General features: G+C 38.1%; 40 protein-coding genes (1 of these 40 running past the window's edge). 33 read left to right on the top strand and 7 right to left on the bottom strand.

The window, feature by feature from the left end; genetic code table 11:
* The 25 genes from AC3WV0_RS16470 to AC3WV0_RS16350 all read left to right on the top strand — a co-directional run.
* Positions 1-1,007, top strand: the end of a protein-coding gene (locus AC3WV0_RS16470) for an ATP-dependent Clp protease ATP-binding subunit (protein ID WP_488847164.1). Its footprint begins 1,489 nt before the window's first position; the window shows 1,007 of its 2,496 coding nt (coding positions 1,490-2,496); its start codon lies beyond the left edge, outside the window; the stop codon is at positions 1,005-1,007.
* Positions 1,008-1,050: 43 nt separating this feature from the next.
* On the top strand, positions 1,051-1,920 hold the full coding sequence (locus AC3WV0_RS16465) for a lytic transglycosylase domain-containing protein (RefSeq protein WP_488847163.1): 870 nt from the start codon (positions 1,051-1,053) through the stop codon (positions 1,918-1,920).
* A gap of 45 nt (positions 1,921-1,965) precedes the next feature.
* Positions 1,966-3,903, top strand: a complete 1,938-nt coding sequence (locus AC3WV0_RS16460; protein WP_488847162.1) for a type VI secretion system Vgr family protein — start codon at positions 1,966-1,968, stop codon at positions 3,901-3,903.
* A 2-nt stretch (positions 3,904-3,905) separates the two neighbouring features.
* Complete coding sequence (locus AC3WV0_RS16455) at positions 3,906-5,534, top strand: T6SS phospholipase effector Tle1-like catalytic domain-containing protein (RefSeq protein WP_488847161.1); 1,629 nt, start codon at positions 3,906-3,908, stop codon at positions 5,532-5,534.
* On the top strand, positions 5,527-6,600 hold the full coding sequence (locus AC3WV0_RS16450; protein WP_488847160.1) for a DUF2931 family protein: 1,074 nt from the start codon (positions 5,527-5,529) through the stop codon (positions 6,598-6,600). The genes AC3WV0_RS16455 and AC3WV0_RS16450 overlap by 8 nt, the downstream gene beginning before the upstream one ends.
* A gap of 355 nt (positions 6,601-6,955) precedes the next feature.
* Positions 6,956-7,366 carry a type VI secretion system tube protein TssD gene (gene tssD, locus AC3WV0_RS16445; RefSeq protein ID WP_029296847.1) on the top strand — a complete coding sequence of 137 codons (411 nt, stop codon included), beginning with the start codon at positions 6,956-6,958 and terminating at the stop codon, positions 7,364-7,366.
* A 217-nt stretch (positions 7,367-7,583) separates the two neighbouring features.
* Positions 7,584-9,749: a type VI secretion system Vgr family protein gene (locus AC3WV0_RS16440; RefSeq protein ID WP_488847159.1), complete on the top strand. Its 2,166-nt coding sequence runs from the start codon at positions 7,584-7,586 to the stop codon at positions 9,747-9,749.
* A gap of 186 nt (positions 9,750-9,935) precedes the next feature.
* Positions 9,936-11,195 carry a tetratricopeptide repeat protein gene (locus AC3WV0_RS16435; RefSeq protein ID WP_488847158.1) on the top strand — a complete coding sequence of 420 codons (1,260 nt, stop codon included), beginning with the start codon at positions 9,936-9,938 and terminating at the stop codon, positions 11,193-11,195.
* A gap of 173 nt (positions 11,196-11,368) precedes the next feature.
* Positions 11,369-16,096 carry an RHS repeat-associated core domain-containing protein gene (locus AC3WV0_RS16430; protein WP_488847157.1) on the top strand — a complete coding sequence of 1,576 codons (4,728 nt, stop codon included), beginning with the start codon at positions 11,369-11,371 and terminating at the stop codon, positions 16,094-16,096.
* A 13-nt stretch (positions 16,097-16,109) separates the two neighbouring features.
* Positions 16,110-16,625: a hypothetical protein gene (locus tag AC3WV0_RS16425; RefSeq protein ID WP_488847156.1), complete on the top strand. Its 516-nt coding sequence runs from the start codon at positions 16,110-16,112 to the stop codon at positions 16,623-16,625.
* 145 nt (positions 16,626-16,770) lie between these two features.
* Complete coding sequence (locus tag AC3WV0_RS16420) at positions 16,771-17,121, top strand: immunity 51 family protein (RefSeq protein ID WP_089999671.1); 351 nt, start codon at positions 16,771-16,773, stop codon at positions 17,119-17,121.
* Positions 17,122-17,268: 147 nt separating this feature from the next.
* Positions 17,269-18,594: a sigma-54-dependent transcriptional regulator gene (locus AC3WV0_RS16415; RefSeq protein ID WP_488847155.1), complete on the top strand. Its 1,326-nt coding sequence runs from the start codon at positions 17,269-17,271 to the stop codon at positions 18,592-18,594.
* A gap of 793 nt (positions 18,595-19,387) precedes the next feature.
* The gene (kdpA, locus tag AC3WV0_RS16410) at positions 19,388-21,082 is read left to right on the top strand and encodes a potassium-transporting ATPase subunit KdpA (protein ID WP_488847154.1); all 1,695 of its coding nucleotides are present in this window, start codon (positions 19,388-19,390) and stop codon (positions 21,080-21,082) included.
* A gap of 349 nt (positions 21,083-21,431) precedes the next feature.
* Positions 21,432-23,471, top strand: coding sequence for a potassium-transporting ATPase subunit KdpB (kdpB, locus tag AC3WV0_RS16405; RefSeq protein ID WP_488847153.1), 2,040 nt, complete (start codon positions 21,432-21,434; stop codon positions 23,469-23,471).
* Between the two features lie 225 nt (positions 23,472-23,696).
* Positions 23,697-24,245, top strand: a complete 549-nt coding sequence (gene kdpC / locus AC3WV0_RS16400; protein WP_488847152.1) for a K(+)-transporting ATPase subunit C — start codon at positions 23,697-23,699, stop codon at positions 24,243-24,245.
* 14 nt (positions 24,246-24,259) lie between these two features.
* A complete protein-coding gene (locus AC3WV0_RS16395; protein ID WP_488847151.1) occupies positions 24,260-25,345 on the top strand; it encodes a porin in 1,086 nt (361 codons plus the stop codon).
* Between the two features lie 230 nt (positions 25,346-25,575).
* Positions 25,576-26,685: a sensor protein KdpD gene (locus AC3WV0_RS16390; RefSeq protein ID WP_488847150.1), complete on the top strand. Its 1,110-nt coding sequence runs from the start codon at positions 25,576-25,578 to the stop codon at positions 26,683-26,685.
* A gap of 5 nt (positions 26,686-26,690) precedes the next feature.
* Positions 26,691-28,406: an ATP-binding protein gene (locus AC3WV0_RS16385; RefSeq protein WP_488847149.1), complete on the top strand. Its 1,716-nt coding sequence runs from the start codon at positions 26,691-26,693 to the stop codon at positions 28,404-28,406.
* A gap of 37 nt (positions 28,407-28,443) precedes the next feature.
* A complete protein-coding gene (locus AC3WV0_RS16380) occupies positions 28,444-28,680 on the top strand; it encodes a hypothetical protein (RefSeq protein WP_488847148.1) in 237 nt (78 codons plus the stop codon).
* Positions 28,662-28,952, top strand: a complete 291-nt coding sequence (locus tag AC3WV0_RS16375) for a type II toxin-antitoxin system RelE/ParE family toxin (RefSeq protein ID WP_488847147.1) — start codon at positions 28,662-28,664, stop codon at positions 28,950-28,952. The genes AC3WV0_RS16380 and AC3WV0_RS16375 overlap by 19 nt, the downstream gene beginning before the upstream one ends.
* Before the next feature lie 102 nt (positions 28,953-29,054).
* On the top strand, positions 29,055-29,363 hold the full coding sequence (locus tag AC3WV0_RS16370; RefSeq protein ID WP_488847146.1) for a hypothetical protein: 309 nt from the start codon (positions 29,055-29,057) through the stop codon (positions 29,361-29,363).
* A gap of 40 nt (positions 29,364-29,403) precedes the next feature.
* Positions 29,404-29,967, top strand: coding sequence for a YdeI/OmpD-associated family protein (locus AC3WV0_RS16365; RefSeq protein WP_488847145.1), 564 nt, complete (start codon positions 29,404-29,406; stop codon positions 29,965-29,967).
* Between the two features lie 50 nt (positions 29,968-30,017).
* Positions 30,018-30,416, top strand: a complete 399-nt coding sequence (locus AC3WV0_RS16360; protein ID WP_488847144.1) for an immunity 22 family protein — start codon at positions 30,018-30,020, stop codon at positions 30,414-30,416.
* Between the two features lie 5 nt (positions 30,417-30,421).
* Complete coding sequence (locus AC3WV0_RS16355) at positions 30,422-30,976, top strand: hypothetical protein (protein WP_488847143.1); 555 nt, start codon at positions 30,422-30,424, stop codon at positions 30,974-30,976.
* Between the two features lie 349 nt (positions 30,977-31,325).
* Positions 31,326-31,652: an FEKKY domain-containing protein gene (locus AC3WV0_RS16350; RefSeq protein ID WP_488847142.1), complete on the top strand. Its 327-nt coding sequence runs from the start codon at positions 31,326-31,328 to the stop codon at positions 31,650-31,652.
* Between the two features lie 50 nt (positions 31,653-31,702).
* On the opposite strand, the gene polA is transcribed toward AC3WV0_RS16350, so the two are convergent.
* From polA to AC3WV0_RS16335, 3 genes are all read right to left on the bottom strand, one after another.
* Positions 31,703-34,549 (bottom strand): DNA polymerase I, encoded by a 2,847-nt coding sequence (polA, locus tag AC3WV0_RS16345; protein ID WP_488847141.1) that lies wholly within the window; start codon positions 34,547-34,549, stop codon positions 31,703-31,705.
* A gap of 87 nt (positions 34,550-34,636) precedes the next feature.
* Positions 34,637-34,801, bottom strand: coding sequence for a hypothetical protein (locus AC3WV0_RS16340; RefSeq protein WP_488847140.1), 165 nt, complete (start codon positions 34,799-34,801; stop codon positions 34,637-34,639).
* A 585-nt stretch (positions 34,802-35,386) separates the two neighbouring features.
* Positions 35,387-35,521: a hypothetical protein gene (locus AC3WV0_RS16335; protein ID WP_488847139.1), complete on the bottom strand. Its 135-nt coding sequence runs from the start codon at positions 35,519-35,521 to the stop codon at positions 35,387-35,389.
* 560 nt (positions 35,522-36,081) lie between these two features.
* On the opposite strand from AC3WV0_RS16335, the gene AC3WV0_RS16330 reads away from it, so the two are divergent.
* Entirely contained in the window at positions 36,082-38,946 is a 2,865-nt protein-coding gene (locus AC3WV0_RS16330; RefSeq protein ID WP_488847138.1) for a M16 family metallopeptidase, read from the top strand.
* 84 nt (positions 38,947-39,030) lie between these two features.
* Here AC3WV0_RS16330 and AC3WV0_RS16325 read toward each other — a convergent pair whose 3' ends face one another.
* The 4 genes from AC3WV0_RS16325 to ligA form a co-directional block, all read right to left on the bottom strand.
* Entirely contained in the window at positions 39,031-41,169 is a 2,139-nt protein-coding gene (locus tag AC3WV0_RS16325) for a S46 family peptidase (RefSeq protein ID WP_488847137.1), read from the bottom strand.
* A gap of 189 nt (positions 41,170-41,358) precedes the next feature.
* Positions 41,359-42,003: an MgtC/SapB family protein gene (locus AC3WV0_RS16320; RefSeq protein WP_488847136.1), complete on the bottom strand. Its 645-nt coding sequence runs from the start codon at positions 42,001-42,003 to the stop codon at positions 41,359-41,361.
* Positions 42,004-42,122: 119 nt separating this feature from the next.
* Entirely contained in the window at positions 42,123-44,825 is a 2,703-nt protein-coding gene (locus AC3WV0_RS16315) for a DUF7619 domain-containing protein (RefSeq protein WP_488847135.1), read from the bottom strand.
* Positions 44,826-44,908: 83 nt separating this feature from the next.
* Positions 44,909-46,921 (bottom strand): NAD-dependent DNA ligase LigA, encoded by a 2,013-nt coding sequence (gene ligA / locus AC3WV0_RS16310; protein WP_488847134.1) that lies wholly within the window; start codon positions 46,919-46,921, stop codon positions 44,909-44,911.
* Between the two features lie 197 nt (positions 46,922-47,118).
* On the opposite strand from ligA, the gene AC3WV0_RS16305 reads away from it, so the two are divergent.
* The 7 genes from AC3WV0_RS16305 to AC3WV0_RS16275 all read left to right on the top strand — a co-directional run bounded on the left by AC3WV0_RS16305 (position 47,119) and on the right by AC3WV0_RS16275 (position 57,530).
* Positions 47,119-47,859, top strand: coding sequence for a glycerophosphodiester phosphodiesterase family protein (locus AC3WV0_RS16305; protein ID WP_488847133.1), 741 nt, complete (start codon positions 47,119-47,121; stop codon positions 47,857-47,859).
* 321 nt (positions 47,860-48,180) lie between these two features.
* On the top strand, positions 48,181-51,162 hold the full coding sequence (locus AC3WV0_RS16300) for a SusC/RagA family TonB-linked outer membrane protein (protein ID WP_488847132.1): 2,982 nt from the start codon (positions 48,181-48,183) through the stop codon (positions 51,160-51,162).
* 10 nt (positions 51,163-51,172) lie between these two features.
* Positions 51,173-52,624: a SusD/RagB family nutrient-binding outer membrane lipoprotein gene (locus AC3WV0_RS16295; protein WP_488847131.1), complete on the top strand. Its 1,452-nt coding sequence runs from the start codon at positions 51,173-51,175 to the stop codon at positions 52,622-52,624.
* Between the two features lie 83 nt (positions 52,625-52,707).
* Positions 52,708-54,291, top strand: a complete 1,584-nt coding sequence (locus AC3WV0_RS16290) for a calcineurin-like phosphoesterase C-terminal domain-containing protein (protein ID WP_488847130.1) — start codon at positions 52,708-52,710, stop codon at positions 54,289-54,291.
* A 168-nt stretch (positions 54,292-54,459) separates the two neighbouring features.
* Positions 54,460-55,173 carry a 3-ketoacyl-ACP reductase gene (locus AC3WV0_RS16285; RefSeq protein WP_488847129.1) on the top strand — a complete coding sequence of 238 codons (714 nt, stop codon included), beginning with the start codon at positions 54,460-54,462 and terminating at the stop codon, positions 55,171-55,173.
* 666 nt (positions 55,174-55,839) lie between these two features.
* A complete protein-coding gene (gene prmA / locus AC3WV0_RS16280) occupies positions 55,840-56,667 on the top strand; it encodes a 50S ribosomal protein L11 methyltransferase (RefSeq protein ID WP_488847128.1) in 828 nt (275 codons plus the stop codon).
* A 17-nt stretch (positions 56,668-56,684) separates the two neighbouring features.
* Positions 56,685-57,530, top strand: a complete 846-nt coding sequence (locus tag AC3WV0_RS16275) for an SH3 domain-containing protein (protein ID WP_488847127.1) — start codon at positions 56,685-56,687, stop codon at positions 57,528-57,530.
* The last annotated feature ends 141 nt before the right edge of the window (positions 57,531-57,671 follow it).

Here is a 57,671-nt window from a genome sequence, read left to right as displayed (position 1 = left end):
AAAGAGAAAAAGTTGACCGTCTCGAGCTGGCTGCAGTAATGGCCGCAAAAACAAATATCCCGATCGGAAAAATTCAGGCACAGGAAAAAGAAAAGCTTCTCAATATGGAATCGCTTCTCATGAACAGGGTGGTCGGACAGGATCATGCATTGAAGATCCTTTCTGATGCGATCGTAGAAAACCGCAGCGGATTGAACAAACCGGGACAGCCGATCGGTTCATTCTTTCTTCTGGGACCAACCGGAACCGGAAAAACAGAATTGGCAAAATCCATGGCAGAACTTCTTTTCAATGATGAAAAGGCAATGGTTCGTTTCGATATGTCGGAGTTTAAAGAAGAACATTCAGCGGCACTGCTTTATGGTGCGCCTCCGGGATATGTCGGTTATGAAGAGGGAGGAATGTTGGTTAATAAAATAAGACAGCAGCCTTACACGGTAGTTTTATTTGATGAAATTGAAAAAGCACACCATTCGGTTTTTGACGTGTTTTTACAGATCATGGATGAAGGGAAAGTACATGACAAGCTTGGAAAAGAAGGAGATTTCAGTAATGCTTTGATCTTATTTACGTCAAACATCGGAAGTGAAGAAATTGTAAAACAGTTTGAAGAAGGCAAAGTTCCTGAATCATCTTCTTTAATGCAGATTATGTCAAATTCGGGACGTTTCAGGCCTGAATTTCTGGCGAGAATCACTGAGATTATTCCTTTTGCCCCGATCACAGAATCCATAGCTGAAAGGATTTTTAATATTCAGTTAAAATCACTTCACACATCATTAACAAGATTGGGAATTGCGCTGAAAATTTCAGATGAAGCTGTGAAAAACCTTGCATTAGGCGGCTTTAGTAGCAGATATGGAGCAAGGCAGATTTCGGGAGTTATTAGGTCACAACTCGCAAGGCCGATCTCTAAGATGATTGTTCGTGAAGAAGTAAAATCCGGACAGACCATTCATGTAGACTGGAATCAGGAAGAGGAAAAATTAAGCTGGAAAGTGGAATAAATAAAATAATATACGTTAAATTTCTTATTTACGTTAATAAGATATGAAACCAAATCTCAAAAATATCATCCTGGCAGGAATATTACTGGTGTGTTCACAGATTATGAATGCACAGTTTCTTGCTGCTTCTGATACTTCGGAGAACAGTGTGAGACGATATAAAAGTATCATCAGTGGTAACAAGGAAATTGTAGAGTTCATCGAATATTCTCTCGTACAAAAAGGCTTGCCGAAGCATCTCAGGAATCTGGCATTGATTGAGTCTCATTTTAACAGAAATATTACTTCAGGTGCGGGCGCAGTAGGTGTATGGCAATTTATGACATCTCATGCGAACCAATACGGGCTTACCCAACAGAACAGGAATGATCTGTATAAAAGTACAAAGACAGCAGTTATCTCGCTGACGAATTTATATAAAAAATATAACAATTGGGTTACCGTAGTTGCCGCTTACAATTGTGGTGAGGGAAATATTGCGAAAGCTATGGCAGCAGCTAATTCATCTCAGTATCATATATTTTATAAATTTTTACCGGAAGAAACAATTAATCATGTCAAAAAATATCTGAATGCCTGCTATGCCACCGGCGAACTGCAAAGTGTTTTGAGTAATTATAATTCTTCCCGAATGAATACTGTATTTTTCGTGAATGGAGGAAGTGGAAAAAATAACGAACAGATGGCAGAAACAGATATTAATGCAGGGTTTAATTTAAATGTCATTGCCGATGAGCTTGACCTCGACGTTAGCAGACTTCTCTCCTGGAATCCCGAAATTTCACAGGAGCTTCAGGATAAAGGAGAAGGAACCCTGTATTTACCGAAAGATATCATGCCCGACTTTTTATTAAGGAAAAATAAAATTCTCTCCAGATCAATCAAAGAGACACACGCCATAAACACCAAATAATAGAACACCAAGCGATAATGTTTAACCTATCAAATTACAGGTAATATGAAAACAGAATCACAAAATATACTTACAAATCCTTCATTTCGTCCATCTCAGAATGCCGACGGAATTTCGGAGAATCATCATGCAGGTATCAACCGGCTGGTAAAGCTTTCTATTGTCATCGAAGGGAAAGTCATTAAATATTATAAACATTTTAAACTGACGCAAAGTACCGGAAAACATCACGAATTCAGCCTTACACTGGCTCATGATGCATTAGGCGACAGGCAGACCCATACTCTTGAGGAGGCCAATAAATTTTTGGGAAAACGACTCACGGTTGTTATTTCATACAAAGACATAGACAACAGTCCTGAAAGGACGTTTGTAGGCGTTATTACAGGCGTCGGATTCAGCCAGGAAAGGATGAGTCTCGGGAATATTGTTTTGAAAGGGTACAGCCCGACCATTTTGTTGGATGGAGCGCCTCACGTTCAAAGTTTTGGAGGTGGATCTGCCGTGAATATGGGAATTATCGCCAATGAAGTAATCAAACAGGGGATTGACACGAGCCGTTTTGATGTAAGAGTAGATACTAATGATTATTCACAGATCATTTACAGCAGCCAGTATGATGAGACACATTATAACTATCTCGCAAGAATGGCAGAAGCGTATGGCGAACAGTTTTATTATGATGGAGAAGTGCTTCATTTCGGGAAACTTCCTCCACAGAATAAGCCCATTAAATTAACGTACGGAAGCAGCGCGAACGATATCAGAGTTGAATTGAAAGCTGTTCACATAAAACCACAATTTTATGGCTACAACAGCAGCAAGAATGAGAAATTAACCTCCGGCGATACACCGATTCAGCATGTGGGAGATTTAGCAAAAACTGCTTACGCTCACAATGAAAAAATTTATAAAACTCCGGCTCTTCAGGTTGCGCCAATTAAAGCAACAACTCATCTTGATGTAGAATATTCACAGAAAAGCACGTCGGGAAGCCAGGCAGTGAATGTATTTTCTTTATCCGGAAATACCACGGTTCCTTTTTTACATCCCGGCTGCGTGGTTGATGTACAGATGCGGAAAATCGATACCAATGAATCTTCTTATTTCACCAGGATTATGGTAACGGAAGTTTCTCATGAAGTGGATACAAGAGGGCATTACACCGGCAGCTTCGAAGGGATTGCTTCTGATACAGGATTTTTACCCAAACCTGAATTTAAAGTTCCGAAAGCAGAACCGCAAATTGCAACCGTTATTTCTAATGCAGATCCTGAAGGTCAGGGAAGAGTACAGGTAAGATTTGACTGGCAGAATAACGATACTACCCACTTTATCCGGATGATGAGCCCTGACGCGGGAGGAACTGATAAGATTACTCAAAACAGGGGATATGTAGCGATTCCTGAAGTTGGCGATCAGGTCATGGTAAATTTTGTGCATAGCCATCCCGACAGACCATTCGTCATGGGAGGAATGTTTCATGGCGGAGTAGGACTTGGCGGCGGAGCAGATAACAGGGTGAAATCAATACAGACCAGAAGCGGCCACAGAATCATTTTTACAGAAGATGAAAGTATTGTTATTACCGATAAATCAGGAAACGAAATTCATTTAGATACCACCGGAAGCAATATTACCATCACCGCTCCCGAAACAATGACATTGAATTGTAAGAATATGAATATCAATGTTGGCATGAATATGACCACCAATGTCGGAATGAATAAATCTGACACCATTATGGTTAATCATACTGAAAGCGTAGGTTCTATGAAATATCTCTCTACCGGTGCCGATTTCATGACCAATGTGGTTGGAAAAATGAGCCACTATGTAAAAGGAGATATGGAAGTGTATGGCGAAAAAGAACATAAGCTGACTTCTATGAAAGGTGTTCAGGTCAGCAGCGAAGGCAAAGTAGAACATCATTCGGAAAAGGAAGTGCAGAACAACAGCGGAGAGAAATCTAAAAATTACTAGTCATGAGCATCGAGTATTTTGTAGAAGGCAAAGTTGTCACCCAGACAGGTGGTAATTACAAAGCCTACGCTAAAGAAGGCATCAGCCACAACAGCGCAGTGTCGGTGGAGCAGAAAGGAAAAGAGACGGGGGTAAGCTACAATCCGGCTCAGAAAATCAACCCCAATGACAAGCCTGTTAATACTATTGATGTAACGCTGAACTTGTTCTTCGATGGAACGCTTAATAATAAAACAAACACACAGGCAGGCGCACGGCAGGCGAATCCGGAAGGCAGCTATGCCAATGATTTCAGTAATGTAGCCAGGGGCTATGATTGTATTGATTCGAATGCTCAGAATCAGGTATCTTACTATGTGGAAGGAATCGGAACGGTAGATAATAAATCAGACAATGATACATTGGGACTTCCTATACGCGGAGCGGGAATGGGAGTAAGTGCCAGAGGAGTGAAAGCTAAGGCAACAAAAGGCTGTGTGAAAGGTGCAGAAACTATTCAAAGAAAATTCCAGGGTAAGAAAATTGATGTTCTTACCGTCAACGTATATGGATTCAGCAGGGGAGCGGCTGCGGCGCGCCATTTTTTGCATATTGCAGGGACAACTGCCAACTCGCAGATGATTTCAGACAAGCAGATCCTTGTTTATCCGCCTGAAGCCTACGAAAAATCAGATACAGAACCCGAATCATCACAATACATTATTGTTAATGAACAGGATTTCCCATTACTCAAATATGGATATTTTGGCGCCTGCCTCATTCAGCAGAAAATTCAGGTTAAAACGGTACGTTTTAATTTTGTTGGTCTCTATGATACGGTTGCTTCATTCGGTATCAATCATAAGGGAACTTCATTATTCGGCTTCAGCATTATTGATGATGACTCTAAACAGCTTGGGCTAAATGCAGTGAGAAATGCGGCTTTTGTATTGCAGTTGGCTTCATCCGATGAATATCGTGATAACTTCAGCCTTACCAATATAGACAGCGCTGGAATCAGGGGATTGCAGCTTACTTTGCCGGGAGTACACTCAGATATCGGCGGCGGTTATGTAAATAATCAGGAAGAAAAAGTATTGCTACATCAGGAAATTAACTCCAGCCGGGAATGTGAAAGATTCAGGACTATGTTAATTGATGAAGGGTGGTTTAATCCGGAACAAATATGGATCGAATCCAGCATTATTCCGTCACGTACAGCAACAGTAAAATATAAACTTTGGGGTAAGCGAAATGTATCGAATGAATACGATAAAGTATCATTAAAAAATATGTTTTATTACTCCAAACAATTTGATGTGAAATATGATGAAGGCTTAGTGGCAGATCATGAGATTAAAGATAGCTTTATCGGGGATATCAGCAACAAACTTACTGCAAAATATATTGCTACCTGTAATAATTTAAGGAATGAGTATGTAAAAGAATATAATGATGGAAAACATCCTTCAGCGGGAGAATATATCAGCAGAGCAGGCAGTTATTCTTACCTGGATTCTGAAATTGATGTTAAAAAACTGAGAAACCTTTATCTGCATTGGTCCGCAAATCTTGATTCATTCGGTATGGGGCCTAGATTTTCCGGGCCAAGACCGGCAGCAGAACGCAAAAGATATATATTAAATGGATAAATGGAAAGCTTTTATTATTGCATTGGGAATGCTCCCGTTTATGAACTGCCAGGATATGAAGAAAAAAGATATGCCTATGCCAACTTATGACGTGCAGATTTCACATCCGTGGAACAACTATATGATCACCCCTATAGAAGACAAGATCATCACATTGGAAGGAGTGCCGGCAGGTTTGCCTTACGGAAGTTCATCCGGAACATGGGGCGATTCGGGAAAAGGATTTACGGAACAGGGAGGCACACCAATAGGAGCTGATATCGTATATTTCTCCAGGTACGAAGATATTTTTTATCACCTTAAAGCAGATTTTCCCAAAGATAAAGTTTTGGATTTGGTTCAGCGAGCCTATTCCAACAACGAATCCGATTCTTCTGATGAGCCGTTAAAAGAATTTATAAATATCAAAGATGAGCCTGATTATTACGAAAAGTATAATAAAGCAGGAATGTCTTATTATAAATTCGGAACCCTCGTATTTGGATTTGCTCCGAAAGGAATGGTTGTTGTGTGGCTTAAATTCGGATATGTTTCCGTGCAGCTCGGTGAATTTCAGGCTGAGGTCGTAAAAGACGATAAAAAATACGCCGATAAGCTGTTTTCAAAGATTTCGCAGACACGGGAAGAAATTAAAGAACGTATGTTCATGCCGGACGCATCACCCAAAGAATGGAAGAATTATCAGAAAAGATACTTATGGGCTCCTTCTATCATCTCAGAAAATAATGGTTTCCGCTTATTTAAAATACAATCTGAATATTATAATGGCGAAAGGGAAATCATGCTTCGCCCTTGGGGAATAAAACCTGCCGTCAAAGAAAGAGCCGTTCCTAAAGAAATTTCTTTCTTCTGGGAAACCGGAAAAGGACAGGCTTTTGAAGGCCGTGCTTTTTTCAGCTGGGAAAAAGTGAATGAACAGTTTGAAAAAGCGGGCAAAAATTTTAAACTCGATTTTAAAATAGCTCCTGATAACAACAGCATGGAGATTTTAATTAATAACCGCCCGGTTCCAGCTGACAGTACGAGAATATATCAAAGTGATGTTAAATTTAAAGAGTCTTATTAAAACATAACTTTATAGTCATTAAAACTCAATTCCGGCAGAGTAAATTCACTGCCGGATTTTTCTTAATTAGGTTTAAAAAAAGGTTAATATAATCTTAATATTTCCCTTTTTTGTGTAATTAATTATTAGAATTATTTATACATTTAAGGGTTTAATATATTGATATATAATTTTTTATGGTTGTAAATATATCTTTTATCGTAGAATTACGACATCAAATCGTAGAATTACGACAAAAATAAAAATTAATATTCCAAAACTTTTAGAATACAAATTTGTGATCTATCTTTGACTCAACAAATCAGACAAACCAACCAAATCACAAAATATTATTAACGATTAAAATTTACGAATCATGGCAACAAATTCAAGAGGAATTTTAAAATTCAACGGAGGCGAAGGTCAAAAATTATTAAAGCTGAACTACAGTGTTTCAAGATCTACTGACGTATCTGGTAGAGTAGCTTCAGACCCTTCAAACGCATTGATTAAAGTTACAGTGGAAGCTACTGAAAAATCAGACATTCTTGAAAGCTTACTCAACGGAAAGTACAAGCCTACAACAGGTGAAATCACTTTCAATAAATCTCACGAAGAAGGAACTCTTATTACGCTTAATTGGGAAAACGGATACGTGATCCAGCACGAAGTAGACTTCGATGCCGTAGACGAAAACAGCATGCTGATCAGCTTTGTGGTAAGCGCTGAAACTATTGATTACGGTAACTCCAAGTACGAAGGGCTTTGGCCAAGCAGCGGTAACTAAACCTACAATCATCTTAGTAAAAAATAAAATTGGTTACAGAATAGCTCAGCTCGTCGGAGTAGCTATTCTGTTTTTTTTATTTTGAATTAATTATTTCTGCCTGTCAACGGCAAATCAGCATTTAATTATCAATAGGATAATGGGTTTATTTGATTTATTATCAGGTAAATTTTAGCATGTTAAAATAAAAAATACCATCAACCAAAATTTTAAGGCTATGTTTCAGGATGATAATACACCGAAAATATCTTCTGCAGGAGCGTCTTCCAATATAAAACCTATGGGAGAAATCAAAAAAATGGCAGAAAACCAGGCAGTAAATAAAGCTACAGAAAAGATTCAGGAAAAAACAAAAGGCACCGCAGATCAGGTAACGCAAAAAATGGCTCAGGCACAGGCTTATACCGGAGTTGTACAAAGCACATCCGGAATGCTTCTCAACCAAAAATTACAGCCCAATTCCCCCACACTGGTAGAAAATAAAGTCTGGTCTCAGCAGCCGACATCAAAAATACATAATGCCAATGCAATCCCTGAAAGCCAGATTCAGGGAATTAACCGCGTAGTAAAGCTTGATATCTTAGTAGAAGGTAAGCCTGTAAAACATTTCAAACACTTCCGCCTGGATCAAAGTGCTGTCAGACATCACGAATTCAGTCTGATGCTGGCCCATGACACACTGGGAAATGCAGAAAATCACAATCTTGAAGAAGCCCAAAGTTTTTTAGGAAAAAGAATTACAGTTGTTTTTAAATATAAAGACGTTGAAGACGGTCCTGAAAGAAGCTTTATAGGCATTATTACGGAAGTCGGATTCAGTCAGGAAAAAGGCAGTCTGGGAAATATTGTGCTCACCGGATACAGTCCGACCGTTCTTCTGGATGCTGCACCGCATATACAAAGCTTTGGCGGTGGCCAGGAAATCAGTCTTAACAGTATTGCAGATCAGGTCATTAAAGAAGGCCTCGGAAACGGAAAGTTTGATTTCCGGGTAGATGCTCAGCACGGAAACGTCTCTTATAGCTCACAATATGAAGAGACCCACTATAACTATTTAGCAAGAATAGCAGAAGCCTACGGAGAACAGTTTTATTATGATGGCGAAGTCCTCCACTTCGGAAAACTGCCCCCGCAGGAACAGCCTGTAAAGCTTACGTACGGAAGCAGCGTCAACGATGTTAAAATAAGAATGAAAGCTCAGCATGTGAATCCTAGTTTTTATGGCTATAACAGCAGTAAAAATGAAAAATTAACAACAGGCAGCTCCAAAATTACCCATACTTCAGATATCCCAAAACGGGCTTATGAAATTTCAGAAAAAACATTTACAACACCTTCATTAAGAGTTGCTCCTATCAAAGCTGCATCTTTTATGGATGTGGAAACTTCTCAGAAAGGAACAGCCGGCAGCAAGGCTTCAGATGTGTTTGTAACCTCAGGAACAACCACGGTTCCTTTTCTTTATCCCGGCTGTGTCGCTGATATTGAAATGCGGAAAAATGAAAGTAATGAAACCTCGTATTTTACCAAATTAATGATTACCGAGGTTCATCATGAGGTAGATGCTAGGGGGTACTATATGGGGACGTTCGATGCTATTGCTTCAGATACAGGCTTTATTCCCCGTCCTGAATTTCAGTTTCCAAAAGCAGATGCACAGTTTGCCAAAGTAATTTCTAATACTGATCCACTGAATCAGGGAAGGGTACAGGTACAGTTTGACTGGCAGAACGGATCAACCACCACAGAATATATCCGCGTTATGACTCCCGATGGAGGAGGCAGTGAAAAGGTAAGCAAAAACCGTGGATTTGTAGCCATTCCCGAAGTTGGCGATCAGGTAGTGGTCAATTTTGCACACCAGCATCCGGACAGGCCTTTCGTGATGGGCGGAATGTTCCACGGTGGAGTCGGCGGCGGCGGCGGTACCGGAAATAATATTAAAAGCTTAAGCAGTAAAAGCGGGCATACCATCAGCCTCGACGATGGTGGCGGCATGACGGTAAGAGATAAGGATCAGAATACGGTTTTCCTTGATGGTGCGGGAAATATAAGTATTGATAGTAAAATTTCTATTGCCCTGACGTGCGGAAGCAGTTCTATTGTCATGGATAAAGATGGAAATATTATGATCAAAGGGAAGGAAATTATTGTTCAGGGAGACAATATCGGTGTTGGAGGAACAGCAAGCATAGGAATTGGAGTTGGTCCCGAAGGGGGAAGCCCAACATCGGGAATCGGTATTGAATCAACAACATTAGATGTCGGAACAACCACTCTTTCCATGGGAGCGAAGACTGAAGCCAATCTGAGCAGTGCCAAGGTCAACATTGGAGGAGGAAGCGAAACCAATATCGTAAGCGGAACGGTAAAACTGAATTAAATCTTTGTTAAATTTTATTTGAAATTTTAAACTTTCCTTAATTAAAATAAACTTTTTTTTTTCTCTTTTAACATGAAGTATTTCAGGTTTTAAGAATAAGAATAGACTTAATTTCTTAATGTTTAAAAATAATTCAAACTTAAATTAAGGAAACGTCTCTGCGTTCAAAACTAAAAATTAAAATTAATGAATCCCGTAGATCTGGAGCTGGTAAAATTAAAAAGAAAATGGCAGAATGTCGTTAAAAATAACGCAGGAAAGCCCATGTTCATTGCCTTAGGGGAAAAACATGAAACTGATCTTTTTGACGGATTTATAAAATCAAGACTTTCCGAAGATTATGATGATGAAGATATTTTCCTTATTCATTATCAGGAGTTTAATGGAATGGATTCTTACGGTCAGGCTTTATTTGAAGAATGGAAAGAATATTATGAGATGCTTGAAAAAAGCCAGGAAAATATTCCGGAATGGGGGCTTACGATTTCTGAAAATAAGTTTAAAACCGATGCCTGTAAAGCATTTTTTCCGCTGTTGGATGTAAAGAAAAATTTTCCAACGATCAAGAATTCGAAGATCTTTCTGTATATCGCTCCGGTAAGGATCAGCAATATCGAAGAATTGTCAGTTTGGGTAAAAGAATGGTGTGAAATCTGTGAAAAATCAGGAAACCAGGATATCAAATTGGTATGGGCAGAACATCATACATACAAAACATTACCAGAGAATCCATCTGCACACAGCTTCAGGGTTGAGGTTGATATTCACCAGCTGATGCAGAATACCGCAGCACATACCAACAGAAAGAAAAACAGTGCAGACACCGATTTTCAGCAGCAGATTCTCATAGCGAGCAATCATTTGAGTAAAGGAAGATATAAAGAGGCTGAATTTTCTTTAAAAAACGCCGTAAAATTAGCCAGAGAGCAAAATAACAAACAAGGTGAAATTTCCGCTTATTTTATGCTGACACAGGCTTACGTAGTGGACAAAAAAAAGGAAAAAGCCGAAGATACGTATCAAAAAATATTTGAAGAGGTAGAACCTGATTCTCCGCTGGAAATTCAGATGTATATGAATTACGGTAGCTATTGTCTGGGTAATTCAAAAAAAGCAAAGGCAGAAAAGGCATTCGAAAAAGCCGCTGATATTGCATTAAAAATCGGTGAATATGCGATGGCGATTGAGTGTTACAGAATTGTAGGAACATTAAATGATACGGTTCTCACCAGAGATAAGATGATTCGTTATTTCGAAAAATGTCTGGAAACCGCAAGATTAATGGAGCCTTCCACAAGAGAATCCAGCAGTCTGAAATTTGTTGCTTCCATGCTGATGATTAAATATGAAAATGATACAGAAAAGAAAGATGCTTTAGATAAAGAAATGAAAAATTATTTTGGGGAAGACTGGAAAGTAAGTGTTGAGAAGCCAAAATATGATTAAATAAATGAAATTTCACCATTAAAATTTAACTAAGAAGTTTACAATATTAAATTTCAATGCTTTAAATAAAATCTATTTGATTTTTCTTAATTAAACTTAATTACTTAAATATTTAATGGTTTAAAATTAAAGTTCTGCGGTAAATTATTAAAACCAAATCACAAATAAATATCATGGCAGATCAAAATAAAATTAAAAAGATAAAGGTTGCAAAGCCAGATATGAATCCGGACCGGTCTTGGAAAGTCAATGCGGATGTAACATCATTCAGCAAAGAAAAAGCCACGCAGGGCTGGAAAAATGGAATGAAAAACAATTTCGATTCCCTGAATCCTGTTTCTATGGCGAAGTCTTTAGGCGGTAATGATGACGTACAATCAACAGCAGCAAGCGGTAGTGGCGGAGTAACATCTGTAACGTCAGAAAATGCCGCACCGCAAAGCAAGGTGAAACTTATTAAAGTTAATACCCCTGCCATTACCCCAACTGCGATTCAGCATACCAGTAAACATTTTGATATTGTTCTGGCCATTGATATTCATTGGACATTGATTCCGCCACCGCCGTCATTCATGCTGATTCCTTTGCCGCTGCCACATCCTTTCATAGGAATCGTTTTTGATGTGATGGATTATATTCAGTTTACTATCCCGATTCCACAATTTATCAGAAATTTAAAACCCGACCTTCCGGAAGGAATTCCCATGGGAGGGTCAATATATGTCCACGGAAGACACAAAGCCACCACAACGACCAGTGTTATGGGAGTTGTCATACCTTTCAGGCACATTACTTCTCTTATTCCGGTGTACATGATTCCTTTTCTTCAGGAGGCGCCGCATGAAGGCGAAGTGTACTATGGAGCACAAACCGTTTTAGGACAGGGAAGTAAAATGAGCGGAAACCAGCCACAGCAGGTTCTTACGTGTATGGGATTGCCTTTCGGAATGACCATGCTTCCTGCAATGCCGGATAAGCCTAAGAAGAATCCACTTGCTTATTTTGCATTTTATAATAATTTTTCAAGCTTATACATGCAGATAAATACGGGAGGTCCTGTTCTCGTGGGTGGTGCTTTTGTTCCGCATGTTTATACTCCGGGCGAAATGCTGATGCGTTTTGCAGGAATGGCTTTAATGAGAGGTTTGACGAAAAGCCTGGGTAAAGGAGTTACGAAATTTAATCACTTTTTACAGGGGAAATTCGGGAAAAATAATCCTCTTTCGAAAGCGTTGTGTAAAGTTGGCTTAGAACCGGTTAATTTCGCTTCAGGAGCCATGTTGTTTGAATGGGATGATTTTGAGATTGAAGCCGGAACACCACTAAAATGGGAAAATGTCTGGTACAGCGACAGACCGTATCAGCACGGGATGCTTGGAAACGGTATTTTCAATTCTCATGACCTTTATATCGTTCCTGATGGAGAAGATGAGGTTGCTGCGTGGGTTCATCCGGAAGAGCTTCAACCAATGCCGATTCCTCTTCCGTCAGTTGGGGAAGAATTAACCTATTACAGAAGCCGGAAAATCTGGCAGTACCGCCCGAATGAAAGTATCTGGATCATCAGAAAAGGAACAGATATTTATACGTACAAACGTTTTCATCATGCAGTAGAAGGCAGTATTTTTAAAGTAATTCAAATTGAATATGGAGACGGAACGATCAGAGAATATGAATATGAAGGGAGAAATATCGTTTTAAAAAATATTAAAGATGTTAAAAGCGGTTTTACGATAGAAACAACAATTCATCCCGAACTTAAAAAAATCACCGAGGTGTATTACTGCTATAAAAATCAGAGGGATCTGCAGGTACGTTACTCGTATGATGAACGTGGAAATCTTACGCATGTCTGGGATATCCATAAAAAAGCAATTGTTTTTGAATTTGATAATCAGAACAGAATCATCCGAAGAACCAACAGGAATGGAATGGGCTATCACTGGGAGTATGATAAAAAAAGCAGGGTGGTTCATACAAAAGGCTCGGAAGGTTTTATGGAAGGTTTTCTAAATTATAATGATGAAGAAGGATATACGGAAGTTATCTATCCGAGACAGAACAATAAAACCGAAAAATATTATTACGATGAAGATCTTCTTATATATAAACAGGTTGATGGTGAAGGCGGAGAAACCTGGTACGATTATACTTCCCACAACGAATTAAAAATGACCGGAACGCCTGAAGGACGGGTTCAGGGCTATACTTACGATGAATTTGGAAATATCAAAATTTTCCACACACCGGACGGAGAAGAATATCATTACCAGTATAATGAATTTGGACAGATCATTGCGCGTTTTTCTCCTTCAGGAACTTCAGAAACCTGGAATTATGATGAAGAAGGAAGACTTTTAAGTTATACCGATCCCACAGATGAGACGGTAAGCTATCAATATCCGGATAATGAAAAACTTCCTGAGAGCAGTAAAAAACAGGCAATTGAAACCCGGTACGAATACAACAGCAGAAACCAGATTATCAGATTGACCAATACTATTGGCGACGAACAGTACTGGAAGTACGACGATTATGGGAGACTTTTGGTTTTCAGTCCGAAACGTTTAAACAGAACCGTCTGGAACCGCGATAAAATGGGACGTGTTGTTGAGGTACACGAACCCGGCCAATTGCCGCTGAAACTTCGCTACGATGCCTATGATCTTCCGGTATACGCCACCGACGGAAAGGCGGAATGGCTCATGAGCTACACACCGATGGGAAGCCTGAAGCGGCAGGTTCGAAGAAATGCTTTGACTTTTAAAAAAGAGGAAACCTTAATTTTTGGCTACAATGCATATGAAAATTTAATGAGCATCACCAATGAAAAAGGTGAAATATACCATTTTGAAAGGAACAATAATGATGAGATCATCGGTGAAACAGGTTTCGACGGACAACAGAAATTCTTTGTAAGAGATAAAGACGGAATGATAATTCAAAGCCGCAATCCACGCGGAAAAAACATTTTTTATGAATATGATTTAGGAGGAAGATTAACACAGACTCATTATCCCGACGGAACCTGGGAAGCGTATCAGTATGACACTTCAGGACTATTGATAAGAGCAGATAATGAGCATAGCAGCGTAGTTTTTCAGCGTAACAAATTAGGCCTAGTTACCAGCGAAAAGCAGGGTGAGCATTCTATTGATTATGAATATGATGATCAAGGAAATCTGATAGGCTTAAAAAGCAGTCTGGGCGCCGAAATAGATTATGCTTACAACGATATCGGCCAACTTAAAAAAGTAACAGCGGGTGCAAAAGAAGTTCACGAGCCCTGGCAAATGAATTTAAATATAAGCAGGAACGGTCAGCAATTCTCCCGGGAAATGACAGGAGGTGTTGAAAGCACTTTCGAGTTCGATCATGCCGGAATGCCGGTAAGCCAGAAAGTAATGATTCATAAAACCCAAACGGCTTTCCATAAAGATTATCATTGGACATCTGGAAGTCGGCTATTACAGATTTTGGATCGTATTACAGGCGGAAGAACAAAATTTGATTATGATGCTTTCGGAAGCCTTGTGGCTGCTCAGTATCCCAATGGAGAAGTTCAGTACAAAAATCCCGATGCAACAGGTTGTTTATACGAAAGTGCCAGGAGAACCGACCGTATCTACGACAAAGGCGGAAAACTGATGCGCGACAAAAACTGGTTCTATCACTATGATGAAGAAGGGAATTTATTATTAAAAAGTAAAAGACCCGTCAACAATGTAAGATCAGATCAGGAAAACGAAAATGAAAATACACATCCTTACTATAAAACAATTGCGGAAGACTGGCTGAATACGCCAACATTGCGTGATGAAAATAATTTACCGGACGTTCATGAAAATTCCCCAGAACAAATTCAAAATCCTGAATGGCAACCCGGCGACTGGGCCTATTCCTGGAATGCGAATGGAATGCTGGCCAAGGTAAAGCGTCCGGATGGAAAAGAAATAAGCTTTGCGTACGATGCGCTGGGAAGACGAATTTCAAAAATTGGAAACAAGAAAATAACTCGGTATATTTGGGATGGTAACGTTCTTTTACATGAATGGAGCTATGATATCAATGATGAACCGAAAACTTCCGTAGATGATAATGGACATATTATTGTTGAACAGGAAAAGGTAGAAAATGTTGTGACGTGGGTTTATGAGAAAGGTGAGTATGTTCCGTGCGCTAAGATTATTGACGGAAAAAAATTCAGTATTGTTAGTGATTATTTAGGAAGACCTTCTCAGTCTTTTGATGAAAATGGCAATTTGCTTTGGTCTGCAGAATATGATATATTTGGAATATCAAGAAATTTAAAAGGAGAAAAGAATTTTATTCCTTTCAGGCAGTTGGGGCAGTATGAAGATGAAGAATTAAATGGCCTTTATTACAACAGATTCAGATATTACGATAGTGAACAGGGCAATTATATTTCTAAAGATCCGATTAACTTAGAAGGGGGAATAGAATTATACAATTTTGTTCATGACACTAATAGTTGGATTGATGAGTTTGGATTATCAAAAACACCTACTAGAACACTTCAAAAAAACTGGTTAAAGTATGTAGGGGCCAGACATACAAACCCGGATATTCATCATGGTTTTCCAGAGGAATATGCAAGCAGATTTAAAAATGCAGCAGATATTGATGTGAATAACCCCGAATATTATTATAATCTACCAAAAGAAAAGCATACTAAAAAGCCAGGAATTCATACTAATAGTTCTAGAACTGGACAAAACTGGAATAAAACTTGGGGAGGAATTTTGGATCAAGTTGAAGGAATGAATTTGTCAAAATCTGACGCTAAAGTTTTTTTAGAAGATAGATTAAAAAATTTAGCAAGAAAAGAACGTATAAGTAAGCATAACGCTAAGGCAGTAAAAGGGGCTAAATACAAATAAAAAATGATTAGAAATGTTTAATAAATTATCAGAAAAAGAAATCTTAAAAGAATTGGATGAAAATATAAGGCCGAAAAAAATAACTAACGTTGAGTTATTCAACGATTTTTATTCATACTTTCTATCAACTTATACAGATGTTGAGATTACGCCTGATATTAATATTTTTAGTTACGAAAATGCTATTAAAGAGAATAAATATATAGAGGAAAATTATCCTGATATAGCGGACTTTCTATTTATAATTGGAACAACTGGACAAGGTGATAGCTGGTTTATAAATAAAAAGAACGGTAATATTTTATTTTATGATCATAATCAAGGAGAATATTCGGGACATGACAGTTTCATTGATCTTAATATTTCTTTTATGGAATTTTTACAGATGGCGTTTCTATATCGAGATTTGGAAAAGTTACTAGATGATCAGGATGATGAAATTGAAGATCAACAAATTAATAATTTCAAGGAAACAGTGAATTCTATAAAATCTGATCTATATCAGTTATATCCCTTCCAGTATTTTTAGTAATTATTAAATTCTTTTGAACGAATAAGATTCTGAGTCCATTATTTTATGAGGAAATTTTCCAAAGGAAAAGTTAATAAATGTTATAAAATAGCACCCAAGCCCAAAATTTATTATCTTTAATATCATTTAAAAATAATAAAGTATGGAAGCGTACAATTTTGAAACGGCGATTAAACCCTTTTTTTGGGTAGCCTCAGAAAAGACTTTTTCAGTATGTTTAAATGCAGGAACCTACAAACCCGAAATTTTCGAGTGGCGTAAAGATGAAGGTTTCGAAGGCAACGGATACGACTGGGCTTCACTGGCTAAAGTTTTTGTGGAAGAAAAAAGGCCCGACCTGGCAAATGAGATCAAATTCGATCCGGAAGCCGACATGTTCTGTGCCTATTCCGAGAATCCTGAACACTTAAAAGACTTTATCAAAGAATTCAAAAAAACCTGTGAAGACGAAGTTCAGATCCAGGATCTCTTCCTCAAAGCAGAAATAGATTAAAACACAATAAAAAAGGCCTCGATGAGGTCTTTTTTTGATTATACACTGTCAAAAATATCAAAGATGTTTCCTTAAAAATTTTAATATTAAAATCCACATCCCGAATAAATTCAATAAGTTTGCAACAGCTTTCCAAAAAATACCACCATGTCCGGAAACATTCTCATCATCGATGACGAGATCAAGCTCCTGAAACTCTTAGGAATGATTCTCTCCCAGGAAAATTTTAACGTAAAAGAAGCATCTACCGCAAGATCGGCGATGAATATGCTTGAACAATACGAATTTGATGTCGTATTAAGCGATGTCAGGCTTCCCGATGCCTTTGGTGTTGATCTGGTAAAAACCATCAAGACCAAATATCCTTATCTGGAAATTATTCTCATGACGGCTTTCGGGAACATTACGGATGCCGTTCAGGCAATGAAAAATGGGGCGTATGACTATCTGGTTAAAGGGGATGATAACGAAAAAATTATCCCGCTCGTATACAGGGCGCTGGATAAAGCTAAAGACAATGCGATAAGGAAAGCTCAGAAAAATGCGACTCAGAAAGGCTTTGAAGCCATTATAGGAACTTCACCACTTATTCTTCAGGCAAAAAAGCTTGCAGAAAAAGTAGCGGTTACCGATGCTACCGTGCTGCTGACCGGGGAAACCGGTACTGGAAAAGAAGTTTTTGCCAATGCCATCCACCAGGGAAGCGAGCGGAACAAGAATCATTTTGTCGCCATCAACTGTTCGGCATTCAGTAAAGAAATACTGGAAAGTGAGCTTTTCGGGCATAAAGCCGGAGCATTCACGGGAGCCATAAAAGATAAAAAGGGCTTGGTAGAAGAAGCCAACGGAGGGACCCTGTTCCTCGATGAAATTGGAGAAATGCCAATAGAGCTTCAGGCAAAATTACTTCGCGTCCTGGAAACCAAGGAATTTATCAAAATGGGGGAAACAAAAATTTCAACATCCGATTTCAGGCTGATTGCTGCAACCAATCGTGACCTGGAAGAAGAAATCAGACAGGGAAACTTTCGTGAAGATCTTTATTTCAGGTTGAATATTTTTGAAATCAGACTTCCTGCATTACGTGAAAGAAAAGAAGATTTAAAGGTTTTGGCCAAAAATTTTATCAGCGTATTTTCCGAAAAACTGCATATTTCCGATATACAGGTGGCGCCGGAATATTTTAAAGCCTTGGAAAAAAACGACTGGAAAGGAAACATCCGTGAGTTGAGGAATACCATAGAACGAAGTTTGATTTTGATGAATGACCATATTCTTGATGAAGAAAGCTTACCTCAATATTCCGCTAAAGTTTTAGATGAAAAAGACTCATTCAGTATGAGATCTCTTGAAAAAGAACACATCCAGAAGGTTTTACAGTACACGAAAGGCAATAAGGCCGAAGCTGCAAGATTATTGGAAATCGGGATTGCTACCCTGTACCGCAAGCTTGAAGAATATCATTTGAGGTAAGTGTACGCTAACAATTCTGACACCCCCAATACCGCCCATTACGAATTTAAGACAAATTTTCTCATCGACGAGAATGCATCGCTCGTTGCAGGCACCTTGCATCGTCCGTTGCAAGCATCATGTGTCGAGCGTTGCAAGCACCTTGTGTCGAGCGTTGCAATCATCTTGTGTCGCTCGTCACAAACACCTCTCCAGGAGATAAAGGAAATTGGAACCTAAAAAGTTCTTAACACTTAGCTAATTACAGCGCATTTATTTACCTTAAATAAACCATTTAATAATACAATTCTTTGTATATCCTTGTGATCAAAGAATGCATCATCCTCGAATTTACAGCATGATCAATATAAATCACAATCTATCATTTTAATAATGAGCCTATCATTTTGATAGGCTTTTGTGTTTTTTGGCATTTGCTTTAAATGTAATAAGGTGTTGTTTTTCAGTTGATTGAATTCATTATTTATTAAATGGAATTTTTTTTGGCATTAAGGATAAACAATAAAATATTATACAATGACAATTTCAAAAAAAACAGTTAAAAATCAGGAGCACTCGAAATTGAGTATACTGATTGTTTCATATGCAGTATTCACCCTTCTAACTCTTATTGTTGCGATATGATGCTGATCAGTTTAATCATCCTGTGTGTGGCCCTGTTCTGGGTTCTGTACCGTTCCGTTGAATTTTTTGACAAAATATAAGTATGTGGAGTTTATTTTTCCTTTCCGTTCTTGCCTTCGGGTACATCTGTTATGTCTTAATAAAACCCGAAAAATTTTAATCCGAAACAATGAATACAGAAATCTTAGGCATTATTGTCATGTTTGTCCTAACATTGGTGATCGGTATTTTCCTCGGAAAGTACATTGCTGATGTATATGGCTTGAAAAAAACTTTCTTGGATAAGATTTTTCAGCCTGTTGAAAATCTGATCTACAAAACCTCAGGGATCAATCCAAATAAACAGATGTCCTGGAAACAGAATATGCTGGCCATGCTCACCATTAATATGGTTTGGTTCATCATCGGTTTTTTTATATTGATGAATCAGTCATGGCTCCCCCTGAACCCCGACGGAAACCCCGATATGTCACCGGATCTGGCTTTCAATACGGCTATATCCTTTTTAGTTAATTGCAACCTGCAGCACTATTCAGGAGAAACCGGGCTGAGCTATCTCGGTCAGCTTTATCTGATGTTCTTACAATTTGTATCGGCAGCGACAGGAATGGCCGCTATGGCTGTTCTATTTAAAGCATTTAAAGATAAAACCACAACGGAACTAGGTAATTTCTACGATTTTTTTACGAGATCGGTCATCAGAATATTAATTCCAATAAATATTGTTGTAGCATTCATTCTTTCCGCTAACGGAAGCCCGATGACCTTTGAAGGAAAAGACCATATCACCACATTGGAAGGTCAGAAAGCAGAAGTTTCACGAGGTCCGGCAGCTGCATTTATTGCCATAAAGCACGTAGGGACAAATGGCGGTGGATTTTTTGGAGTCAACTCCGCACATCCGCTTGAGAATCCGAATTACCTTACCAATATGACCGAAATGATTGTACAGATGATCATTCCTTTCGCATTGGTTTTTGCATTAGGTTTTTATCTGCATAAAAGAAAACTGTCATGGACGATTTTTACCGTAATGACCATCGGATTTCTGGCCTTAAGCGTTCCGAATATTATTAATGAAACCAATGGAAATCCTTTGATTACCCAAATGGGAACCGATCCTCATCTCGGAGCGATGGAAGGTAAGGAAATACGTTTCGGAAGCGCAGCTTCAGCGTATTGGAGTATTGCAACAACGGTTATTTCAACAGGCTCAGTAAATGCGATGCACGACAGCACCATGCCTTTGTCGGGAATGAATGAACTGCTGGCGATGATGATCAACTGCTTCTATGGAGGTTGTGGTGTGGGAATTCTGAATTATTTTATTTTCATCATTCTTGCTGTATTCATCAGCGGACTCATGGTAGGAAGAACACCGGAATTTTTGGGAAAGAAAATCGAAGCCAAAGAAATGAAGATTGCTATGATTGTCGCTTTGTTTCATCCGTTTTTGATTTTAGCAGGTACAGCTGTAACGGCTTATTTGCCCGAATTCGGTGCCAAAACACTTAACAATCCGGGTTTTCATGGCTTTAGTGAAATGCTGTACGAATTTACCTCATCTTCCGCAAACAACGGATCCGGATTTGAAGGCCTGGGCGACAATACCCCATGGTGGAATATTTCTACGGGAATCGTTTTGCTCTTGTCAAGATTCATCCCGATCATCGGCCCTGTTGCCATTGCAGGACTGCTGGCTCAGAAGAAATACATTCCTGAAAGTGCCGGAACCCTGAAAACAGATACTGCCACCTTCGGATTCATGACCTTAGCTGTTATCTTACTGATTGCTGCATTATCCTTCTTCCCTGCGCTGACATTAGGCCCAATCGCAGAACAGTTACAATATTTTTCTAAATAAATAATTAAACCATTAAGACTTACTTAAGAAGTTAGGAATAATAATTTCATCAAATTAAGCTTTAAAATATTCCTTGAATATTTCTTAACTCAGACTTAATTCCTTAATAAAACTCTTAATGGTTCAAAATAAAAAGTCATTCAAAAGCAATGAAAAATCAGTCACAGATTTTATTTGTATTAAAAAATTTTTCTAAATAAATAATTAAACCATTAAGACTTACTTAAGAAGTTAGGAATAATAATTTCATCAAATTAAGCTTTAAAATATTCTTTGAATATTTCTTAACTCAGACTTAACTCCTTAATAAAACTCTTAATGGTTCAAAATAAAAAGTCATTCAAAAGCAATGAAAAATCAATCACAGACTTTATTTCAGAAAGATCTGGTTAACGAAGCCATTCAACAGTCTTTCGTTAAGCTGAATCCGAAAATTATGTTTAAAAATCCGGTTATGTTCCTGGTGGAAATCGGAACCGTAGTAATGCTCATCGTAAGCTTGTTTAGTTTAACCGGTGATCAATCACAAGGCAGTTTCAGCTATAATTTTTTAGTTTTCATCATCTTATTTTTCACGGTCTTATTTGCCAATTTTGCCGAAGCGATTGCCGAAGCCAGGGGAAAAGCACAAGCCGATACGTTAAGAAAAACCCGTGAAGAAACGCCTGCCAAAGTAGTGATAAATCCTCAACCGGGATTTCAGGTGGAAACTGTTCTTAAAAAATCAGCCGACATGAAGTTGGGAGATATTTTCTTATGCGAAGCTGGCGATCAGATCCCGATGGACGGAGAGATTATTGAAGGGCTGGCTACCATCGACGAATCGGCTATTACCGGGGAAAGTGCTCCTGTCATTCGTGAAGCAGGAGGGGACAAAAGCTCAGTAACCGGTGGTACAAAAGTACTCTCCGACAGGATAAAAGTAAAAGTAACCACAAAACCGGGAGAATCTTTTCTTGACAAAATGATTGCCCTGGTAGAAGGCGCTTCAAGACAAAAAACACCAAACGAAATCGCACTCACTATATTATTAGCTGGGTTTACGCTGACCTTCATCATCGTTACCGTTACCCTGAAACCTTTTGCAGATTATGCGCAGACACCGATCACGATCGCGGCATTTATTTCACTTTTCGTTTGCCTGATTCCTACAACGATTGGCGGTCTGCTTTCTGCGATCGGAATTGCCGGGATGGACAGAGCCTTAAGAGCCAATGTCATCACCAAAAGTGGTAAAGCCGTGGAAACAGCCGGAGATATTGATGTTCTCCTTTTGGATAAAACAGGAACGATCACCATCGGTAACCGTAAGGCAACACAATTTCATCCGTCAGACAATATCGAGCTGGATGAATTTATCAAAGCATCTGCATTGAGCTCAGTAGCTGATGAAACGCCTGAAGGCAAATCAATCATTGAATTAAGTCAGTTGAAACCTGAAGAACTGCTTGTTCCGAATCCTTCGTACATCGAATTTACGGCAGAAACAAGAACTTCAGGAATTGATTTTGAAAATACAAGAATCCGTAAAGGAGCGTATGATACCATTAAAAAGATCACGGAAAAAGCAGGAAATATTTTCCCGCAGGAAACTCAGGAAGCCGTAACCAACATCTCTGAAAACGGAGGAACACCGTTGGTCGTGTCGGTCAATGAAAAAGTATGGGGCGTGATTGAACTTCAGGACATCATCAAAACCGGCATTCAGGAACGTTTTCAGCGGTTGAGAAAAATGGGTGTAAAAACGGTGATGGTAACGGGTGATAATCCCTTAACCGCAAAATTTATCGCAGAAAAGGCAGGGGTGGATGATTTTATCGCCGAAGCCAAGCCGGAAGACAAGATGAATTACATCAAAAAAGAACAGCAGGAAGGAAAACTGGTCGCCATGATGGGAGACGGCACGAATGATGCACCCGCCCTTGCCCAGGCCGATGTTGGTGTCGCCATGAACAGCGGAACACAGGCTGCCAAAGAAGCCGGGAATATGGTAGATCTCGATAACGATCCTACGAAACTAATCGAAATTGTAGAAATCGGAAAGCAATTATTGATGACCAGGGGAACCCTTACAACCTTCAGCATTGCGAATGATGTTGCTAAATATTTTGCGATCATTCCAGCACTGTTTATCACATTCATTCCAGCCCTGCAAAAGCTGAATATTATGAATCTTCACAGCCCTGAATCGGCAATTTTATCGGCCATTATTTTTAATGCGATCATCATTCCGATCCTTATTCCGTTGGCTTTGAAAGGAGTGGCTTACAAACCGATCGGTGCCAGTGCCTTATTAAGAAGAAATCTTCTGATCTATGGACTGGGAGGAATTATCGCACCGTTCATAGGGATTAAGCTCATCGACATGGCAATCAGCCTGTTTTTTTAGAAATGCTTGAAGATGGATGCTGGAAGTTGATAATATACCGTTTTAATTTAACTATTAAAAGAAAAAGACTTTTGGATAATTTCCATCATCCCGCTTCCATCACCCATCCGTTCAGCAAATAAACACAACTTAAGAATGCCAGAAGCTGATCATAGAACTATTTTAACTTCCATCCTCAAGCTTCCATCATCCATCCTTTAACACAACATAAAAATTTAACTCAAAATGAAAAACCACATTATATCCGCATTAAAACTGACTCTTGTTATGTTTGTGATTGTAGGAATCTATCTTGGTGTCGTATATGCCGGCTCAAAAGTTTTACCCACCCAGGGAAATGCAGAAATTATCAATTATAAAGGTCAAAAATTCTACGCCAATATCGGACAGAAATTTACATCTGCTAAATATTTCCATGGTCGTCCGTCTGCCGCAGATTACAATGCCGCCGGAAGTGCCGGAAGCAATAAAGGTCCCAGCAATGAAGAATATCTTCAAACGGTTCAGAAAAGAATAGACACCTTAAAAATGCAGAATCCGGAAATGCATAATGTAAAAGTTCCCATAGAGCTGGTAACTGCCAGCGGAAGCGGACTGGATCCTGATATTTCTCCCGAAGGGGCTTTATACCAGGCAAAAAGAATTGCTAAAGAAAGAAATATTTCAATTGATAAAATTGAAAATCTTATCAACAATCAAACGGAAAAATCATTTTTCGGACCGTCTAAAATCAATGTTTTAAAATTAAATATTGCACTTAACGAATTACACTAATTTTGTATTAACTCATGAAAAAATATATCGTTGCCAGTTTTATTTTAGGAATATTTTTCCCAAAAGCACAGTCAGCAGACTCTTTAAAAACAAATAGTAAAATCACTTTTTCTGCCTATGCAGAATTATTCTATACTTATGATTTTAACGAGCCTTCCAATCACATCCGTCAGAATTTTTTATACTCCTACAACCGTCATAATGAATTGAATCTGAATCTTGGACTGGTAAAAGGATCTTATCAGGATGAAAATTTCAGAGCAAATCTGGCTCTGATGGCAGGAACCTATGCTCAGGATAATATGGCTGCTGAACAGGACGCACTACGCTATGTTAATGAAGCTAATATCGGAATCAAGATTTCAAAAACCAAAAACTTATGGATTGATGCCGGAATTATGCCGTCTCATATTGGATGGGAAAGTGCAATCGGAAAGGACAATATTAATCTTACCAGAAGCTTAGCGGCGGAAAATTCGCCATATTTTGAAACAGGAGGCAAAATCTCTTATACTTCAGACAATGGAAAATGGTTCCTGAGCGCTCTGATCTTAAACGGATGGCAGCGTATTGCCAAGCCTGAAGGTAATCAAACCATTTCTTTCGGACATCAGCTGACCTACAAACCAAATGAAAAGATTACCCTGAACAGCAGTTCTTTCATCGGAAATGATAAAGCAAAAACCGAAAAAAGAATGCGCTATTTCCATGATCTGTATGGAAGTTTTCAATTAACTGACCGGTTTTCAACAATACTCGGATTTGATATCGGTGCAGAACAAAAGGAAAAAGGCAGTGAAAGTTACAACATATGGTATTCTCCGAATGTTTTATTAAAATATCAGCTTGACAGTCAATGGGCTTTAGCCGGAAGATTGGAATATTACAGCGATAAAAACGGAGTTATTATTAATACCGATACACTCAATGGTTTTCAGACATTTGGATATTCTTTGAATGTAGATTATGCGATTTCTAAAAATGTCGTTTTTCGGACGGAAGCAAGAAGTTTTAGTTCTAAAGATGCCATTTTCATGAAAAATGATGAAATTAAAAAAGGAAACTTTTTTATCACAACAAGCCTCGCAGCCTGGTTTTGATGGGCTGGAGCTGGGTGAGAGATTCTGGAAGTAAGTGAGTGTGTATTTTGTTAATCACGGATTTTTACAGATGATTTTTTTTACAGGCTGGAAGCTGGAAGATAAATTTTGATTAAAAAGTAATCCAATTAGAAATAGCGCTTTGAAAACCTCCATCTTCCATCTTCAGCACCCATCACCCCAGTATTTCAGACCTCAATGCAAAAATTCAAACTCAAAAAATTAAATCCATGCCGTCAGCAAAAGATTTTTTAGAACTGATTCAAAAATCCAGAAAAGGAAAGTTTAAGATTTATATCGGTATGAGTGCAGGCGTAGGAAAAACTTTCCGGATGCTCCAGGAAGCGCATGCTCTTTTACGAAACGGGATTGATGTAAAAATCGGATACATCGAAACCCACGGAAGGGAAGAAACTCAGGCATTGGTGGAAGGTATTCCCGAAATCCCGAGGAGATCGTCGTTTTATAAAGGTAAAAATCTGGAAGAAATGGATCTTCAGACGATTATTAACAGCCATCCCGAAGTCATTCTCGTGGATGAGCTGGCACATTCCAATATTCAGGGTTCAAAAAATAAAAAAAGATGGCAGGACGTACTCGAAATACTGGACAACGGGATCAACGTGATCAGTGCGGTGAATATCCAGCATATTGAAAGTTTAAATGAAGAAATAAAAAAAATTACAGGAATTGAAGTTTCGGAAAGAATTCCTGATAAAATTTTAGGACTTGCAGACGAATTGGTAAATATTGATCTTACGGCAGATGAGCTTTTAACCCGATTGAAAGAAGGTAAAATTTATAAAAAAGATAAAATTCAGATCGCATTACAGAACTTTTTTCAGAGCGGGCATATTCTGCAGCTTCGTGAGCTTGCCCTAAAAGAGGTCGCTACCCATGTCGAAAAAAAAGTGGAAACAGAAATCAGAACTGAAAATTTTAAGCCTGTAAAATTTCTCGCCTGTATCAGCAGCAACGGGAAGGTTGCCAAAAATATCATTCGGAAAACGGCGAGGCTAGCGAGTTATTATAATAGTCCGTGGACCGTTCTTTACATTCAGAGACCATCCGAAAGCCTTGAAAAAATTGCCCTGGATAAACAGCGTTATCTAATTAATAATTTTAATTTAGCACAGGAATTGGGCGCCAAAGTCATTCGTGTGAAAAGCAACAGCCTTCACAAAGGGATCATGGAATATGTTGTGGAGCACAATATCACCACGGTATGCATGGGAAAACCGCACGCAAGATTATGGCAGAGGATCTTCGGCTACAGCTGGATTTACCCCCTGATGAACCGCCTCAATGAACGGCAGATCGATATTATTATTTTATCCTGAAATCGATGAAACTAAAAACAAAACTTACCTTAGGTGTCGGTCTTCTTTTTTTACTGATTGTTCTGCTTTCAGTCATGGGCTCCGTTTACATCAATAAACTGAAATCGGATACCGAAAAGATTCTTAATGCCAATTACAACAGTATTGAATTTTCCAAGAATATGCTTTTGGCACTTGACAGGATGGGAACTGACAGCGCTGTGGCCATACAGACTTTTAAGAAAAATAATCAGCTTCAGGAAGAAAACCTGACAGAATTAGGGGAAAGGGAAGCTACCCAAAGCCTGAACGTGCATTTTAACAACTACCTGAATCATCCAGATCCTGAAAAAGAGAAACTCATCCGCGAGGATCTCGTAAAGATCATGACCCTCAATATGAAAGGGATTGAAAGGAAAAGTGATATGGCCATCATTACCGCAGAAAATGCTACATTCTGGATCGTCAGCCTGGGTACCGTCTGCTTTTTGATTGCTTTTGTGCTTTTATTTAATCTTCCTCAGACCATTGCGGAACCGATTAGTCAGCTTACCTTCAGTATCCGGCAGATTGCCAATAAAAATTACAGTGAAAGAGTTCACTTCAAAGGAAGCGAGGAATTCAATGATCTTGCGGAATCATTTAATGTCATGGCTGAAAAACTTCAGGAATATGAAAGCAGTACGCTGTCTAAACAGCTGATGGATAAAAAGCGCATTGAAACGCTTGTGAATAATATGCACGATGCAGTTATTGGTCTTGACGAAAATCATTTCATCTACATGATTAATGATGAAGCTTTAAAGATTACGGATTTAAACAAAGAAGAAATTATCGGGAAAACCGTCCATGAAGTGGCGGTAAACAACGATCTGATCAGGGAACTGCTAAAAAATATAGATCATCCTCAAAAAGATCCCATCAAAATTGTTTCCGGTCATAAAGAGAATTATTTTGAACAGGAAGTCATTCCCATCAATATTGTAAAAACGGGCGAGAAAGAGAAAAAGTACATTGGAAGAGTGATTCTTCTCCGAAATATTACACCTTTTAAAGAGCTGGATTTTGCCAAAACGAATTTTATTGCGACCATTTCTCATGAATTGAAAACCCCTATTTCAGCCATTAAAATGGGCGTTCAGCTGTTGGAAAATCAGAAGTTCGGAGAATTGAATGACCTGCAGAAAGAGCTGTTGAACGGGATCAATGAAGACGGACAGCGCCTTCTGAATATTACCGCAGAACTTTTGAATTTATCACAGGTTGAAACGGGAAATATCAGATTAAATATCGAACGTTGTTCTCCGAAAGAGATGGTTCAGACTGCGATAAAAAATGTGGAAAAACTTGCAGAGCAGAAGAATATTTCCATTAAAACCCAGTTTGAAATTGAAGATTCTGATTTTGTGGCAGCCGATTTTGATAAAACCGTTTGGGTAATGAATAATTTCCTAAGTAATGCCATTAAGCATTCTTTTCAGGATGAAAGCATTTCCGTAAAGGTGGAAAAATATGAAACATCCGTAAAATTCTGCGTTACCGATAGCGGGAAAGGCATTGATGAAAAGTACCACCGTCAGATCTTCGACCGCTATTTCCAAGTTCCGGGCGAGCATCAGAACGGTACAGGCCTCGGATTGGCCATTTCTAAAAATTTTATTGAAAAGCAACACGGTGAAATCGGCGTGAAAAGCTCGCTGAATCAGGGGAGTAGTTTTTATTTTTTGCTGCCGTTGGTTTAGAGAAAATTCTTTACATTTGAATATAAAATTCAAAAGGATGAATGCATCAGATTTAAAAATTAATTTAATCCAAAGAATTACTCAACTGAAAGAACAAAGGATTGTTGAGGAGATTCAAAAGCTTTTAGATTTTGAATTGGATACTGGTGAATATATTCTTACCGATTCTCAAAAAGACAGAATTGCAGAAGCCCAACAGGAATATAAGAGTTCTGCATTTCTTACCGACGAACAAGCCAATCAGGATATTGAACAATGGCTAAAAGAAAAATAATCTGGACCCTGAAGGCTCAAATCGAAAGAAAAGAAGTCCTTGAATACTGGATATCCAGAAACAAGTCTAAAACATTCAGCATAAAGCTTAATAAGCTAATTACGGATGCTCTTCAATTACTCTCTGAAAACCCAACCCTAGGAAGAAAAACAAATGCTGCAAATGTAAGAGTTAAAATTGTTCGTAATTATTTAGTCTTTTACGAATTTTCCGATTCTGAATTGATTGTTCTTTCAGTTTGGGATGGAAGAAGGTATGAGCCAGCTTATTAATATAAAAAAGATCCTTCTTTCTCACAAAATTGAATTGACCAATAAGAATAATTGATCTATTATTCAAGTCAAATGATTAATTTTGATATCTGTAAAATAAGGATGATAGCCGACCTACACTTATATTTAGCTGAAATCTGCGAAAAATTTAACTTAAAGCAAAGAGCATTTAATGGCCTAGAAGAAATTTTTCAAAATAATCTTAATGAAGATTTAGATGGATATGATTTAAACAAAATCCACATGGTATTTGATGGATATGAGTTTAAAATTCTTCATTCATTTTTTCCTCCGACGATTGATACAAAAATAAGTCTCTATACTAATGAAAGCTTATTACCCATTGGATATTATAAATTACAGACAAATTTAAAAGGGGAAACAATTGATGATTTTTTCTTTCTCGAATAAAAAGATCACTGGAGTCAGTAAAATATTAATCGAATTCAAAATGAAACCAACTTTCTTCCCCACACCACAGGAATTCCGCCAATGGCTTCAAAAAAACCATCAGACAGCAAAAGAACTGCTGGTAGGCTTTTACAAAGTCGGATCCGGAAAACCGTCTATGACCTGGTCTGAATCCGTAGATCAGGCTTTATGCTTCGGCTGGATTGACGGTGTGAGAAGATCAATTGATGAAGAAAGCTACAGCATCCGGTTTACTCCAAGAAAATCAACAAGCATCTGGAGTGCCGTGAATATAAAAAAGATGGAGGAACTGACAGATGCCGGGCTTATGACCGAAGCGGGTCAGAAAGCTTTTGAACTTAGAAAAGAAGAAAGATCGGCAATTTACTCCCATGAAAATGAAACCGCTACATTGAGTCCGGAATTTGAAAAACAGTTCAGGAGAAATAAAAAAGCATGGGAATTTTTTAACAATCAGGCTCCGTCATATAAAAAAGCTATGCTGCACTGGATTATGAGCGCAAAACAGGAAAAGACAAGAATTTCAAGATTGGAGAAGACAATTGAGGAAAGTGAATCGGGAAAAAGAGTACCAAGATTCTGATACTTCTTTAATATTATCATAACTTTGGCGCTTTAAATTAAGAGTTAGTAATGAATACAGATACATTAGATTTTTGGGTAGGAAATTTCAACAGTGAAGACGATTTTTATGATTTTGTGGAGGAAGATGAAAACTATTATCTTCTTGAAGAATCTGATGATATCCATATTTCAAAATTTGCGGAATCACAGGATACGGTCTGGCTCGATCACGATTTCGTAGAATATGGTTTTGAGGGTGGCAACAGAACGATCTATGAAAAATTTGCAGAATATTCTTTTGCCGAGCAATGGTTGCCAATTCTGGTCAACAGACTCAATGAGATCAATTTGAAATTTGAAGTTAATGCCATCATTTTTCTGAATAAAGGTCAGGTTCCGAAACCTGTTTCTGTCGAAAATGATTTTTTTTCGCTGACGTATGTGGGCGGAATTGAATTTAGTGTCTGAAACTTATGAAAGCACAGATAAGAAATTACGAAAATCTGTTAAAAGTTTTTGCAGAACTTAGAAAATTCGGAATTATTACGAATGCTGATATTACAGATTGGGCAGATGAAATTCTAGCTTCAGAGAATCTATCTGAATATGAATTTATTGAAATTTCTATTACTAAAAATACTCATGATCTGATTGTAATTTTAGACAAGAATTCTCAACATGCCGATTTGGAAATAGTTTGCCGGGCAATGCTTGGAATCCTTTACCATTCGTTAACAGCATCCCTGGAATTTAAAAAAGCACTTAAAGTTATCTACGAAATTTCTTATGAAGAGAAGCTGACGAATGATGAGCAGTTTCTGCTGTATGGATTTTCAGAAATTTCAATGTATGATCTTAGAGGTAATTACGAAGGTTTTCGCCTTTTTAAAGAAGATCTTATCGAATTTTTAAAAATTTATAAAGATTTCACACTGACAAATCATAAAGAATGGAATCTGATTAATGAAGCTCTTGCGACCAATCTTACCGAAAAACTGAAAAAAATAAATTATAATTATCCTTATTGATAAGCATTAAATTTGAATATTGTGCATAAAAATATATCCAGAAAATTATTAATTGTAAATATTGCTGTTTTAGTAATAGTTATTGTAGTATACATTTTCGGGTATTATATCCTCAATTACCCTTTAAACTTTAATTTTTTTCAGATTGTAAAGGATTGCGAAATCCACTATCTCGGTATTGCTCTGCTATTCTTGGCTTTGATTTCTTGGATGATCAGTACTTTGAAAATTAAAAATTTTAATGCGGTCAGCAAATTTCTTCTGGTGTATACAATACTTTGTGGTTTACTACTGGGTTATTTTCTTTATGCTACTGTTGACTCTTATATTTCAACCCGAAAAGCAATTAATGAAATTGAAAATAAAATACATTCAACAGGCGAAGGAAGATATAAAAAAAGACAACGTTACCTATCGATTTTCGGGCGGATTTTCTATTCCGGAATACGATGCTGAAACACTTGATAAAATTGACAGCATCCGAAAAAAATTTGGAATAAATTATGAAAATACAGGCTGTACCATTGATGCCATTGATAGGGAAGGGCAAAAGAAATATGAAGAGATCGTAAAACCTTACCTTGAAAAAAGAAATGGAAAAGGCTGGAAAGAAAAAATGAATAAGGAAACTGATAATTTAAAAAAGGTAACAATACCAAATATAGGCAATAGATAAATATCAAAAACTTCCACAAATCGTGGAAGTTTTTATATTTAAATTTATAATTAATGCGCTTCCAGCCAGTTATTACCAACACCCACTTCTACCAGCAACGGAACCTGCGTCTCAATCGCATTTTCCATTTCCATTTTAATGATGTTGGTGGCAACTTCAATTTCATCAACCGGCGATTCAAAAACCAATTCGTCATGTACCTGCAACAGCATTCTGGTTTGTAGCTTTTCCTTTTCCAACTCTTTTTGAATTTTAATCATCGCCATTTTCACCACATCAGCGGCACTTCCCTGAATTGGGGCGTTCACCGCATTTCTTTCGGCGTGACCACGCACGACAAAATTATTGGAATTAATATCTTTTAAGTGACGTTTTCTTCCCAGAATGGTTTCCACATAACCGATTTCCCGGGCTCTTTTCACCTGCTCTGCCATGTATTCCTTCAGTTTCGGATAAGTAGCGTAATAGGCGTCGATCATCTGTTTAGCTTCACTTCTGGATAATCCGGTCTGCTCGGCGAGGGCAAATGCTCCCTGTCCGTATAAAATTCCGAAGTTTACGGTTTTGGCCTGGCTTCGCTGGATTTTTGAAACCTCTTCAAGTGGAATATCAAATAATCTCGCCGCTGTAGAAGCGTGGATATCTTCTCCGTTCTGGAAAGCCTTGATCATATTATCTTCCCCGGAAATTTCAGCGATCAGACGCAGTTCGATCTGTGAATAATCGGCAGAAATGATCTTTTTACCTTCTCCGGCAACAAATGCTCCACGGATCTGCTGACCTCTCAATGTCCTGATCGGAATGTTCTGAAGGTTCGGATTTACACTTGCCAGACGACCAGTGGCTGCAGTGGTCTGTGAGAAATTGGTGTGAACACGATTGTCTGTTTTTTCAATCTGTGACGGCAATGCATCCACATAGGTTGATTTTAATTTCTGATAAGTTCTGTATTCAAGAATATGCTGGATGATTTCATGTTTGGACGCCAGTTTTTGAAGGATATCTTCCGAAGTGGCATATTGTCCGGTTTTGGTTTTCTTGGCTTTCGGATCGAGCTGCAGTTTTTCGAAAAGAATATCTCCAAGCTGCTTGGGTGAATTGACGTTAAATTCTTCTCCAGAAAGTTCGAAAATTTTTGCTTCAAGCTGCTTCAGATCATTTTCCAGATCAATGCTTTCCTGGGCAAGCCATTTTTCATCAAGAGAAATTCCGGCCAGTTCCATTTTAGCCAAAACTTCCATTAAAGGCATTTCGATACTGAAGAACAGGTCTTCTAAGTTTTCTTTTTTCAATTGTGGGGCAAAAAGCTCATACAGCTGGAAGGTTACGTCAGCATCTTCTGCCGCATAGTCAGTTTGAGTCCTGAGATCTGCATCCCTGAAATTTCCCTGTTTTTTACCTTTTTTTCCGATGATGGTTTCAATGGAAACGGGTTTGTAGCCCAGGTACATTTCAGAAAGATAATCCATTCCGTGTCTGCCGTCAGGATTTAAAAGATAATGGGCGATCATCGTGTCGAACATAGCGCCTTTTACCGTAATATTATATCTTCGGAGGATTTTATAGTCAAACTTCAAATTGTGCGCTACTTTGATGAGATCTTCTTTTTCGAAAAAAGGTCTGAAAATTTCCAGAGTCTGCAATACTTCACCCTGATCTTCCGATAAAGGGATGTAGTAAGCCAGTCCTTTTTTATAGCTGAAACTCATTCCCACAAGCTCGGCTTCCAATTCATTTAGAGAGGTCGTTTCCGTATCGAAGCACACGACTTTTTGCTTCAGGAGATTTTGGACAAGAATCTTCTGAGCTTTAGGGTTATCAATAAACTGATACAGATGATCATTCTGTTCAATGGTAGATTTTGTGGAAGTTGCCTGATCCAGTTCTTCGTACGTCGCAAAAAGATCCAGCTGTCCCACTGCCTGTGCGACTTTCTGCTGTGGCGTTTCCGCAATGGTAATATCTACCTCGGCAATTACAACAGGTCCCGGAGACGTGGTTGCAAAAGCACGGTAAAGATTTTCATAGAGCCTTCTGAATTCTATTTCGTCAAAAACCTCTTTTACTTTTTCAAAATCGGGAGTCTCCAGATCATACTGTTCCTGGTGGAATTCAATAGGGGCATCACAGATAATGGTGGCCAGCTTTTTAGATAAAATTCCACGCTCTGCCGAAGCTTCTACTTTTTCTTTAAGCTTGCCTTTCAGTTTGTCTGTGTTGGCTAAAAGCGTTTCAATGTTTCCGAATTCTTTCAGGAATTTCATGGCTGTTTTTTCGCCCACCCCTTCAAGCCCGGGAATATTATCTACGGAGTCACCCATCATGGCCAGGAAATCAATGACCTGTTTGGGATCTTCAATTTCATATTTGGCCTTAACTTCTTCTACGCCTAAAATCTCAATGTCCCCACCTTTTAAGCCCGGCTTATAAATTTTGATCTTATCGGTAACAAGCTGTGCAAAATCCTTATCAGGAGTTACCATGAATGTGGTATAACCTTCTTTTTCTGCCTTACAGGCAATGGTTCCGATCACGTCATCTGCTTCATATCCCGGAACTCCTAAAATAGGAATATGCATGGCCTGCAAAATTCTGTGAATATACGGAATGGCATTCTGAATGGCTTCCGGCGTTTCGCTTCTGTTGGCTTTATATTCTGAAAAATCTCCCGTTCTGATGCTGGCTTCACCCACATCGAAAACGACGGCAAGATGCGTAGGTCTTTCCCTTCTGATCAGCTCGATCAGGGAATTGGTAAATCCGAAAATGGCAGAAGTATCAAGCCCTTTGCTGGTAAGCCTGGGATTTCTGATCAGAGCATAATATCCTCTGAAAATCATTGCATAAGCATCAATGAGAAATAATCTTTTATCTTGAGTTGCGTCTATATTGTCCATAAGGAACAAATATAAGAAAAAGTGTTCTTTTTATATTGAAATATGGGAATGATTAACCAGAGATATTAATGAATGCAATTTGATGTTTCAATAATTGAAAACCACCCTTTTTGCCTCAAATTTGAACCTTTTAGACTGGTTGTTGAGCCTTTTAGATTCGTCGTTGAGCCTTTTTGCCTGGTCGTTGAGTCTTTTAAACTGGTTTTTGAGTCTTTTTACCTCGTTGTTGAGTCTTTTATACTCAAAATCCACTCTTTTGAGTGATCGTTGAGTGTTTTAAACTGGTTTTTGAGTCTTTTTACCTCGTCGTTGAGTCTTTTATACTCGAAATCCACTCTTTTTGCCTGGTTGTTGAGTCATGAAGGTTCAACTTTGAGTCTTTTTTGGCGCGATGATTTCAGAATTAACCACAAAAGTCACAAAAGATAATTACAGCGCAATGATTTAAATACATTGGCAAAGAATCAAACACAATGTTTGTCCTTCCCGAAGGGAATCTCAACATAGTATTAGAGATTCGCATGGAAAGATTCACGTCTGGATTCCCCTGCAGGAATGACAATCGAGACGCATATCCGGCACTCCCTATGAAAATCTTTGATTTTATTTCTGTGTTCTCACCATGAACCCAGGGATATAATACAATTATAAAGAATCAAACACCATGTTTGTCCTTCCCGAAGGGAATCTCAACGTAGTATTAGAGATTCGCATGGAAAGATTCACGTCTGGATTCCCTGCGGGAATGACAATCGAGACCCATATTCTGGCACTCCCTATGAAAATCTTTGATTTTATTTCTGTGTTCTAACCATGAACCCAGGGATATAAGTACATTTACAAAGAATCAAACACCATGTTTGTCATTCCCGAAGGGAATCTCAACGTAGTATTAGAGATTCGCATGGAAAGATTCACGTCTTGATTTCCTGCAGGAATGACAAGCGAGACGCATATTCTGGCACTCTTCATGAAAATCTTTGATTTTATTTCTGTGTTCTAACCATGAACCCAGGGATATAAGTACATTTACAAAGAATCAAACACCATGTTTGTCATTCCCGAAGGGAATCTCAACGTAGTATTAGATATTCGCATGGAAAGATTCACGTCTGGATTCCCTGCGGGAATGACAAGCGAGACGCATATCTGGCACTCCCTATGAAAATCTTTGATTTTATTTCTGTGTTCTAACCATGAACCCAGGGATATAATACAATTACAAAGAATCAAACACAATGTTTGTCCTTCCCGAAGGGAATCTCAACATAATATTAGAGATTCGCATGGAAAGATTCACGTCTGGATTCCCTGCGGGAATGACAAGCGAGACGCATATTCTGGCACTCAATGAAAATCTTTGATTTTGTTCTAAAATATGCGCAAAGTTTTAACCTAAATCTTTTGTGACTTTTGTGGTTATAAAAAGCTAAACAGACTCAACCTCAGCGAATCTTGACAAAACACATAGAGTTCTTTTTGTATTGCTTACATTTGTACGGCATTCTGGTTTTAGAATGAAAATGATTGATATGGCAGAAAAAAAATACAGCGAAACAATTCATAAAGATAAAAATTACGAATACATTACGGTCTCCAATGATGAAAACGGGGTAAGAATCTACACTTTGAAAAATGGTTTAAAAGTTTTTCTAGCCCAGAATTTTGATGCTCCCAGGATTCAGACCTATATTCCGGTAAGGACCGGGAGCAATAATGATCCTTCCGACAATACGGGCCTGGCACATTATCTTGAACATATGATGTTTAAAGGAACCTCAAAGCTCGGTACGCAGAATTGGGAAAAGGAAAGTGCATTGCTAAATCAAATTTCGGATCTGTACGAAGAACATAAGGCTGAGTCTGATCCTGAAAAGAAGAAAGTCATTTACCGTAAAATAGATGAGCTTTCACAGGAAGCAAGTCAATACGCCATTGCCAATGAGTATGACAAAGCTATTTCTTCATTGGGAGCTACAGGTACCAATGCCCACACATGGTTTGATGAGACAGTTTACAAAAATAATATTCCCAACAATGAGCTGGAAAAATGGCTGAAAATTGAAAAGGAAAGATTTTCAGAATTGGTGTTAAGGCTTTTTCATACGGAGCTGGAATCAGTGTATGAAGAATTCAACAGGGCGCAGGATAATGATTCCAGATTGGTTCAGTATGAGCTGATGGATGCTCTTTTTCCGAATCATCCTAACGGTCAGCAAACTACTTTAGGAAAGGCGGAACACCTGAAGAATCCTTCTATGAAAGCGATTCATACTTATTTTGACGAATATTACGTTCCGAATAATTATGCAATGGTGATGGTTGGAGATCTTGATTTTGATGAAACCATCAGGCTCATTGATCAGTATTTCGGAGCCATTTCTTACAGAGAGCTGCCGAAAAAAACGCCAGTTATCGAACAACCTATTTCAGGCATTGTTGAAAGAACTGTTAAAAGTCCGACAACCCCAAGAGTTCAGCTGGCGTGGAGAACGGATAGCTACGGAACAAGAGAAGTGATGCTTGCTGATATCGTCGCCAATATTTTAAGCAACAGGGGAGAAGCAGGATTATTGGATTTAAATATCAATCAGACCCAAAAATTGCTATGGGCACAGGCTTATTCCATAGGCTTGAAACAGTATGGCTATTTTTCTATTGTGGCTGTTCCGAAGGAAACACAGACTTTAGAAGAAGCAAAAGACCTGGTACTCGGGCAGATTGAGCTGGTAAAAAAAGGAGATTTTCCGGACTGGATGCTGACGGCGATCATTAATGATTTTAAAATTCAAAGAATGAAAGCGCTGGAAACAGCTGACGGGCTGGCTACCAACCTGTACGACACATACATCAAAGGCAGAACCTGGGAGCAGGAGCTGAATGAAATGGACGAATATGCGAAATTTACCAAGGAAGATGTTATCAGTTTTGCCAACGAGTTTTTTAAAGAGAATTATGTGATCATAAATAAAGAGAAAGGAATTAATGATAAACTGATCCGCGTTGAAAACCCCGGAATTACTCCGGTAAAGATTAATCGTGAGGCTCAGTCTGAATTTCTCAAGCAGATTTTGGCAGAAAAAACAGAAGATATTCAGCCGGAATTTATCGATTATGATAAAGAAATTCTTACGGATGTGGTCAAAGGTAAAAAGCTGAGCTTCGTCAAAAACAGATACAATGATATTGCGCAGGTACACTTTATCTTTCCTTTCGGAAGTGATCATGACCGTGACCTCGGGACTTCTACACAGATTCTTCAATATTTGGGAACAGAAAAGTTTTCACCGGATGATCTGAAAAAAGAGTTTTTTAAAATCGGAATCACAAATGATTTTAAAACAACAAACGATCAGCTTACGATTTCACTGAACGGTCTTGAAGAAAATATCCCTAAAGGTATTGAGCTTTTGCAGCATTGGATGAAGGAGGTAAAACCTGATCAGGAAATCTATGAACAGTTTGTGGAAACCATGCTTGAAAACCGTGCGGCCGTAAAGAAAGATAAGGCCCGCATCATGACAGCTTTAACGAATTATACCAAGCTTAGCGAGTTTTCCAGATTCACGGATGTCATCTCAAAAGAAGAGCTTGAAAGCAGTAATGTTGAGGTCTTTACGGAAAGAATTAAAAAACTTTTCCATTTTCCGTACCAGATATTTTTCTATGGAAGAGATGTTGAAGTTTTTAAAGGCTATATCGGAAAATATATTGAGACGGAAAGTATAGTTATCCCGGAACCTAAAATTTATCCCGAACCCGAAACCACCGGAAATGTTTATTTTACAAGCTACGACATGGTACAGATGGAAATGAGCCGTGTAGGGAAGGGGCAAATGGTCGATACTGCAAACTTCGGAAAGATCAATGTGTTTAATGAATATTTCGGCAGAGGATTGTCGTCTATTGTTTTCCAGGAGATTCGTGAAAGCAAGAGCCTTGCTTATTCCGCGTATGTTTCTTATGCTGCCAATTCGGAACTGAATCATCCGGATTATATCACAACGTATATCGGTACCCAGCCGGATAAACTACAGATTGCAGTAGATACCATGACCGAGCTGATGGCTGAGCTTCCTGAAGTTCCGGCACAGTTTGAAAACGCGAGAAATGCAGCGTTGAAGCAGATTGCTTCCACAAGGATTACCAGGACGAATATTTTCTTTAATACGTTAAGGCTTAAAAAACTGAATATTGATTATGATTTCAGAAAAGATATTTATCAGCAGATCGAAAGCCTGAAGTTTGAAGATCTGAAGGACTTTTATAACAATTATATTAAATCAGTACATTTTAATACTGCCATTATTGGTAAGAAAGAAAATCTCAATAGGGAGGCTGTGAACAAGATTGGAGATTTTAAAGAAGTCAGTTTGAAAGATATTTTCGGACATTAATCCAAAGACGTTTTTAGAACCTCTAAAGAGTTAAAAAATAACCCCGAAGTAAATTTTCGGGGTTTATTATTGTTTTGATTAAAACTATTTCACGATTTTCATTTCATTAATAAGCCATTTTGAATCGGCAAATTTATCAATGATGAAGAGGATATATTTTGTATCCACCATGATATTTCTGCTGAAACGCGGATCGTAATTAATGTCACTCATCGTTCCTTCCCACTGTCTGTCGAAGTTTAGTCCGACAAGATTTCCGTTGGCGTCCAGAGCTGGACTTCCGGAGTTTCCTCCTGTTGTGTGGTTGGTGGCTGTAAATCCTACCGGTACATCACCTGTTTTATCCTTATATGGACCGAAATCTTTTTTGGTATAAAGGTCAATCAGTTTTTTAGGAACATCAAATTCATAGTCTCCCGGAACGTATTTTTCCATTACTCCGGCAAGATGCGTCTGATAGCTGTAAGAAACGGCATCTCTTGGTGAAGAACCTTTCACTTTTCCATAGGTAACACGCAATGTAGAATTGGCATCCGGGAAGAATTTTCGGTCTTTATCCGTAGCCATCTGCTGGGCCATATAGGTCTTTTGCAGCGCATCAATTTTGGTCTGAAGAGAAGTAAACTGGGGATCAGCCTTCGTCATATACGTATCTCTCATAGCCGTATAAATCTGGAAAACAGGATCTTTTTTCAGGGTCTTGATCAATTTATCCTGATTAGAGAAAGCTTTTTCAATGTCTTTGCTTAAAGAAGCGCCATTTACTTCACTTCTTCCTGTAATAATGGAATTTTTAGAAGCGTCTTCGATCGTCGGGATGTTTTGAGCCTCGTTTTTATACTTTTCAAATCCTGCAGGTAAGAATCGGGCATCTGTTTTATTAGCGTATAAAGCCAGTAATTTTGCCGTTACTTTTGCGTCGAGTTCGGCATTATAATCTTTGTAGAAAGAGGTGATTTTCTTTTTAAAGGCAGTTGTCCCCTTTTCATCCATTCTGCCTGTTTCTACTGAAGTGATATAATTGTAATACAGGTTGGCGAGCATCAAAGTCTCTGCATTTCTGATGGTTTCAGAATAATACGCATTATTTAAAGCAAACGGAGCCTGATCATTATAAAGTTTGTTTAGTTGATCTAAAGTCGTTTTGATTTCAGGATTTTTAGCCACTAAAGAACCTTCATACATCACTTTTTTCTCTACAGCATTAGATTTTTTTAAACCTTCCACTTCGCCGATCCATTTTTTCCAGTAATTCGCTACTGAAGCATATTTTGAAGCATATTGAATCCGTGTGGCATCATCGGTACGCATTTTTTCATCTAATGTTTTTAACGCTACATCTCTCACTGCAATTCTTGCAGGATCAATTTCTTTCATGATTTTTTCAACCGCAATGGCAGGAAGATATTCCGTGGTTCTTCCAGGAAATCCGAAAACGAATGTGAAATCATTTTCATTTTTATCTTTAATGGAAACTGGAAGGAAATGCTTTGGAACATATGGCACATTGTCTTTGGAGTATTCTGCCGGTTTGTTGTTTTTATCGGCATAAATCCTGAACATGGAGAAATCTCCGGTGTGTCTTGGCCAAACCCAGTTGTCGGTATCGGAGCCGAATTTTCCGATGCTTTGTGGCGGAGCTCCTACCAGACGGATATCTTTGTAGGTTTCGATGGTATAGGCGTAAAATTTATTTCCATAATACATCGGTTTTACGGAAATCGACTGGTACGGCTCGATCTTCTGTGAGTTTTTATAAATCTCAATATTTTTGGCGATCTGCTTGGAAAGCACGGGCTCCGTAAGATTGTCTGTACCTTGTAGGATCTGATTGGTAACTTCTTTTATGTCAACAATAAAATCGACAGTTACACCCGGATTCGGAAGTTCACCATCGGTATTTTTGGCCCAGAATCCGTTTGATAAAAGATCATTCTGAACGGTTGAATGTGCCTGGATCTGCCCGTAACCACAATGGTGATTGGTCAGTAATAAACCTTTGGGAGAAATGATTTCCGCAGTACAGCCGCCATTGAACTGTACTACTGCATCCTTAATGCTTGCTTTTTGAGGATTGAAGATCTCTTTGGCAGAGATTTTCATTCCCAGATCTTTCATTTCCTTTTCATTCAGCTCTGTCGGTATCCACATTCCCCCGTATTGCTGTGCAAACGTCATTACAGCCGGCAAAAGAAATACGGATAAGAGTATCTTTTTTGTCATAATCAAAATTTTGCTCCAATTTACGAAGAAATTACGAGTTTGGCATTTTTGGGTATGTCGGTTTTTTAATTTTGAAAATGAGATTGTTACAAAACGTAATCTACTTTTTGTACTGAATGGATCATAGATCAGCTGTGAAATATTTTCGCTGAATGCTTTGGTTTAAAGAAAAAAATAAATTAGGATTGCCTAAAACTGGTAAGCAATAATGCGCTCATCTTCCATCAGGCTTTTCATTAACGCTTCATGGTTGATGTTTTTACCCGTGATAATCCATGAAGTAGCGAGATTTCCCTGTGTGTACTGCTGCTTTGAAATGGCATATTTCAGGCGATGTTTTCTGAAAAGCTCTTCGCAGTAACCAACATCATGATAGTTGACAACAGCAATTTTGTATTCCCTTATTTTATGTTCTCTGTCAATCAGTTTTTCAAAATGATTCAGGGAACTTAATACCAACAATACTAAGACCGTACCCAAAAAGGCCAGGTAGACGTACCCCGAGCCGATCGCCATTCCGATCGAAGCTGTTGCCCATATGGTAGTTGCGGTAGTGATTCCGTCTATTTTATTATCACCTTTAAAAATAACGCCGGCTCCCAGAAAACCGATTCCTGTGATAATATTGGCTGCAATACGGTCGGGATCATCTACCCCGATTTTTATGGAAAGAATTGTGAAAAGACTGGATCCGAAGCAGATCAGAATAAAGGTACGCAGTCCTGCCGATTTATTCCTGTATTCGCGCTCCGCACCAATCAGCAATCCCAGAATAACCGATATGAAAATCAGCAGCAATTCATTTTGAATAGAGTGATCTTTTAAAAATTCCATATTTAAATTTTTAACTTCTTAGAATAAATTTACAACAAAAAATATTTTCATTGTTATGATTCAGATTACAAACAAAAAAGACTGCCCGAACGGACAGCCTTTTACTAATTATTTTGACATTAATTCTTGATAAATTTATGAATAAATGTTTTATCTTTTGTAGATAATCTGATGATATAATTTCCTTTTGAAAGTTCGGAAACATTGATTGAATTTCCTTTTGCAGAAGTTGAAATTAAAATTCTTCCGGCTGCATCGAAGATTTCAGCTTTTGTAATTTCATTTTTTGACTGAATGTTTAAAACATCTTTTACCGGATTCGGATAGATGGAAACGGTATTGTTTTCTTTGTTGGTTTCTAAAGCAGACAAAGTGTTCTGAACAGTTGTCGTAAAGTTGTTGGTAATAATCGGAGCATTATAATCAAAGTAGATTCCCGCTTTGTTGCTAAAACTGTCACCGATATTCAATGTCGATTTTGTTTTGATTTTAAATGAAACATATCCGTCATTATTGGCATCATCAAAAGGAAGCTGAATATTTTCAAAGATAAATTCTACGGTGTTTCCCGTAATTCTTGTCACGAAATCGTGGCTTCCAGCCAGGGATACTAAACTTGACAGGTCATATTTGGAAGCGTCTATATCATCTTTTACGACAATATTCTGTGCATTTGCCGTTCCTGTATTTTCAAAACGGATCAGGTAATGTACATAATCTCCTACTTTTGCCTGGGTAATTGTTGTTCCCTCTAAACATGTTTTATCATTCGGGTCGAAAGAGTTTACAACAGTTTGGTTGAGTGTGAAAGAATTATCTGAAGGCATCTCGTCAGTTGCTCCGTTCACCTGGGCTGTATAGTGAAGTACATCGCCGCCGTTCAAAGCCGGAGTCTGTGTCGGAGTGTTTAATTTTAAAGTCACGGTAATTTCCCTTGTCTCAAAAGGAAGAAGATTTGTAAAATTCCAGTTTAATAAATTGGCTGAAACGGAATTTGGGGAGACCGTTGAGCTTAAGTAATCCGTAAGATTATCATTATAGCTGAATGAAACCGTTCCCGATTGTGCGCTGGTGCCTTTGTTTTTATAAATAATTTTATATTTTGCATTAAAGCCTGGTGCTGCTGCAGTAACCGGAATGATTGACGTTTCGAGATCATTGTGGTTTCCGTTTGCCGTAATACAGAAATTTTGAGCTAAATTGTTCGTTGAAGTGGTAATATTTGCGGTAAAACTTGCCGGCGAAAAATTAAAATAACCAGGATTTTCAATAACCGGAGTTATAACGGTTGATCCTATCGGTACAGGGATTGAAAAACTACCTGAACTGCCTGCTATAAAAGTACCTGAAGCAGAACTGTTTACTATGGAAAATTTCTGAAAGGCTCTATTCGGGTCTGTGGTGTCACATCCATTATTGTTGATGTCATATTTTGTATTTCCCTGAACAGAATGGTTGGCATTCGCAATAAAATAGCAGTCACTGTTGACAACAGTATTGCCGCCAGGATTATACATTGAAGCATGATTCGTGTAATCGGTAACCTCAGCGGGATCGCAGCAAATATATTTTAAGCTTGGATTGGGAAAAATAAAATTTACATTGGAAGGCTGAACCGTTTGATTTTTAATAAATACCTGTTCAAGGTCCGGATTATAATTACATTTTATATTCTGCAATAATTTGTTATTTGATAAATCAAGCTGAATAATCTTGTTTCCAGAACATTCAATATTCGTGAGATCGGCAAGCATACTTACGTCTATATTCGAAAGCTGGTTGTAAGAACAAAGCAATGATTTTATTTTCGTTGCGGTGGACAGGTTTAAAGAAGTAAGCTGATTGGTGGTTACATACAGATACCAAAGATTCGGAAGATTATTTAATATAATATTTGAAAGGCTATTATTTCTCAGATCCAGATATCCTAGACTTGGAAGATTAGAAAATGAGATTGACGTCAGCTGGTTATTGCTAAGATTAACACTTCCGATCGCATTGACGCCATTCATGCTTATGGTTGATATGTTGTTGTTTTCTAAACTGATATTCGAAAGCGAAGTACATCCATCCAAAACGACATTTGTAAATGTATTATTGGAGCAGTTCAGAAAAATAAGACCTGAATAGTTGGTGAGATTCAAGTTGGATAAACCTGTATTATGAACATCCAGTTTTTGGAAATTGGAAGATCCACTGAAATTGATTTGGGAAAGCATGGGAGAATAGCTAATGTATGCTTCTTCCAGAGTCGGCATATTAGGTCCGTTTATCGTTTCTAAAGCCGGCCCGCTTGCATTTATTTGTTTTAATGCGGTAAGTCCTTGTAAATTAATTGTCTGAAGGTTATCACCCCCAACCGTAAGATGTGTTACCGTATTGCTGTTCAAAGAAAATGTAGCATTGAAATAATCTGCATCTACCACTACAAGATTCGGGCACGACATAATGTCTACAGTGCTCAGACCGGAATTTCCAAAGCTTAAAACTTCTAAAATGGGTAGATTTAGCGATATAGAAGTAAGATTATTATTACCGATATATAATGTTTTTAGATTCGTAAAAGAATTGATTCCCGTAAGATCTGTAATTGCACTGTTATAAATATCAATTTTAGAAGCAGCTAATGCCTCGGAAATCTGAACTTCACCATCATCATTCGCATCAAGTTTAATACTGGCTCCAGAGTTATTGCTTACAATACCATTGGTTGTTGTAGAAGAAATAAGTTTGGCTTTGAAAACAGGATCAGGAATATTTACAATCTGTGCCTGAAACACAGCAAACATAATAAAGGAAATTATCAAGTAGATTTTTCTCATGGTTATTATTTAAATTTCGTGCAAAAATAAGCCATTAAGAAAGAATCTCAATGGCTTATTATGTTAAATATTTTAGAATATCACTACTTTTCTATCAAATCCAGAAACTGCTGTTCATCAAGGATCGCGATCGTTCCGATATCCTGTGCTTTTTTCAGTTTGCTACCTGCTTTTTCACCCACGACGAGGTAATTTAAATTCTTAGAAACTGCGGAAATATTCTTCCCACCATGCTTTTCTACCATTTCCTCAGCTGCCTCTCTTGTAAACAACGATAGCTTACCTGTGAAAAGAAAAGTTTTTCCTGCCAGGACGTTCGATAAAACTTCATTGGTGCTTTCTCCTTTTTCTAACTGTACTCCATAAGATTTTAATCTTTCCAGCATCAGAACATTTTCCGGATTGGCGAAAAACTCCAGGATGCTGACAGCGATTTTCGTTCCGATATCCTCAACCTGGCAAAGTTCTTCTACCGTAGCGTTTTTAAGTTCTTCTATGGTTTGGAAATTTTTGACTAATTTCTTGGCAACCGTTTCTCCGACGTGCTTTATGCCAATTCCGTACAGTACTTTTTCAAATGGAATTTCCTTAGATTTTTCAATACCCGAAATAATATTCTGGGCAGATTTTTCCGCCATTCTTTCCAAAGGAAGGAGCTGTTCTTTGGTTAAAACATAAAAGTCGGCAGGGTTTTCAATTAATTTTTCCCTGTAAAGCTGTTCGATGGTTTCGCTTCCCAGATTTTCAATATTTAATGCTTTTCTGGATACATAATGAATCATTCTTCCAACAACCTGTGGCGGACAGTGCAAATCATTCGGACAAAAGTGGATCGCCTGATCTTCAATTTTTATCAACTCTGTTCCGCATTCAGGGCAGTGTTTAATATATTCTATTTCTTTGCTTTCGGCTTTTCTTTTTTCCTTATTTACGCCAACGATTTTAGGAATAATTTCGCCGCCTTTTTCTACATATACAAAATCATGCTCATGCAGATCGAGTTTTTTAATAATGTCTTCATTGTGAAGGGATGCTCTTTTAACAATGGTTCCGGCCAGTAAAACAGGTTTTAAATTGGCCACCGGAGTGATCGCTCCCGTTCTTCCCACCTGATAGGAAACGCTTTGTAATTCGGTTTCAACTTTTTCGGCTTTAAATTTATAGGCCATGGCCCAACGGGGAGATTTGGCAGTATATCCAAGTTGTCGTTGCTGTTTTAATGAGTTGACTTTTAATACGATGCCGTCAATCTCAAAAGGAAGATTGTGTCTTTCGATGTCCCAATAGGTAATAAATTCTTTTACCTCATCCAAAGTTGTGCAGAGTTTAGCCTGCTGTGACGTTTTGAAACCCCAGGATTTTGCTTTTTCCAGAAGTTCCCAGTGAGATTCTGCAGGGATTTCTTCGGAAATGTACTGATATAAAACTGACGACAATCCCCGTTTTCTAACTTCGCCGCTGTCCTGCATTTTCAGACTTCCGCTTGCTGTGTTTCTGGGATTCATAAACGGATCGAGGCCATCTTCTTCACGAAGTTTATTGATTTTATCGAAATTTTTTCGGGTTAAATAAATTTCACCGCGCATAAAAAAATGTTCAGGAAAGTCTCCTTTCAGCTTTAAAGGAATATCAGAAATGGTACGAACGTTTGAAGTAATCTCATCACCCTGAAAACCGTCGCCACGAGTTACTGCCTGAGCAAGCTTTCCGTTTTCGTAGAGAATGGAAATGGAAGCGCCGTCGTATTTTAATTCAGCGACAAATTCTACGGGTTCATCGATGGTTTTAATAATTCTTTTTTCCCAGTCTTCAAGATCGTCAAAATCGTAGGAATTGTCGAGGGAATACATTCTGAATTTATGCTGAACGGTAGGGAAAACTTTTGTAATGCCTCCGCCAACTCTCATTGTAGGAGAGTTTTCATCATAGAATTCCGGGTATTTTGCTTCCAGATCACGGAGCTCTTCGAGCAGCATATCGAAATCAAAATCTGAGATCGTAGGGGTGTCAAGAAGGTAATAGTTTTCGTTATGCTGATGAAGTTCTTTACGAAGATCTTCTATTTTATGCTGTATGTTTTCGAGATTATCGGGCATTTGATTTCTGTCTTTCAGCAAAAATAATAAGTATTATGAGATTTTGGCGATTAGATTTAATATTAAATTAAACAAATTTCATATTCATTTTAAAGTATTATCAGAAATGTCTTTCTAAATTTGTTCATTATTTTATCTGAATTTTCGGCGGATCATGAATTTTACCGGATATTCAATTAAGAATTACTATTTATATTATGAAAAAACTTATCTTAGGGTTAGCAGTAGCAAGCACAGTTTTCATGAAGGCACAAACCCAGATTATCGCCCACAGAGGGTATTGGCAGACGCAGCCTCCAACAACAGAAAATTCTCTGAAGTCCTTGGAAAATGCTCAACATTTAAAGATTTACGGATCTGAATTCGATGTGAGAATGACGAAAGATGGCGTTTTGGTCGTAAACCACGATGAGCACCATGCAAAAATGGAAATTTCCGAAACCGATTTTAAAGAACTTGAAAAAGTAAAATTATCCAACGGTGAAAATTTTCCTACCCTGAAAGATTATCTAAAACAAGGAAAAAAAGACAAGACTCTCAAGCTGATTGTTGAAATAAAACCTGATAAAACCAAAGAAAAGGAAGATGAGCTTACGGCAAAAACCCTCAAAATGATCAAAGATATGAAGCTGCAATCTCAGTGCGAATTTATCTCCTTCAGTTTAAATATCTGTAAAGAAATCAAAAAGCTGGAACCGAAATTCAAAGTGCAATATCTGAAAGGAGAACTTTCTCCGCAGCAGATCAAAGATGAAGGATTGGACGGATTAGATTATCATTACAGTGTTTTCCAGAAGAATCCGACATGGATTGCGGAAGCGAAAGATCTAGGATTAATTACAAATGCCTGGACGGTAAACGATATTGCTGTTTCAGATGAATTGAAAAAACAGGGAATCGGTTTTATTACAACAAATATTCCTGATCAGCTAAAATAAATAATTTTTAAAATATAACGAAGTCTGCTTTTTTTAAGGCAGACTTTTTTGTTAAGTACAGTTAAATTTTTTGATAATGCATTATCCATGTAGATGTGTGGTATCTTTTATTTTCTTAAATAAAGACAATAAAGTTACGTAAACAGATGAGGAAATTTGCATTAAATATGCTTAACTAATTTAAAGGGTTGTGAACCAAATCTCTATAAAGATTCGTTAAAAATAAATTAATATAGGGTTTAATAATCCTTTAATAAATGTTAAAATCAGGTTAAAATCTTAATGATAATGTCGGTCTAATTTTGCACAAACAAAAAGGATATGCGAAAAGAGACACGAAAAGTACTACTATTATCATTACTAGGATTAGTCAGTGTAAATGTGCTGGCTCAGCAAAAGGCGAAGAGGGATACTATTAAAAACATCGACGAAGTTGTTGTAACCGCCTTAGGAATCAAAAGACAAAATAAAGCTCTTGGATATTCTACGGAAGCCATCAATTCCGATCAACTCCTCAGAACCCAGAACAATCACTGGACGAGTGCGCTGGAAGGTAAAGTAGCCGGGCTTAAAATTCAGACCGCCGGTGCAGGACCATTGGCAACCCCCAGAATTACTCTGAGAGGGGACGTTTCTATGAGCAGCATGGGCGATAACCAAGCTCTTATTGTGTTGGATGGAGTTCCTTTAAATTCCAGGACGGTGGGTACAGGAACCCCGGCTTACGGAGCTGGTGCAGGAGGTGATGTCCCGATTGACTACGGAAATGATCTCAGCAGTATTAACCCGGATGATATCGAAAGCATTACCGTTCTGAAAGGGCCAAGCGCATCAGCTCTTTACGGCTCAAGAGGAGCACTTGGAGCAATCATGATTACTACTAAATCCGGAAAAACCAAAAATGGTAAAATCCAGGTATCCTTAAACTCTTATACAAGCTTTGATTCTGTACTAAAATGGCCGGATTATCAGTATGAATATGGCCAGGGAACAATGCAGAAAGATAAGAATGGAAATTACTACTATTCATACGGCGTATCGCCGGATGGTGTAAATACGGGATCTACCAGCAGCGCTTTCGGGCCTAAGTTTGAAGGCCAGTCTTTTTTTCAATATGATCCTAATGAGGAGGGGCAAAGTAAAGAAAGACAGCTATGGAGACCATATAGAAACAATATAAAAGATTTTTGGAACGTAGGAACTACTTTTTCAAACAATCTTGCTATCGAAAGTTCCAATGACAGGACAGCATTCAGAGCATCACTTTCTTATCTTAAAAATGAATGGATGATGCCTAATACGGGGCTTGAAAAATGGGGCGCTGCCATATCCGTCGACCATAAGATCAACGACAGGTTTAAAGCCAATATCAAATTGTCTTATAATCAAACCAAAAGTGATAACCTTCCTGCAACGGGATACAACAACCAGTCGATCTCCTATTTTATGATTTTCCAGAATCCAAACGTCGATCTGGCGTGGTACAGACCGATCTGGAAGGCAGGGAAGGACCAGGTTGATCAGATTCATCCTTTCAGTTCATATATCGACAATCCTTATCTCATTGCCTATGAGATGACCAATAGTTTAGATAAGAAAAATATCGTTGGAAACGTGAGCCTAAGCTATCAGATCAATAAACATTTCGATGTTCTACTACGATCAGGAATGGCAATAAATGATGAGCTGCGAACCCAGAAAAGACCCTGGAGCTCTGCTAATTTTCTTCAGGGGTATTACAGAGAGCAGTATGTAAACGGATTTAATTTTAATAATGATTTAATGATCAATTATAAAAATACTTTCGGTGCCTTCAACTTCTCGGCTACAGCAGGTGGATCTACGCAGTATTTTGAGCAGCTTACCAAAGACTATTATGCTTTAGGATTGAAAAAAGCGGGTGTGTACAGCCTTACTAATGCGGTAGCGCAGCGTTTTGATCTTCCGCAGCCTTACGATAAAATGGTAAGCAGTGTATATGGTTTAGCATCATTAAGTTATAAAGATAAAATATTTTTGGATGTTACAGCACGTAACGACTGGAGCAGCACGTTGCCAAAAGCAAACCGTTCTTATTTTTACCCATCGGTATCTTCATCATTTATTCTTTCAGATATTTTTGCATTGAAGAGCAAGAAGTTCAATTTCTGGAAATTAAGAGCTTCGTGGTCGCAGACCGGAAATGATACAGAGCCTTATCAGCTTTTGAATTACTATAACCCAAGTCTCTCATTTCCGGGATCTGTTGAAATATCCAACAGATATCTTAATCCTAACCTCAGACCGGAGATGATCACCAATATAGAAGCAGGGATGGATTTTAGTCTGTTCAATAATAGATTGACTTACAATATTACTGCATATCAAAGTAATTCTGTAGACCAGATTATCAGGAATGTTCCGGTTTTATGGGAAACAGGATATACACAAAGAGTTATCAATTCCGGAGAAATCAGAAACAGAGGGATCGAAATGATGATGAATGCATATCCGATAAAAAATAAAAGTTTCTCCTGGAATGTATCGGCAAACTGGTCTATGAACAGAAATAAAATTTTATCGCTTCCTGAAGAATTCAATGGTGAGCCATATACTTATGCGAGCGTTGGAGGAGCTGTTTACTACAATGCCGTGATAGGCGGGTCACTTGGAGATCTTTACGGATACGGGCTTATGTATTCGCCGGACGGACAGGTGATATTTGGAAGTGACGGGCTGACCGCTAAACCAGCACAGATGAAGAAAATAGGAAATGCATATCCGAAATGGAGAGCCGGAATCCAGAATGAATTCAGGTATAAGAATATTTCCATAAGCTTCTCGTTCGACGGACAATACAAAGGGATGGCCTACTCACAGTCCCACCATAAAATGACTGAACAAGGAAAGCTTGGGCATACTCTTGAAGGAAGAGATAATCCCGGAGGTCTGATTGTTGGGCAGGGCGTTGTGCAGAATGCAGACGGTACTTATTCTCCTAACACAAAAGGAATTCTGGTATCTACCTATTATGGAGATTATTACAGAAGAGCCAACGTAGAGACAAATACCTTTGATACTTCATTTATTAAACTGAGAGACGCCAGAATTGCGTATTCTTTCCCTAAATCAGTTACGGCACCTTTAAAGATAACGGACCTTACCCTGGCACTTTTCGGAAAAAATCTTTGGATGTGGACAAAGTTTCCGCTGTTTGATCCTGAGGCGGCTACTTTAGATAATGCAACCATTACTCCCGGTGTTGAAATGGGGCAGTTACCAACTTCAAGAACTATCGGTTTTCAGCTTAATGTAAAATTTTAAATCTTAAAACATGAAAAAAATAATATTTAAATATATTCTTCTTGCCGGGCTTACATGTACAGTAGCTTCGTGCGACAGAAATTTTGATGAAATAAACGTAGACGACAGCAAGATCTACGAACCCGAGGTATCAAGCTTTCTAGCGCCTCTTCAATACAATCTTGCTTCTGTAGGATATTTAAGAGCTAACGACTTTACGTTTGATATCATGCAGGTTTCCCTGGATTTTCCGAACGAAGGAAATACCCTGAGCCGTTACAATATCACTGAAAATACCGGTGCAGGATACTGGAACAACAGTTACAAATGGATCAAGCAGATCTATGAAATGAAAAAGGCGGCAGTAAGCAGTAATGATAAAAATTACGAAGCCATATCCCTTGTTCTTAACGCATGGGCATATTCCAATCTTACCGATACTTATGGTGATGTTCCCTTTACGGAAGCTTCAAGATTGGATGAAGGAATCAGCCAGCCAAAGTTTGATCAGCAAAAAAATATTTATATTCAACTGCTGGATGACCTGAAAAGAGCAAACTCACTTTTTATAACCACTAAACCATTAACCGGAACCGATCTTTTCTACAATGCAAACAATGATGCGAACGGAGTGACTAATTGGAAAAAATTCTGTAATTCTCTTTCTCTAAGGCTTCTGACAAGAATTTTAAAAAGAAATGGTGAGGTCAATGTATACGAACGTATCCAGGAGATTGTCAATGATCCGACTGTTTATCCTATTTTTCAAAGCAATTCAGAAACGGTAAAGTTAAATGTTACAGGAGTAGCTCCTTTGATGCCGCCCATTGCAAGACCGCAGGATTTTACCACGGGAAGAGCTGCTTCTGATTTTTTTGTTGAAACCCTTAGAGCAAACGGCGATCCGAGAATGTCCATGTTTTTCAGTCAGGCCAAAAATCTTTCGGGAGCTAATATAGGGTATAAAGGAGCACCATCGGGCTACGCATATGGGACGGTATTTGATTATCAGCCTTCTAATATGAACCAGAATCTAGCCAAGGCACCTCTAAACATGCTGGTGTATCCTTATGCCGAATTGCAGTTTATTTTGTCAGAACTTGCCTTCAAAGGAATTATTTCAGGAAACGCACAAACCTTCTACGAAAATGGAGTAAAAGCTACCATAGAGCAATGGGGAGCAACATTTCCGGCGAATTATTTTTCCAATCCAAAAGTTGCTTACAACGGCACTCTGGAAAGAATCATGCTTCAGAAATATGTCGCTTTATTCTTTGTCGACCAGCAACAGTGGTTTGAAAAAAGAAGAACAGGTTTCCCGGTGCTTCCCAACAACGGAGGTTTACTGAATAACGCAGAAATGCCGTCAAGGCTCATGTATCCGCCAAATCCCAGAGTTTTGAATACGAGTAATTATCAGGCCGCAGTACAGCAGATGGGAGGAGATAATATTAACGTAAAAATGTGGTGGAATAAACCGTAAAACTCATCAGTAGGGCTTTAGCCCGATTCTTAGAAAAATAATCAAATTGGCTTCAGCCAAAATTTAATTTAAATATCAATACAATGAATATAAAATTTTTAATGCCATGTATGTTAATTTCAGCAATGGCATTTTCACAGGCTTCTGTTTCGGGATATGTCTATGAAGATCTCAACAAAAATCAGAAGAAAGAGAGCAGGGAGAAGGGAATTGAAGGAGTAGCGGTTTCCAATGGTGCTCAGGTAGTTCTTACCGATAAAAACGGCAGATACAGCCTGCCGATCATGGAAGGACAATCGGTATTTGTCATCAAACCTACAGGATACATGACGCCGGTAAATGGAAATAACCTGCCTCAGTATTATTATCAGTATAAACCAAAAGGCTCACCGGCAGATTTTAAATATAAAGGATCTGCACCTACAGGCGAGCTTCCAAAAGAGATCAATTTTGCGTTACATAAACAGAACGAAAGTAAAAATTTTGACATCCTCGTTTTCGGAGATCCTCAGCCGTATACGGAAAAACAATTGGATTATTTTAAAAGAGCCATTGTCAACGAAGTGAAAAGCACGAAGAAAAATGCGGTGCTGGGAATCAGTCTGGGAGATTTGGTAGGAGATAATTTAAGCCTGCAAAAACCCTACGCAGATGTGATGAAAGAGATCGGATTGCCTTGGTACAATGTAATGGGAAATCACGATATGAATTATGAAGCGAAGGAAGATATGCTTTCCGATGAGACTTTTGAATCCAATTTCGGCCCGGCCAATTATTCCTTTAATTACGGGAATGTTCACTTCATCGTGCTGGATGATATTCTCTATCCGGATCCTAGAGATGGAAAAGGATATTGGGGAGGTTTCCGTGAAGACCAGTTGAAATTCATAGAAAATGACCTAAAGCTGGTGGATAAAAATAAACTGATCGTCGTTTCCTTCCACATTCCGCTGGAACATAAAAATGAAGATAATTTCAGGAATTCTGACCGTCAGAAGTTATTTGATTTTTTAGCACCTTTTAAAAATGCATTGATTCTATCGGCGCATACGCATATTCAGCAACAGCTTTTTTACGGAAAAGAAGCGGGCTGGAACGGTTCAAAAGATCTTCACGAATACAATGCCGGAACCACTTGCGGCGACTGGTGGTCGGGAACATCAGATGCATTGGGATTGCCGACCTCAACCATGAGAGACGGAACAGCCAAAGGATATTCTTTTATCAGCTTTAATGATAATGAATATAAAATTAAATATAAAACCGCAGGTCAGCCGGAAGATTATCAGATCAACCTGTATGTGCCGAAAGTCATTCCTTTCCCTTCTAAGACCTCTGCAAAAGTATTGGCAAACTTCTTTATGGGCAGCAAAAAAGACAAAGTGGAATACAGAATAGATAATGATAAATGGGAAGAAATGCAGTATGACGAAACCGTAGATCCGAGTTTTGCCATGTCGGTTTTCAAATGGGATACCACAAACAGCCTTTTCCCGGGAAGAAGGCCTTCGAATCCCGAAACATCAAAACATATCTGGACGGGAGATTTTTCCAAAAAGCTTTCTCTGGGAAAACATAAGGTTGAGGTGAGAGCAGTTGACATGTATGGAAACAAGTTTTCAGCGTCAGAGGAATTTGAAGTTCAGAATCAGATCCTTATACCTTAATTTTTCATTTTATTACTATACTTTCAAAGAAACCGGCTTCCTGTGAAGTCGGTTTTATTTTATAGAATCTGTAATATCATTTTTACTGTCTATACGCATAATAGCATTATTCATCAATGGTATGAAAATCATCTTTCGTAAATTTGCATCAACAATAAAATAATTATAATGAACATCAACGGAAAAAATGCCATCATCACAGGTGGTGGAAGAGGTCTTGGCAAAGCAGTTGCTCTCGCATTGGCACATGAAGGCGTAAATATTGGAATTACAGGAAGAAATGAAGAAAACCTGAAAATGACAGTTGATGAAATTCAGAAGCTTGGCGTAAATGCAGCATATGCCGTTTTCAGTGTTGATAATGAAATACACGTAAAAGCAGGAATCGAATCTCTGGCCGAACAATTAGGTGGAATCGATATTCTTATTAATAATGCAGGGATCGGTGATTTCGGGTCTATCGAAGAAATGCCTTCTGAGACGTGGGAGCAGGTTATTAAAACCAATCTCTTCGGGGTGTATTATGCTGCAAAGGCGGTTTATCCTTATTTGAAGTCTAAAGGTGAAGGCGATATCATCAATGTGGCATCAACCGCCGGCTTAAAAGGTGGTCCGAATATGTCGGCGTATGCAGCTTCAAAAGCAGCTGTGGTTTCTCTTTCACAATCCATGATGGCAGAATGGAGAAAACAGAATATCCGTGTGATTACACTTACTCCAAGTACGATTGCATCGGATATGTCGATACAGGGCGGTCTTACCGACGGAAATCCTGATAAAGTTCTTCAGCCGGAAGATTTTGCAGAATGGGTGAGAGATATTCTTAAAATGAACCGAAGAGCATTAATCGCCAACGGATCAATCTTCTCTACAAATCCTTAATTGATTTAAAATTTAATGTTTTGGGTTTAAAGTTTTTAGACTTGAAACTATAATTAATAAGAGCGGACTTCGGTTCGTTTTTTTATGTATTAAGTTTGTCATTCTGAATGGGAACGAAGTGAGAGTGAAGAATCTCCACTAAATAAAAAATAGATTCTTCCTTCTTCAGACTGATGTCCTTAATGTACTTTGCTGAGCGAAACGCCTTAGCGAACGAGAAATATTCTCAAAAAATAAAAAAATCTTTGTGCTCGTTGCGTTAAAAAACAAAACAACAATATTTCAGTAAAATTAAAAAGAGCATTACTTTTAAATCGTGAATTCTTCCTTCTTCAGACTGCTGTCCTTACTGTACTTTGCTGAGTGAAACGCCTTAGCGAACGAAAAATATTCTCAATAATTTAAAAAAAATCTTTGTGCTCGTTGCGTTAAAAAACAAAGTAACAATATTTCAGTAAAATTAAAAAGAGCATTACTTTTAAATCGTGAATTCTTCCTTCTTCAGACTGCTGTTCTTACTGTACTTTGCTGAGTGAAATGCCTTAGCGAACGAAAAATATTCTCAATAATTTTAAAAAAATCTTTGTGCTCGTTGCGTTAAAAACAAAAGAACAATATTTCAGTAAAATCAAAAAAGTAGTTTTATTTTTGTAACAAATTATTGACATGCAAAATTATTTAGAATTCAATTTCAAGATTTCTCCGCTTCAGCCTTGGAACGAAATATTAATGGCAGAGCTTATCGGGATCGGCTTTGACAGCTTTACAGAAGAAATTGATGGTATTTTAGGATATATTCAGAAAGATTTATTTAAAGAAGAAGATTTAAAAACGCTTCCGCTTTTTCAGAACGAAGAGGTTAAAATCGATTATACTTTCCAGGAAATGCCGAACATTAACTGGAATGAAGAATGGGAAAAAAACTTCGAGCCAATCAATATTGATGATAAAGTGCTGATCCGTGCAGAATTTCATGAGTCAGTTCCGGGAATGCATGAAATTGTTATTCAGCCGAAAATGTCTTTCGGAACAGGGCATCACCCGACTACCCATCTTATGATCCAGCAGATGAGGGATATGGATTTTAATGGAAAAAAAGTTCTGGATATGGGTTGTGGAACTTCAGTACTCGCTATTTATGCAAAACAAATCGGTGCCGGAGATACAAAGGCAATCGATATCGATGAATGGTCAGTAGAAAATTCAAAAGAAAATGCAGCGAGAAATAATGTTGAACTGGATATCGAGCTAGGAACTGCAGAAAACCTTGGAAAAGAAAATTTTGATATCATTCTGGCAAATATTAACAGGAATATTCTTATTTCAGACATCCCAACATACGTTTCGGTATTGAATAACGGCGGAAAATTACTGCTTTCGGGATTGTGCTTCTTCGATGTGGATGATATTCTGGAAGTCTGCAAAGAAAATAATCTTCAGCTTAAAAAACAGCTTCAGCGGGAAGAGTGGGTGAGTCTCCTTTTAGAAAAATAACACCACAAAATATTAATATGAAATCCCTTTTCGCCATTTTATTTATTTTTATGCTTCAGACTTTTTCGGCGCAGGAAGATCATGATACGTATACAAATGGTATCTTCAGCTTCGAAGAAAACAATACACAGAAAATTTTTACGGATAATACAAGAATCCGGCAGCTTCCTGATGTAGCTTCTCCGGTCCTTGATTCGCTGAATAGCAACCACAATATTTTAATTCTTAAAAAAGAGGATTCTGTTCTTAAGCTTGATGAAAGAGCTGCCAACTGGTATAAAGTCTCATATCAGAAAGAAGGTAAAATGTCTGAAGGATATGTATGGGGAGGAAATCTTTGTGTAGGTTACCGGAACAAAAACGGCTATGATTTTCTTTTTGGACTGATGAAAACGGTTAAAATAAAAGACGGACAGTTTAAAGATGAAGAAGTACAGCAAAACAGGGCAGGTGTAAAAATGATAAAAGAAAATATTCTGATTGATGAAGTTTCTTTTGAAACAGGATCCGGTGAAAGCCTGAATTTTGCCACCTTTAATGTTGAAAGCGGTCATAAGTTGAAAAATATAGAATTAACTTTAAAAGCCACTGTTTCTGGTGGAGCATGCGGAATTCCGAGCTATGATCAGTATATTCTGTTGAAGGATAAAAAATTGATTGCTCTTCCCCAGCTTATGAATGTGGGTGATGCTGACGTGTATTATCATTCCGAACAATTCATTTTTCCTAATGACAAAGGGGGAGTGTTTAATACGATTATCTTTAAAATGGAACAAATGGAAAAGGATGAAAATGATCGGGAAAAGAAGAAATATGCAACAAAATTTTATGTTTGGGATGGCAGTTCTTTTAAGATAAAATGAATATTATAGTTTTAGGATCAACACCAAAAGTTGGGGAGAAAACTAAAAAAGGATAATTTTGTATTATGTCTAATGAACAAGAATTACTAAAGTTTTTACTACCGGAATACTTGGTTGAATATTTTGAGATTTCCAAATTTG

This window comes from Chryseobacterium sp. 27AL (assembly GCF_057815395.1).
This window is presented reverse-complemented; position numbering and strand designations above follow the sequence as displayed.

Coding starts and splice junctions, on each gene's coding strand:
- AC3WV0_RS16465 (WP_488847163.1), top strand. CDS start 1,051: ATGAAACCAAATCTCAAAAATATCATCCTGGCAGGAATATTACTGGTG.
- AC3WV0_RS16460 (WP_488847162.1), top strand. CDS start 1,966: ATGAAAACAGAATCACAAAATATACTTACAAATCCTTCATTTCGTCCA.
- AC3WV0_RS16455 (WP_488847161.1), top strand. CDS start 3,906: ATGAGCATCGAGTATTTTGTAGAAGGCAAAGTTGTCACCCAGACAGGT.
- AC3WV0_RS16450 (WP_488847160.1), top strand. CDS start 5,527: ATGGATAAATGGAAAGCTTTTATTATTGCATTGGGAATGCTCCCGTTT.
- tssD (WP_029296847.1), top strand. CDS start 6,956: ATGGCAACAAATTCAAGAGGAATTTTAAAATTCAACGGAGGCGAAGGT.
- AC3WV0_RS16440 (WP_488847159.1), top strand. CDS start 7,584: ATGTTTCAGGATGATAATACACCGAAAATATCTTCTGCAGGAGCGTCT.
- AC3WV0_RS16435 (WP_488847158.1), top strand. CDS start 9,936: ATGAATCCCGTAGATCTGGAGCTGGTAAAATTAAAAAGAAAATGGCAG.
- AC3WV0_RS16430 (WP_488847157.1), top strand. CDS start 11,369: ATGGCAGATCAAAATAAAATTAAAAAGATAAAGGTTGCAAAGCCAGAT.
- AC3WV0_RS16425 (WP_488847156.1), top strand. CDS start 16,110: ATGTTTAATAAATTATCAGAAAAAGAAATCTTAAAAGAATTGGATGAA.
- AC3WV0_RS16420 (WP_089999671.1), top strand. CDS start 16,771: ATGGAAGCGTACAATTTTGAAACGGCGATTAAACCCTTTTTTTGGGTA.
- AC3WV0_RS16415 (WP_488847155.1), top strand. CDS start 17,269: ATGTCCGGAAACATTCTCATCATCGATGACGAGATCAAGCTCCTGAAA.
- kdpA (WP_488847154.1), top strand. CDS start 19,388: ATGAATACAGAAATCTTAGGCATTATTGTCATGTTTGTCCTAACATTG.
- kdpB (WP_488847153.1), top strand. CDS start 21,432: ATGAAAAATCAATCACAGACTTTATTTCAGAAAGATCTGGTTAACGAA.
- kdpC (WP_488847152.1), top strand. CDS start 23,697: ATGAAAAACCACATTATATCCGCATTAAAACTGACTCTTGTTATGTTT.
- AC3WV0_RS16395 (WP_488847151.1), top strand. CDS start 24,260: ATGAAAAAATATATCGTTGCCAGTTTTATTTTAGGAATATTTTTCCCA.
- AC3WV0_RS16390 (WP_488847150.1), top strand. CDS start 25,576: ATGCCGTCAGCAAAAGATTTTTTAGAACTGATTCAAAAATCCAGAAAA.
- AC3WV0_RS16385 (WP_488847149.1), top strand. CDS start 26,691: ATGAAACTAAAAACAAAACTTACCTTAGGTGTCGGTCTTCTTTTTTTA.
- AC3WV0_RS16380 (WP_488847148.1), top strand. CDS start 28,444: ATGAATGCATCAGATTTAAAAATTAATTTAATCCAAAGAATTACTCAA.
- AC3WV0_RS16375 (WP_488847147.1), top strand. CDS start 28,662: ATGGCTAAAAGAAAAATAATCTGGACCCTGAAGGCTCAAATCGAAAGA.
- AC3WV0_RS16370 (WP_488847146.1), top strand. CDS start 29,055: ATGATAGCCGACCTACACTTATATTTAGCTGAAATCTGCGAAAAATTT.
- AC3WV0_RS16365 (WP_488847145.1), top strand. CDS start 29,404: ATGAAACCAACTTTCTTCCCCACACCACAGGAATTCCGCCAATGGCTT.
- AC3WV0_RS16360 (WP_488847144.1), top strand. CDS start 30,018: ATGAATACAGATACATTAGATTTTTGGGTAGGAAATTTCAACAGTGAA.
- AC3WV0_RS16355 (WP_488847143.1), top strand. CDS start 30,422: ATGAAAGCACAGATAAGAAATTACGAAAATCTGTTAAAAGTTTTTGCA.
- AC3WV0_RS16350 (WP_488847142.1), top strand. CDS start 31,326: ATGAAATTGAAAATAAAATACATTCAACAGGCGAAGGAAGATATAAAA.
- polA (WP_488847141.1), bottom strand. CDS start 34,549: ATGGACAATATAGACGCAACTCAAGATAAAAGATTATTTCTCATTGAT.
- AC3WV0_RS16335 (WP_488847139.1), bottom strand. CDS start 35,521: ATGAAGAGTGCCAGAATATGCGTCTCGCTTGTCATTCCTGCAGGAAAT.
- AC3WV0_RS16330 (WP_488847138.1), top strand. CDS start 36,082: ATGGCAGAAAAAAAATACAGCGAAACAATTCATAAAGATAAAAATTAC.
- AC3WV0_RS16325 (WP_488847137.1), bottom strand. CDS start 41,169: ATGACAAAAAAGATACTCTTATCCGTATTTCTTTTGCCGGCTGTAATG.
- AC3WV0_RS16320 (WP_488847136.1), bottom strand. CDS start 42,003: ATGGAATTTTTAAAAGATCACTCTATTCAAAATGAATTGCTGCTGATT.
- AC3WV0_RS16315 (WP_488847135.1), bottom strand. CDS start 44,825: ATGAGAAAAATCTACTTGATAATTTCCTTTATTATGTTTGCTGTGTTT.
- ligA (WP_488847134.1), bottom strand. CDS start 46,921: ATGCCCGATAATCTCGAAAACATACAGCATAAAATAGAAGATCTTCGT.
- AC3WV0_RS16305 (WP_488847133.1), top strand. CDS start 47,119: ATGAAAAAACTTATCTTAGGGTTAGCAGTAGCAAGCACAGTTTTCATG.
- AC3WV0_RS16300 (WP_488847132.1), top strand. CDS start 48,181: ATGCGAAAAGAGACACGAAAAGTACTACTATTATCATTACTAGGATTA.
- AC3WV0_RS16295 (WP_488847131.1), top strand. CDS start 51,173: ATGAAAAAAATAATATTTAAATATATTCTTCTTGCCGGGCTTACATGT.
- AC3WV0_RS16290 (WP_488847130.1), top strand. CDS start 52,708: ATGAATATAAAATTTTTAATGCCATGTATGTTAATTTCAGCAATGGCA.
- AC3WV0_RS16285 (WP_488847129.1), top strand. CDS start 54,460: ATGAACATCAACGGAAAAAATGCCATCATCACAGGTGGTGGAAGAGGT.
- prmA (WP_488847128.1), top strand. CDS start 55,840: ATGCAAAATTATTTAGAATTCAATTTCAAGATTTCTCCGCTTCAGCCT.
- AC3WV0_RS16275 (WP_488847127.1), top strand. CDS start 56,685: ATGAAATCCCTTTTCGCCATTTTATTTATTTTTATGCTTCAGACTTTT.